This window comes from uncultured Sphingomonas sp. (assembly GCF_964021865.1).
Taxonomy (GTDB): Bacteria; Pseudomonadota; Alphaproteobacteria; order Sphingomonadales; family Sphingomonadaceae; genus Sphingomonas.
Genome location: NZ_CAXIAM010000011.1, coordinates 1 through 55,060, shown reverse-complemented (window position 1 = coordinate 55,060; position 55,060 = coordinate 1). Strand labels below are relative to the sequence as shown.

Here is a 55,060-nt window from a genome sequence, read left to right as displayed (position 1 = left end):
GGGCTCGCGCCAGCGGTCGCGCGCATAGGGATCGTCCTTCGGGCTGTAGACATAGGTGTTGGCCTTGACGGTCGCGAGGAAGTCGAGGTGGCGGGTGCGCTCGGCCATCGTCCAGGGCTTGCCGTAGAAGCCCTCGATCGTCCCGCGCACCGGCATCGCGGGGTGGTCGCGGATCACCAGCGCGGGGAGGGTGGGGCGCCGGACGAGCTGGCGGAGCGTCTGGACCGCGTGGAACAGGCCGTCCGCGTCTTGCCCGGCGAGCGTGATCGTGTTCGTCGCCGGGGCGATCGTCAGCGTATAGCCTTCGCGCGCCGCGTCGGCGGTGGTGCCGGCCAGCGCGGTGCGGACGATGGCGGCATCGGCGAGGCCGAGGACGATCTGCGGCTGCGTCGGCGCGCGATCGAGGCGGTGCGCGGTGGCGATCGTCTCTACACCGGCGGTGCGAAGGATCTGGCTGGCGAGCGCCACGGTGACGGCGTCGGTGCCGGGCGCGGCGACCAACGTGACATGGCGGCCCAGCACCATCGTCTCGGCACCGAGCGTCAGCTCGGTGGGCGCGGGGAAGATTGCGGGGCGGGTCGCGACCTGCGCGGCGAGCGGGGTGGACGACAGGAGCGTGGCGACCAGCAGGGGCAGGCCGATGCGGCGGGTCATGTCGTTCTCCGGTACGCCATTGGTATTAAGCATTGTCGTAGGGTGTTGCCGGTGTCGGGGCAACTGCACTCATCGCCCTCCGGCCGCCATCCGAACTTGCTTCGAAATCCGGGCTTGTCCGCCGAGCGTCACGCACGGTCGGGGTGAAGTCGGGAAGCGCTCGTCAAATGCAGCCAGACGAGCCGCTGATGTGACGTTCGCCGGTGCCAGTGCACGAGGTGGAGCAGGTCGCTTGTTCTTGCCAACGGTCTGCAGGGACGATGGAACTGCGCAAGTCGTTCGTCGGCAATTGATGAAATAACAACGACTTACTTGTGCGGACGCGGAAAGGATTGAGCAATTTGGTATCGTACCATTGCCAAGTCCGCAAAAAGAGTTTGTACTGATAAAAGAGCGGGAAGGCGTAAAGTCGCTGCCCGCCGACACGGGGACGAGCTGCAAAGCTCAAACGGGGGGATAATTACTTGAGAAACGTTGCTTTTCTTGTGGCGGCAAGCTCGCTTGCCATTGCATGCGCGGCACCTGCCGCTGCACAGGCCGGCCAGGCAGTCGATACGGGCGCCGATGCCGCCAAGAGCGAGAGCCGGCAGAATGCCGAGCGCGAGGATGCGCGGCTGGACGCCGACAAACGCAGCCAGTCATCGGACACCGGATCGGGCGACGTCGTCGTCACCGGCTCGCGGATCGTCAATCCGAACCTCGCCTCGGCCGCGCCGATCCAGGCGATTTCCGCGCAGGAGATAAAGCTCAGCGCCGCGGTCAACATCGAAGATGTGCTGAACCGCCTTCCGCAGGTCGTGCCGTACAATCCTCAGGCCGACGACGAGGGCAACGGCACCGCGCGGGTCAGCCTGCGCAACATCGGCGGGTCGGGCGCCGCGGCGCTGGTCCTGCTGGACGGGCAGCGACTGGGCGGCCAGGTGGCCACCGACGTCAATGCCATCCCGCCGGCCTTGGTGCAGCGGGTCGACGTGCTGACCGGCGGCGCCGCCGCAGTCTATGGCCCCGACGCGCTGACCGGCGTGGTCAACTTCGTGCTGAAGAAAGATTTCAAGGGCGTCCAGGTCGACGCCAATTACGGCTTCTTCAACCATATGAACCGGCGCAACATCGTGACCGCCACCGCGCAGTCACGCGGGTTCGACGTGCCGCTGGGGCTGACCAACGACGGCGCGCGCGCGACGATCAACGTCGCCGCCGGTACGCGGCTGTTCGACGATCGCCTGTCGCTGACCGGCTATTTCAGCTACCGCCATACCGACAATCTGCCCTACACGTCGCGTTCGACGCAGGCCTGCCACCTGTTGCAGGCGGGCATCGACGGTGCGCTGAGCTGCGACAGCACGCTCTATTCGCGGTTCGGCTATATCTACAAGCTGGGCGGTACGCCGCAGACCAATGCGCGCGATGGCGATAGCCGCGTGTTCCGCCCCTACAGCAACACCCAGAACGCGACCACCGACCGTCAAAACCGCATGGACAGCAGCTATCAGATGCTGCGCGGCAACGAACGCTACAATGCCGGCGGCTTCCTGTCGTTCAAGGCGACCGACTGGGCCGAACTGTACGGCAGCTTCATGTACACCCGCAACACCAGCCAGGGCACGTACATCCCGGCGACGATCGGCGAGGGGATGAACGGCGACGACGGCTATCAGCTGAACTGCAACAACCCGCTGATGTCGGCGCAGCAAGCGCAGGTGCTGTGCGGCGCGCAGGCGGGCACGTCGGCGACGGTGCCGATCGACTTCGGCTATCGCTTCGCCCGCTTCCCGACCCGCACGATCGACTATCGTCAGGTCTATAATCGCGCAACACTGGGCGTCCGCGGCGACTTCGCCGAGGCGTGGCACTATGACGTCGGCGGCGTGTGGGCGAAGGCGATCGTGGGCAGCGCGATCAACCGCAACTGGGACCCGTCGGCGACCAACATCGCCAGGGCGCTCAACGTCGTCAACGTCAACGGCGTGCCGACGTGCGTGTCCAAGGTCAACGGCACCGACCCCAATTGCGTGCCGCTCGACATCTTCCGCGGCAATTCGGGCGATCCGGCCGCGTACAACTACATCTTCCAGTATGCGCCGAACGGGCCGACCCGGAACGTGAGCTATTTCGCCGACGTGCAGGCGAACCTGAGCGGCGACCTGGGCCATTACGGCGTCCGCTCGCCGCTGGCGACCGACGGCGTGCAGATCAGCCTGAGTGCCGAGTTCCGCCGCGACGTCGCGACGAACTTCACCAGCGCCGACTATAATTCGATCATCCAGGGCACGCCCAACCCGTCATCGTCGTCGCGCGGCACGCAGACCGCCAAGGAGCTGGCCGGCGAAATCCAGATCCCGCTGATCCAGGACCAGTCGTGGACGCACCTGCTGGGCTTCAGCGGCGGCTATCGCGCGTCCAACTACGATACCTCGACGCGGACCTTCTTCAGCACGTGGAAGCTGGAGGGCACCTGGGCGCCGGTGGAGGACATCCGGTTCCGCGTCGCGCGCAATTTCGCCTCGCGCGCGCCGAACGTGTTCGAGGCGACCGAGAGCATCAACTACAACCGCAACATCAACTTCGTCGATCCGTGCGGGGCCAACCCGAACGGCGGTGCGCCGCTGGCCAGCCAATCGGCCTGCGCGCTGCAGCCGGGATTCCAGCCATCGACCTATGGCAGCGCCGCGCTGGTCTGCCCCGACGCGGGCTGTCTCTATCGTACCGGGGCGGTCGATCCGAAGCTGGGGCCGCAAACCGCCAACACCCTGACCTACGGTCTTGTGGTGACGCCGCGCTTCCTGCCGCGCTTCAGCCTGTCGGTCGATCGGTACGAAATCCGCTACACCAACCAGATCGTCGGGCTGGATCAGGACACGATCGTCAACAACTGCATCGCCTATGCGACCGATCCCAGCGACCTGAACCGCATTTCGTGCCAGCAGTTCGTCCGCAACGGCAACGGCACGCTGTTCGGCAGTGTCGACAGCCCGAGCAACGGCTATCTCAGCTCGCTGGTGCTCAACGTGCCCAACAAGATCGGCACGACCGGCTATGACTTCCAGGCGCATTACGACCTTCCGGTCAGGTCGGTCGGCAGCTTGGCGGCCGACTTCAACGGCGGGCTGGTCACCAGTGCAGCCTCCGTGTCAAACCAGAGCGGCAGCGTCGGCTATTTCGGCGATGGCGTGGGCAATCCGATCCCCAAGTGGCGGCACAACCTGCGCGCGACCCTGACCGGGCAGGACGGGCTGTTCCAGATTTCGGGCAACTGGCGCTACATCTCGGCCACGCGCAGCGGAACGCTGCTGAAGGGGCAGGTGCAGAATACGTTCGCGCGGATTCCGGCCTATAGCTACTTCGATCTGGCGGCGAACGTGAATATCGCCAAGCGCATGACCCTGGGCGTCGCGATCAACAACCTGCTCGACAAGGATCCGCCGATCATCCCGGCGCGGGGCGGCAACAACACCTATTCCATCAACGGCTGGCAGAATTCGCCCGTCAATTTCTATGACATCTATGGCCGGTACATCCAGTTCTCGGTCAGCGCCAACTTCTGATCCGCGATCGCGCCCGGCCTGACGGTCGGGCGCGACATCGGCTCACTCGCCCTTCATCTCCAGCGCGCGGGCGTAGAGCGCCTTGCGGTCGACGCCGAACGCCTTGGCGACCTCGCCCGCCGCCTTGGACGCGGGGAGGCGGGTAAGCGCCTCGGCGAGTGCCGCATCCGCATCTTCGATCGCGGCCGGCGCGGGTGGGTCGGGGGGCGCGACGACGACAACGATCTCGCCCTTGGGCGGCGCATCGGCATAGCGCGCGGCAAGCGTCGAGAGCGTGCCGGTAACCGCCTCCTCGAATTTCTTCGTGATCTCGCGCGTCACCGCCGCCTCGCGATCGCCGAGCCCGGCCGCGAGCGCGGACAGGCACGCCGACAGGCGCGGTCCGGATTCGTAGATCACCAGCGTCGCGCGTACTGCCGCCACCTCGGCGATGGCGGTCGCGCGTGCCTGTTCCTTGGCCGGCAGGAAGCCGAGGAAGAAGAAGCGGTCGGTCGGCAACCCGGCGAGCGTCAGCGCGGCGATCGCGGCGCACGGGCCGGGGATGGTGACGACCTGATGCCCCGCCGCCCGCGCGTCACGCACCAGCTTGTACCCGGGATCGGAGATCAGCGGGGTGCCCGCGTCCGAGACCAGCGCCACCACCTCGCTGGCCATCCGCGCGATCAGCTGCGGGCGGACATGCTCGGCATTATGGTCGTGATAAGGCGTCATCGGGCGCTTCGTGCCGATGTGGCGGAGCAATCCGGCGGTGACGCGCGTATCCTCCACCGCGATCACGTCCGCCCCCGCCAGCACCTCGGCGGCGCGGGGGGAGAGATCGCCGAGATTGCCGATCGGGGTGGCGACGATGTACAGGCCGGGGGTCAACGGGTTCACGGGAGTAGTCATGGCAGAGGCGATCGGGCGTTCGCAATGGTCGAGCGCAATGTCGCGCGTCATCACGGTCGCGGGGGCGCTGTTGCTCGCGGCCTGTTCGACGGTGGTGCCGCGCGGGCCGGTGCAGCCCGCACCCAGCGCACAGCCGGCGCCGCCGCCGCGCGAGACCGCGCCGGAGGTGGTGACCGGGTTGCCGCAGGACGCCGCACGCAACCGCGTCGCGCTGCTGGTGCCGCTGACGGGCAGCAACGCCGGGGTCGGGCGCAGCCTGGCCAATGCGACGCAGCTCGCGCTGCTCGACACGCGCAACCAGCAGGTGCGGATCACCAGCTATGACACCGCGACCGGTGCGGCAGCGGCGGCGAGCCGCGCAATCCGCGAGGGCGCGCAGCTGATCCTCGGGCCGCTGCTCGCGGAGGACGTCCGCGCGGTCGCGCCGATCGCGCGCGCGGCGAAGGTGCCGGTGCTGTCGTTCTCGAACGATACCGGCGTGGCGGGCAACGGTGCCTATGTGCTCGGCTATGCGCCGGCGCAGGCGATCGAGCGCGTCGTCGCTTATGCCCGCGGGCGCGGGATCGACAATTTCGGCGGGATTGTCCCCAATGCGCTGTACGGCAGCCGCGCCTCGACCGCGTTCCTGCGCGCGGTCGAGCAGGCCGGCGGGCGCGTGGTGTCGCTCCAGACCTATGACCGCGGCAGCGGCGCGCTGGGCAGCGCGGTGCAGCGGATGGCCAAGGATGCGCCGTTCGGGGCGGTGCTGATCGCCGACAGCGCGGCGACCGCGACCGCGGCGGTGCCGCTGATCCGGCGCAACAGCCCGTCGACGCAGATCCTGGGCACCGAGCTGTGGAATTCGGACGGCGCGGCGCGATCGTCGGCGGTGCTGAACGGCGCGTGGTTCGCGAGCGTGCCGAACACGCTGTATCGCCAATATGCGCGAAATTATCGCGCGCGCTTCAATGCCGCGCCGTACCGGTTGTCGAGCCTCGGCTATGATTCGGTGTTGCTGGTCGTGCGGATCGCGCGCGAGTGGCGACCGGGCTCGCCCTTTCCCGAAGGCCGGCTGCGCGACGCGGACGGGTTCGCGGGGATCGACGGCGCGTTCCGCTTCGGTCGCGACAATGTCGCCGAGCGCGCGCTGGAGGTACAGGAAGTTCGCGGGGGCGAGGCGGTGACGGTGTCGCCGGCGCCGAGCGGCTTCGACGGAAAATAGCCGGCGCGGGCTATGGCATGGCGGCGGCGGTCGTGTAGGGGATCGTGATGCCGATCCTTACCGCCGTCACCCATGCCGAATTGATTGCCGATGTCCGGACGCTCGCCGCGAAGATCGCGCGCGACACCGCCTGGCGCCCCGACCTGCTGGTGGGGATAGGACGCGGCGGACTGGTGCCCGCGGTGTACCTCAGCCATGCGGCCGGGCTGCCGATGCAGTCGGTGGATTATTCGACGCAGGACGCGACGCGTGCCGCACCCGTGATCGAACGGCTGGCGATGCTGACCCGGGAGGGCCAGAAGCTGCTGTTCGTCGACGACATCAATGATTCGGGCCGCACCATCGCGAAGCTGCGCGAGTTGCTGGAGCAGGCGGGCGCGACCGCGGGGGCGATGCGCTTCGCGACGCTGATCGACAATCGCGGCTCGGCGGCGAAGGTCGACCTTGCGGCGCGCACGATCGACCGCGCGGTGACCAAGGACTGGTTCGTGTTCCCGTGGGAAGCGCTGGCGCCGGCGACGTCGATCGCCGCGGATGCCGCGGCGGTACCGGAGCGGACGGCCTAAGCGTCCGACGTCATTGCGTCGCTACGCTCGCAATGACGGACGCTCGCTCACCGCAGCGTCACGATCCCCGTCACATGCACGGTTGCGCCCTCGGCATGGACCGCGCCGTTGACGATGCCGGTGATCGTCACCTCGGCCCCCGGCTCGGCGGTCACGTCGCCGCGCACCATGCCCGAGATCGTGACGCGACAATCGGTCGCCACGACGATGTCGCCGCTGACGATCCCCGACACGTCCGCATCGGTATCGAGGCGGATCGCGCCGCTGATGATCCCGGACAGGTCCCTCATGCCTTGATGAGCCCGATCTCGACCAGCCGCTGGTGCAGGTAACCGTTGGCGGTGATCGGCTCGGGGTAGCGGTTCGGGTTCGCGGCGGTGATCGTCTGCGGCAGCGTTTCGATCAGGAAATCGGGCGCGGGGTGCAGGAAGAACGGCATCGAGTAGCGCGAGTGGCCGCGGCGCTCGGGCGGCGGGTTGACGACGCGGTGCGTGGTCGACGGCAGGACGTGGTTGGTCAGCCGCTGCAGCATGTCGCCGACGTTGACGACCATCGCGCCCTCCGGCGGCTTGACCGCGAGCCACTGACCCGTGGCGCGATCGAGCAGCTCGAGCCCGGCCTCCTCGGCGCCGAGCAGCAGCGTGATGAGGTTAATATCCTCGTGCGCGCCGGCGCGCACCCCCTCCGCATCGGCGGGGATCGGCGGATAGTGGAGCAGGCGCAGCACCGAATTGCCGTCCTTGACCGCCGGGTCGAACCAGTCGGGCGCAAGGCCGAGATGGCGTGCGATCGCGGACAACAGCCGGTCGCCGGCACGGTCGAACGCCGCGAACAGCTCGATGAAGGTATCGCGGAAGCCGGCCGGGCGTTCGGGCCACATATTGGGGGCCATTTCGGCGGCGTAGCGATGACCCTGCGGCAGCTCGCGCCCGACGTGCCAGAATTCCTTGAGGTCAACGTGGCGCGCGTCCTTGGCGATCTCGGTCTTGAACGGGGTGTACCCGCGCGCACCGCCGCCGCCCGGCGTGTGATAGCGGCGCTTTTCTTCCTCGGTCAGCGCGAACAGCTCGGCGGTTTCCGCCCAGGCACGGTCGATCAGCGGCTGGGGCACGCCATGATCAGCGACGATCGCGAACCCGAACCGTTCGAACGACCCGCCCAGCGCGGCGGCGAAGGCGTCGGGATCGTGTGTCTGATCGGCGAGGCTGAGCGTCGGCACGGCTGCGGTATCGGGGGCGGTTGGGGTGTCGAGCATGGTCATTCGTCCGTGATTCTGAACATCCTAGGTAAGCGCTCCGCGCTCGGGACGCCAGCGGCCGGAACCGGCGGGGTGAGTCTGCCGTTCGATCGGCGTAACGATTGGAGGAGCTGCGCGATGGGCGGGCATCAGGTGTACGGTCAGGGCTCGGGCGACGATGGCTATGACGAGGACGGCTACGACGAGAGCCAGCGCGCCGAAATCCTCGAGGCGACGCGCGACGGGCCGGGCGACGGGACGATCATCGTCGATCTCGAACCCGACATCGGCGCCGACGACGATGCCGAGGATGAGGACGAGCTATTGATGACCGACGGCGAGGTCGCGCGGCAGGACGGCGACGTCGATGCCGACGACAGCGACGTCGCGGAAGACGAGGTGCAGGCCGAGTTCGACGACGGCAACGTCGCCACGGACGATCTCGACGACCGCGACGACACCGCGCTGCGTCCCTGACCCGAAACGGCGCGCGGTCGGTTGACCGCGCCCATGCGGCCCAGCAGGATGCGCGGCGATGCTGATCGTTGCGATCCTGTTGCAGGCCGCAGCCCCGGCGGTGCCGACACGGCGATCGATTCTCGCGCCAGTGGGCGACGAGCCGTGCGCCCGCAGTAGCGAACAGGGCGAGGTGGTGGTGTGCGCCGATCCACTGCCGTCGCAGACGCTGCCCTTGCCGAACGAGGCGGTTTCGTCGCGGCCACGCCCGGTCAATCGCGACATGAGGGGAATGGGCGCGCTGGCTGCCGAATCCGGGCCGTGCGCGGCGCGATCCGGCGGGTGTCAGATCGGGTTCAACATTCTCGGACCGGTGGTTGCGCTGGTGCGCGGGGTGCAGACCGCCATCGCGCCGGGCAGCTGTTGTGAGCGACCGGGCGAGGCGACAGACCCGTTCATGCTGATCGGCGATGCGGTGAAGGGCGTCGCCCATGTGGGGAAGCACAAGCGCAATCGGCTGAGGCGCGAGGCGATCGACCTCGACGAACCGGTGCTGGCGGGGCGGGTGCATCCCTGAGAGGGCTGCAACGACGAAATTCAACGCTGAAGCCGGATGTGGCCAGCTTCGTAGGTCACCCCGGGTACGGATAGTCGACTCCTATCGCCCGGGTGTCGACTCGCGTTCGATGATCGCGTGCGGGACGATCATGTCGCTGGCGGCTTCGTCGCCGTCGCCGGTGCCGATCAGTCGTTCGGCGGCGCGGAAGGCCATCTCTTCGGCGGGCTGGCGGACGGTGGTGAGCGGCGGCCAGATCCGCGCCGCCAGCGTGGTATCGTCGAAGCCAGTGACGGCAAGGTCGCGCGGAAGCACCAGCCCGCGCCGGTGCGCCTCGGCGATCACCCCGGCGGCCATGTCGTCGTTGCTGCACATGATCGCATCAGGTCGCGTCGCGCCGGTCAGCAGCGTCCGCGCCGCTTCCTCGCCCGAGCTTCGGTCGAAGCGCCCCTCGATCACCAGCGACGGGTCGGCGGCGATGCCGCGCGCGGCGAGTGCGTCGTGATAGCCCTGTACGCGTGGCGCACTGTCCGAGTGGCGGGGGTTGCCCGCGATCAGCGCGATCCGACGATAGCCGCGCGCGATCAGCAACGCAGTCAGCTCCGCCATTGCGGCGCGATTGTCGATCCGCACCGTCGCGATACCGGGCATGACATGGCCGATCGCGATCGCCGCGACGGGTAGCGCGAGGTCCTGAAGCACCGGCGAGTCGCGCAGTAATTCGGCGAAGGGCGGTACCAGCAACAGCGCGTCGGCACCGCCGCGCGCGAGCGAACGCGCCGCAGCTTCGGCGGCGTCGGGGGTGCCGGGGGCTTCCTCGTGAAGCAGCAATTGCAGCCCACGCGCATTGGTGGCGCGCAGCGCGCCGACGAGGATGGCGTCGAGGAACGGCGCGCGCGCCCCGCTGTAGAGCAGCCCAACCGTCGTTGCGCGCGCCCGCGCGAGCCGACGCGCGACGACGTTGGGGACATAGCCGAGTTCGGCGACCGCGGCATGGACTGCGGCGACCGTCGCTGGGCTGGCGCGTCCGGCGCGGTTGATGACGTTGGAGACGGTCATCGCCGAGACGCCCGCACGCTCGGCAACGGCGCGGATCGTGACGCCTTGGCGGCGACGTTCGCTCATGCAGAAGCCCGGCGCCGTCCGTCATCGCGCCGCGTGGGGCGGGCTTCCGCCACCCGTGTGCGGCGCGATGATGGCGGCGGCAAGGCGCGGCCTTAGATCGTGCCAGCCTTCATCAGCTTGACCGCATTGTCACAGGCACGCGCGGTCAGCGCCATGAAGGTCAGCGACGGATTGACGCACGCCACCGACGCCATCTGCGCGCCGTCGGTAACGAACAGGTTCGGCGCGTCGTGCGCCTGGTTCCACTTGTTGAGCACCGAGGTGCGCGGATCGGCGCCCATGCGCGCACCGCCCATTTCGTGAATCGCATCGCCGGGAACGTGCTCGCCCTCGCGGCTCTGCACGTCAGTCAGCCCGGCGCCGCGCAGCATCGCCTCGCCCTGCTCGCGTGCATCGGCCATCATCTTCAGCTCGTTGTCGCGGAAGGTGACGTTGAACACCATCAGCGGCACGCCGAAGCGATCGACCTTGGTGGGATGCAGCGAGACGCGGTTGTCCTCGTACGGCAGGCACTCGCCGAACGCGGTCATCCCGAACTGCCAGTTGTTGTACTTGCGCATTCCCTCCTTCATCGACTTGCCGAAGCCGACCGGGCCAGCAGGCGAGCGATAGGCCGAACCCTGATAGCCATAGCCGCGCTTGAACCCGACGCCTTCTTCGCCGCCAACGTTGCGGAAGCGCGGGATGTAGACCCCGCCCGGGCGGCGACCATATTCGATGTACTCGGTCATCCCCGGGATATTGCCGCCGATGCTGACGCGGAAGATGTGGTCCATCACATATTTGCCGAGCGTGCCGCTGCTGTCGAACCAGCTGCGCCCGTCGGGACGCTTCGAGTTCATCATGATCTGCACCGAGGCGAGTGCCGAGGCGCACAGGAACACCATGCGCGCCTTCACGACCTGCGCCTGCCCGGTCTTGGCATCGACGTAGCGTACGCCGGTGACGCGCTTCTTCGTCGCGTCATATTCGAGGTTGGTGACGACCGCGTCGGAGCGCAACGTCAGCTTGCCCGTTGCCCGCGCCGCGGGCAGCGTGACCGCCTGCGTCGAAAAATACGCGCCGAACGAACAGCCGTTACCGCACTGGTTGCGATACTGACACTTCGTGCGGTTCTGGTCGGGCTTGTCCTCGGTCATGTTGGTGAGGCGCGTGTTGATGAGCTTGCGGCCCGGAAACTTGGATTCGAGCCGCGGCTTCACCCACTTCTCCGCGATGTTCATCTGCATCGGCGGCTGGAAGTCACTGTCCGGCAGCTGCGGCAGATTCTCGCGCGAGCCCGAGACGCCGATGTAATTCTCGACGTATTTGTACCAGGGCTCGACGTCCTCGTAGCGGATCGGCCAGTCGATGCCGACGTTCTCGCGCTTGTTGGCTTCGAAGTCCTCGGGCGCCCAGCGGAACGTCCAGCGGCCCCAGATCAACGACTTGCCGCCGACCGCGGCCGGGCGGATCCAGTAGAACTTGCTGCCTTCGTCATAGGCATAGGGGTTCAGCCGGTCGTCGTTGTAGAACTTGCGATTGCTGGGCGTGACATAGCCGTGCTTGGTGATGAAATAATCGCTTTCCATCAGCGCGGGCGGCATCGAGTTGCGCGCGGGCACCTCATAGGCGGGCTTCCCGTCATACGGATAGCCCTCGCCATGTTCGACCATGATGCCACGGTCGAGCATCAGGACGCGCAGGCCCTTTTCGGTCAGCTCCTTCGCGGCGAACCCGCCGCTGACGCCGGAGCCGATGACGATCGCGTCGAAAGTATCGGTCGCTGCCATAAGTAAAATCCTCTCCGTCGGCGCGATCAGAACGTCAGCTTGCGCAACGTGTTGAAGCTGGTGGTGATGTCGGGCAGGTACGGCGCCGGGCACTCGTCGTTCTCGACGTAGAAGTGCTTCACGCCCGCGACGCGGTTCAGCTTGAAGATCGCGCCGAAGTCGATCTTGCCTTCACCCACCGCGCACATGCTGCCATCGGCACGCTTGTCCTTGACGTGATAGGCGTAGATCCGCCCGGCGTGCTGACGGATCAGCGCCGCCGGATCCTGGCCGGCGGTGATCGCCCAGAACAGGTCGATCTCCAGCTTCACCAACGCCGGGTCGGTTCCCTTGAGCAGGCGATCGTAGAGCGACACGCCGCCGGGCTTCACGGTGAATTCGAAATCGTGGTTGTGATAGGCGAACGCCAGCCCGACCTTCTTCAGATCGCGCGCGAAGCGGTTGAAGTCCTTCAGCGCGGTGTTCCAAGCAGCCTCGTTGCGATGCTGGTCGGTCATGTACGGCAGGATGATCGTATCCGCACCCAGCGTCTTGGCCATCTTCACCACGCCGTTGAAGTCGGCGAGCAGCCACTCATAAGGAACGTGGACCGACGGCGCCTTCAGCCCGAGCCGATCCTGCGCGCGGCGCAGTGCGGCATGGTCCATCTTGTCATAGCCGCCACCGCCATATTCGATCTCGCGATAGCCGATCTGCGCGACCTTCTCGAGCGTGCCCATCGGGTCCGGCTGGAAGATCTCGCGGATCGTGTAGAGTTGAAGCCCGATCGCGCCGAGCTGCGCGGCCTGTGCCGAGACCCCAAACAGCCCGAGCGCGGCGAGGCCGCCCGCACCGGCGAGGACGTTGCGACGGTTGGCGATCATGAGGAATAGACCTTGTTGACGTTGGAATAGGGGAAGGCGCCGTCATAGCTGCCCGGGACGGGCAGATATTCGCGCTCCTGCGTGATGCCGATCTCCGACGTATAATAGCCGGCGATCACCATCTGGCGGAAGGGGCCGAAGAAGGCCGCGCCGCCCGGCAGCTTGTCGTCCATCGCCAGCGTCAGCAGCGCGTCGTGTTGCGCGGGCGTGAGCTGCGCCGCCGGCTTCTTGTAATCGGCCTGTGCGCGCGTCGCGATCGCGTCGAGCCCGGCGATGATCGGCACGCGATCCTCGGGGGTCGACCAGTCGGCCAGCAGCTTCTCGATATATTCCGGCACGCCCGCGGCGATCGCCCCCGGCGTGTCGGTGGTCGGGATCACCCGGTCGCTGAGCGCGCTCATCAACGCGCGCTGCGCGGGCGTGAACACCTGCGTGCTGGGCGGTCCCTCGCTGATGACGGGAATGCCGCCACCCTTTGCCGCCGCGGCGGTCGCCGCGCGTGCCAGCGGTGCGTACAAGGACGCCCCGAACATGGCGGCGATGCCGCCCAAGGCTTGTCGTCTGTCGATCACTCACCCTCTCCCGTAATGCTGATGCTGCGCCGGCTCATGCCGCGTCGATCGCGCGGTAAGCGGCGATCAGCCGCTCCTCGCCCGCACGCCCTGCTTGCGATGTGCCATGTTCCATGCCGATGACGCCGCGGTAGCGACGCTCGCGCAGGAAGCGCACGATGTTGCTGTAATTGACCTCGCCGGTGCCCGGCTCCTTGCGGCCGGGATTGTCGCCGAACTGGACATAGCCGATCTCGTCCCAGACCATTCCGAGCGACCGGATCAGGTTTCCCGACTGGATCTGCTCGTGATAGCAATCGGCGAGCACCTTGACCGCCGGGCTGTTCACCCCGCGCGCCACCGCATAGCCCGCCGCCCAGGACTGCATGTAGACGTTGGGATGGTCGGTGCGGGTGTTGAGCGGCTCCATCACCGCGACCAGCCCGTGTGGCGCCAGGATGTCGCCGGCGCGGCGCATCAGGTCGATGACGCGCCCGGTCTGGATCTCGATCGGCACCTTGTGGTCGACAAAGCCGGTGACCACCGTCATGTGGCTGGCGTTCAGCCGCTTGGCGACCTCGACCGAGGCGCGGACGTCGGCGAGGAACGCCTCGCGCTCCGCGCCGTCGTCGCTGCCGAAGATCGGACGGAACGCCGACCATTTCGGCATCGACGCGACGAACACGCCCATCGTCATTCCGCGCCGTTGCAGCGCCTTTGCCATCGCGTCCTGCTCGGCGACGCTGCGGCTGCGCGCCTCGTTATCCTCCCAGGCGCGGAAGCCCTGATCGGCGGCGAAGGCGATTTGCTCCAGCCGGTCGCCGCGGCTCGCGAAGCTGCCCTCATGCGGGGCATAGTTGAGCGAGAAGGTCGCGGCGTTGCTCATGCGAGCCTGCCCTTGCGCCGACGACGACAGCGCCGCGGCAGCGGCCCCTGCCAGAATCGTGCGGCGCGACGGCGTCATGCCGCGGCGACCGTCGCGCGACGGCGACGCTCGGACAGCCAGATCGCGCCGAACACGAACAGCAGCACGACCGGCACCAAAGCGAGCTTCGCGAACGACTGCGACGCGGCGGCGTCCTCGACTTGGCGCAATGCCTCGCCGGTCAGCTGCTTGAAGGCGTCCGGTCCGCCCGCGAGCCGCACCTTGGCCTCGTCGAACATGCCGCCGAGTGCGGGGAGGACGAAGAAGCTGGCGAGCGCGCCGGCCGAGCCGACCAGCCCGAGCGCCCATGCTCCGCCGCGCGGGTAGCGTTCCGCGACCGAGGCGAGCATCGTCGGCCACATCGCGCAGACGCCCAACCCCCACACGGTCGAGGCGACCAGCGCCGCGACCGGGGACTGCGCGCGCGACAGCAAGAACAACCCGATCGCGGCGAGCAGGCTGGAGATCCACAGCAGTCCGGGATTGGAGAGCTTGCCGGCAAGACGCCCCGCGAAGTGGCGGAACACGAACATCAAGGCGCTGACATAGACCAGCAGCAGGATGCCGCGCATGCCCACACGGTTGGTGAGCGCGACGTCGAGCCACTGGCCCGGCGCCAATTCCGACGAAGCAGTCAGGAACATCGCGCCGAACCACACGAAGAAGCTCGGGCGGCGGAACACCTCGCCGATCATCGTGCCGAAGCTCTCGCCCTCGACTGCCGCCGGGGCAGGGGGGAAGGTGGTGGTCGCGCCGATGATGACGACGCCGATCGCGGGCAGGAACACCAGCCCCATGATCGCCTGCCACGGCAGGACGTTGGCGAGGAACACGCCCGCGAGCCCGCCGATGATGAGCCCGCCGGGATACCAGGCGTGGAGCACGTTCAGCCGGTGCGTGGTCTCTTCGGGATAGAGGCGCGCGGTCAGCGGGTTGATCGAAGACTCGGCCAGACCCCAGCCGATCCCGCTGAGCATCATGCCCAGCCAGACGAGCGAATAGATCGTCATGCCGGTCGCGATCGCGCCCGCGCCGACGATCAGCGCGGTGCCGAGGATGAAGCAGATGCCCGAGCCGATCACGATCCGCTTCGCGCCGATCTTGTCGAGCAACGCGCTGGCGACGAACAGGGTAATCGCGAAGCCGAGGAACGCCGAGCCGAGCGCCGCGCCGATCAGCTCGCCGGCCTCGACGGGGGCGATCGGGTCGATCCATTGTGCCTTGAGGCTGCTGGCGATCGCCGCACGCAACGACGCGCTGACCGCCGCGGTGGTCAGCGCCAGCACGCTCAGCCAGAACAATCGGGACCGATGCTGCCCCGTGAATGCCGCTGCCTCTGTCTGCACCCTCTACCCCTTTGTTGTCGCGCGATTCTTTTATCGTATTTTTGCAGTCTGACCGATCAGTCGAGCCCGAGCAAGCGCCGGTTCGCGGCCGGATCGGACCCGCCCGCGAAATCGTCGAAGGCGCGTTCGGGGCGACGGATCATGTGCGCGGCGATGAACGGCGCGCCTTCGCGCGCGCCGTCCTCGGGATGCTTCAGGCAGCATTCCCATTCGAGAACCGCCCAGCCGGCATAGCCATATTGCGTCAGCTTCGAGAAGATGCCGCCGAAATCGACCTGTCCGTCGCCGAGCGAGCGGAAGCGGCCGGGCCGGTCGACCCAGTCCGAATAGCTGCCGTACACGCCCGCCTTGCCGGTCGGGTTGAACTCGGCGTCCTTGACGTGGAACATGCGGATGCGGTCGTGATAGAAGTCGATGAACTGGAGATAGTCCATCGCCTGCAGCACGAAATGGCTGGGATCGTAGAGGATATTGGCGCGCTTGTGCCCGCCGACTGCGTCGAGGAACCGCTCGAAGGTGGTGCCGTCGTGCAGATCCTCGCCGGGGTGCAGCTCGAAGCACAGGTCGACGCCCTCGTTCTCGAACGCGTCGAGGATCGGGGTCCAGCGCTTGCCCAATTCGGCAAAGGCGTCCTCGACCATCCCCGCCGGGCGCTGCGGCCACGGATAGACGAACGGCCACGCGAACGCGCCCGAGAAGGTGGCATGCGCGTCCAGCCCCAACCGGCGGCTGGCCTTCGCGGCGAGCTTCAACTGGTCGACCGCCCACGCCTGCCGTTCAGCGGGCTTGCCGCGGAGTTCTTCCGGCGCGAAGACATCGAAGGCGGTGTCATAGGCCGGGTGGACCGCGACGAGCTGACCTTGCAGGTGCGTCGACAATTCGGTGATCGCGACGCCCGCCTCGCGGCAGCGCCCGACCATTTCGTCGGCATAATCCTGGCTCTCGGCGGCGAGCGTCAGGTCCATGCACCGCTCGTCGCGGGTCGGGATCTGCACGCCTTCGTAGCCGGCCTCGGCCATCCAGCGCGCGGCGTTGTCGAGCGTGTCGAACGGCGCGGCGTCACCCATGAACTGCGCGAGGAAGACGCCCGGGCCGCGCATGGTGCCGCCGCCGCTCACTTGGCGGTCTCGGACTTCAGATAGGCGATGATCGCGGCGCGCTTGGCGGGATCGGGGGTGGAGATCGGCATCCGCGTCCCCGGCACCTTCTTCTGCGGCGCGGCGAGATATTCATTGAGCGACGCGTCGTTCCACTTCAGCTGCGCCTTCTTGAACGCGGCCGAATAATTGAAGCCCGGCGCGGAGGCCGGGGCGCGCGTGAACAGCCCGGCGAGGTTCGGCCCGATGCCGTTGCGTTCACCCTTGTGGAGCGTGTGGCACGCCTTGCACGCGGCGAAGGCCTGCTGCCCGTTCTGCTGTGCCGGCGCAGGGGCCGAAACCGCAAGCGCAGTCACGGCGACGATCGGGGCGGCGACTAGCCCGGCGATCAATTTCATCGCATCTCTCCAAACCCAGTTAGGCAAAGCCAATTTGCTTGCCGCCAGTTTACCGCTAAACCGGGCGATAGCAAGGCGGCTGACGTTACGGTCTTCGTAATGACGGTATGCGAATGACGGGAGGATGAATGGCGCGGATTGAACCACTTAAGCTTGGGATGATCGGCGGCGGCGAGGGCGCGTTCATCGGCGCGGTCCACCGGATGGCGGCGGGCATCGACGGCGACTGGCGGCTGGTGGCCGGCGCGTTCAGCAGCGATGCGGGACGCAACGGTCGCACCGGGGAGCTGCTTGGGCTCGATCCGGTGCGCGTCTATGCGTCGATTGATGACATGCTTTCGGCCGAGCGTGCGCTGCCGGAGGGCGAACGGATCGACGCGGTAGCGATCGTGACACCGAATCACCTCCATGCGCCGATGTCGATCGCCGCGCTCGACGCCGGCTTCCACGTCATCTGCGAAAAGCCGATGTCGCTGAACCTGGACGAAGCGCAGGCGATCGCCGCCGCGGCCGAGCGGAGCGGGCGGCATTATGCGCTGGCCTTCACCTACAGCGGCTATCCGATGGTCGAGGAAGCGCGCGCGCGGGTGGCGCGCGGCGACTTCGGCGCGATCCGGCTGGTGCAGGTCGAATATTCGCAAGGCTGGCTGAGCAGCGCGCTGGACCGCGAGGGCAACCGCCAGGCCGAGTGGCGCACCGACCCGGCGCGCGCCGGGCTGGGCGGATGCCTCGGCGATATCGGGACGCACGCGTTCCAGTTGGCCGAGCATGTCAGCGGGTTGCACGTCGAGTCGCTGTGCGCCGACCTGACGACGCACGTGCCGGGGCGGCGGCTCGACGACGACGTCAGCGTGCTGCTGCGCTTCGCGGGCGGTGCGCGCGGCGTGCTGAAGGCGACGCAGGTCGCGGCGGGCGACGAGAACGGCCTGCGGCTGCGCATCCACGGCGAGAAGGGCGGGCTCGACTGGGCACAGATGGAGCCCAATACGCTGACGCTGCGCTGGCTCGACAAGCCGGGCGAGATCGTGCGCACCGGCGGCCCGGGGCTGGCCGAGACGACGCTGGGACGCATCCGTACGCCGGCCGGGCACCCCGAAGGCTATATCGAGGCGTTCGCGAACATCTATCGCGCGGTCGCGGCGACGATCCGCGGCGGCGATACCGTCGCCGAGCGCGGCGCGGCGGCGTGGTTCCCCGGGTCCGGCGACGGCGTGCGGACGATGGCGTTCGTCGAGGCGGTGGTCGCCAACGCCGGGTCCGATCAGAAGTGGAGCGGGCTGGCGGGGTAAACCGCTCGTCTTGCACCACCTCCGTTCGCCCTGAGGAAAGGCTGAGCTTGTCGAAGCCTTGTCTCGAAGGGTGCGCGCAACAAGCGTGCTTCGAGATGGCATTTCGACTTCGCTCAATGCCTCCTCAGCACGAACGGAATGGGTGGTGTCGATCCTTAACGCACCACCTTCGGCAAGATCGCGTCGAGCAGGATCATACCCGATTCGGTGACCCGCAGGCGCGCGCCCTCGCGGACGATCAGATCGGGCAGCGCGGCGATCGCATCGAGGTCGACGATGTCCTCGACGCGCATCCCGCCCGCCGCCGCGATCGCCGCCACATCGACGCCTTCGCGGAGCCGCAGCCCCATCAGCAACGCCTCGCTGACGCGGGTCGGGGCGTCCAGCGGCTCCTCGCTTTCCAGCCCGTGACCGTTGCGCGCCACCGCGGCGAGCCAGTTCTCGGGCTTCTTGCGGCGGAAGGTCGCGAGGTGATCGCGCCGGCCATGCGCGCCGGGGCCGATCCCGGCGTAATCGCGGTAGCGCCAGTAAGCGAGATTGTGGCGGCTCTCCGCGCCCGGCCGGGCGTGATTCGAAATCTCATAGGCGGGCAGGCCCGCGGCCGCGGTGCGTGCGCGGGTCAGTTCGAACAGATCGGCGGCGCTGTCGCCATCGGGGATCGTCAGCCGCCCCGCCGCCGCCTCGGTGGCGAAGCGCGTGCCGGGCTCGATCGTCAGCTGATAGAGCGACAGATGCTCGGTGCCGAACGCCAGCGCGCGCGCCAGCTCGGCGTCCCATGCGTCGGGCGACTGGCCGGGGCGCGCATAGATCAGGTCGAAGCTGACGCGCGCGAAGTGGCGCTGCGCCACGGCGAGCGCGCCGAGACCCTCGTCGATGCCATGCGCGCGGCCAAGAAAATGCAGCGCTTCGTCGTCGAGCGCCTGTAGCCCAAGCGACACGCGATTGACCCCCGCGCGCGCGAGATCGGCGAAACGCGCCGCCTCGACCGACGACGGGTTCGCCTCCAGCGTGATCTCGACATCGCCTAGCGGCGTCCAGGCGCGGGTCGCGGCCTCGATCAGCGCGGCGACGGTGGCGGGCGGCATCAGCGAGGGGGTGCCGCCGCCGAAGAAGATCGAGCCCAGCCGTCGTCCGGGCAGCAACGCCGCCTCGTGCGCGAGATCGGCGAGCAAGGCGTCGTGCCACTCCGCCTCGTCGACGGTGGCGCGAACATGGCTGTTGAAGTCGCAATAGGGGCATTTCGAGACGCAGAACGGCCAGTGGATATACAGCGCCAGCGGCGCGGCGGCACGCGCGGCGCGATCCTGCGCCGCCGCGGCGTCGGGGGAAACGAGGTCGATCATGCCCATGATCGCGCGCATATGGCGGTTCGTCGCAGCAAACGCCACCGTCGGCGCGAAGGAGGAGAATAACGTTGCGGTATCGTAACGATTTGGGCATCCATGGCGGCGATGCTTGTCCGGTCCGCCGCGTTGCTGCTCGCCCTGATTCTCGCCGCGCCCGCCTCGGCCGCCGGGGTTGAATGGCGCATGAACCGCGTGGGGGCGGCGCGCGACGGATTGCTGCTCCAGCGCGCGGTGCTCGAAGCCCACAATCGTGAGCGAAGCGCGGTCGGGCTCGCGCCCTTGCGGTGGAGCGTGACGCTGGCGGCGGCGGCGGCGCGTCATGCCGAAGCGCTGGCCCGCGCCGGGCAGCTTTTCCACGCCGAGCAACCCGGCGGCGATGGATGGCAGGGCGAGAATCTGTTCGCGGGCACGCGCGGCGGCTATGATTATGGCGAGATGGTGCGGTACTGGCTCGACGAGCGCCGCCATTTCCGCAACCGCCCCAGCCCTGGTTTCAGCCGCACCGGGCGCTGGCAGGATGCGGCGCACTACGCGCAGATCGTCTGGCGCACGACCACCGAGGTCGGATGCGCGATGGAGAGCGGGCAGACGCAGGATTTCCTCGTCTGCCGCTACAATCCGGGTGGCGAACTGGCGGGGCGGCGGGCGTATTGAGCCCCGTCATTCCCGCGGAGGCGGGAATCCAGACGCGCAGGTTCTTGCAGGAGCCACCAGCGTCAGCGGTTCTGGATTCCCGCCTGCGCGGGAATGACGGTCTTGGCGACAAGGCCGACGTCAGAAGACCGCCGCGACCATTTGCCGGAACGCATCCCCGCGGTGGCTGATTTCGTTCTTGGCAGGTTCGTCCATCTCGCCGAAGGTCACGTCATGCCCGACCGGCTGGAACACCGGGTCGTAGCCGTGCCCCTTGTCGCCCCGCGGTGGCCAAACGAGCGTGCCGTCGACGCGTCCCTCGAACCATTCGACGTGCCCGTCGGGCCACGCCAGCGCCAGCGCGCAGACGAAATGCGCGTCGCGCGGCGCGTCCGGCGTCTCGGCGAGCTTGTCCTCGACCAACCGCATCGCGTGCCCGAAGTCCTTGTCCGGCCCGCCCCAGCGCGCCGAGAAGATGCCGGGATCGCCGCCGAGCGCGTCGACGCACAGCCCGCTGTCGTCGGCGAGCGCGGGCAGGCCGGAGAGGTCCGCTGCGGCGCGCGCCTTCAGCTCGGCATTCATCACGAAAGTGGTGCCGGTTTCCTCGGGCTCGGGCAGATCGAGCGCGCCCGCCGAGACGACGTCGAGCCCGCGGCCTTCGAGCAGCGCCGCGATCTCGCGCACCTTGCCGGCGTTATGGCTGGCGATCACCAGCTTGCCGGGCTGAAGCTTGCGGATCGCCTGCGGCTCCTTGCCTTCCCCGCTCATGCGACGGCGCGTGCCTGTGCCGCGAAGATCTCGTTGCAGCCGATCCGCGCGAGGCGGAGCAGGCGCAGCAGCGCTTCCTCGTCATAGGTGGCGTGCTCGGCGGTGGCCTGCGCCTCGGCGATGTGGCCGTTCTCGAGCAGCACGAAGTTGGCATCGGCATCGGCGTTCGAATCCTCGTCGTAATCGAGGTCGAGCACCGGATTGCCCTGATAGATGCCGCACGACACCGCAGCGATCTTCTGCTTGATCGGGTCGGCGGTCAGCTTGCCCGAGGCGAGCAGCCCGTCGACCGCCAGCCGCAGCGCGACCCACGCGCCCGAGATCGAGGCGGTGCGCGTGCCGCCATCGGCCTGGATCACGTCGCAGTCGAGCGTGAGCTGCCGCTCGCCGAGTAGCGTCATGTCGGTGACCGCGCGCAAGCTGCGCCCGATCAGCCGCTGGATCTCCTGCGTGCGCCCCGATTGCTTGCCCTTGGCGGCCTCGCGGCTGCCGCGAGTGTGCGTGGCGCGCGGGAGCATCCCGTATTCGGCGGTGACCCAGCCCTGACCCTTGCCGCGCAGGAACGGCGGCACGCGCTCCTCGACCGAGGCGGTGACCAGCACCTTGGTATCGCCGAAGCCGATCAGCACAGAGCCTTCGGCGTGGCGGGTGAAGCGCGGCTCGATCGTGATCGGGCGCATCTGGTCGGGGGTGCGGCCGCTGGGGCGCATTCAACTCTCCTCAAGGTCGGATCGCGCACGCCCTAGCGGGGTTGGTGCGGCGGCGCCAGCGGCTAACGGGAGGATGCGATGCGGGTGATGATGGCGATGGTGGCGGTCCTGGCGGCGGGGTGTACGCCGGTCGAACTGCGATCGCGCCCGGTGGCGATCGAGGGCGATTCGATCAGCTATGCGACGGGACCGTGCTATGGGACCTGCCCGGTGTACAAGGTGACGGTCCGCGCCGACGGCACGGGCACGTTCGAGGGCGAGCGCTTCACTGCGGTGTCGGGCAGCCGCGCGTTCCGGGTGACGCCGGACGATTACCGCCGCTTCGCCGCCGCGCTCGAACCGTATCGACCCGATGGCGAACGGCGGGTGGAGATGGGCTCACCCGATTGCGGCCCCGCGCCGACCGACATGCCGAGCGTCGACGTGAACTGGGCGCTGGCAAGCGGCGGGGCAGGGCATCTGCATTTCTATTACGGGTGCCGGGTCGGCAAGGCGGCGATGGCGGAGGCGTTAAGGCAGGCGCCGTCGTTGCTGCCGATCGCGGGGTTCGTGGGCAAGCGGTGATGCGCTGAGTTGGCATTGCGCGTCTGTCACCCCGCTCGCCGCTGCCGTCATCCCCGCGGAGGCGGGGATCCAGACGCGCAGGCTTCTCGATAGAGGCGCGAGATCCGAGGTTCTGGATTCCCGCCTTCGCGGGAATGACGGGGAGGAGCGTGGGCGCGTCGCCGGTTTTCGCATAAAGCGCTGACGGCGTGCGGCAAGGTCGCTTATTCGACCACCCACGCCCGCGCCGCCGCAGGGTCATCGAACAATTGCAGATACGGCTGCGTCATGACGCGGCGCACCTGCGCGCGCAGCACGGCGCTGACCGCGACGATCGCGATGCGGCTCGCCTTCGGGAACGGGCCCATATGTTGCGCCAATGCCGCCAGCGTCTCCTGCGGTTGCGGGCCGCACGCGCTCATGTCGATCAGCAGGCAATAGCCGGGACGGAAATGCGCGGCGAGGAACTGGCGCATGACGTCGCGCGTGTAGGTGACCACCTCGTCAGGCGTGAAGATTCGGTGCCAGCGGATCGCCAGCAATTGCGTGTCGTGATCGAACGAAACGTCGTACATTGTTGATCTTCCTCGACATCTTCGTAGCGCCCGGCAGGTTGCGGAAAGATGAAGGCACCCGCGGTTGAGCCGCGCGGCGCAGACGCTTACATCTGCGTGCGTGACCCGTTCGCCGCCCATCGCCGAGCTGACCGATCGCGCCCGCGACATTTTCCGGCGCGTCGTCGACGGCTATCTGGAGAGCGGGCAGCCGGTCGGGTCGCGCACGCTGGCGCAGGCGGGGCTCAACCTGTCGCCCGCCTCGATCCGCGGGGTGCTGGCGCAGCTCGAGCTGGCCGGGCTGCTGACCGCGCCGCATACCTCGGCGGGGCGGATGCCTACGGAGCGCGGGCTGCGGCTGTTCGTCGACGGCATGATGCAGGCGCACGCGCCGAGCGACGAGGAACGCCAGCAGATCGAGGCGCGCGCCGGCACCGGCGGGCCGGTCGAGGAAGCGCTGGCGGCGACCACCGCGGCGCTGTCGGGGCTGTCGGCGTGCGCCGGGCTGGTGATGGTGCCCAAGCGCGAGGCGGTGCTGCGGTCGATCGGCTTCGTGCCGCTTGGGGCCACGCAGGCGCTGGCGGTGCTGGTCGGGGAGGATGGCGCGGTCGAGAATCGCGTGATCGACCTGCCCGCGGGGATCGCGCCGGGCGCGTTGGTCGAGGCGGGCAATTTCATGACCGCGACGCTTGCCGGGCTGACGCTGGGCGAGGCGCGCGCGCGGCTGGAGCACGAACTGTCGCAGGGGCGCTCGGCGCTCGACGCGGCGGCGCGGGCGCTGGTCGAACGCGGGCTGGCGGTGTGGAGCGAGGATGGCGCACGCCGCCCGGTGCTGATCGTCCGCGGGCACGGCCGGCTGCTCGACGATGCCGATGCCGCCGATCTGGAGCGGGTGCGCGCCCTGCTCGACGATCTCGACGGCAAGCAGGAGGTCGCGGCGCTGCTCGACTCGGCGCGCGCGGGCGATGCCACCCGCATCTTCATCGGCGCGGAGAACAAATTGTTCACGCTCAGCGGCTCCTCGGTGATCGCAAAGCCGTTCCGCGGTCGTGACGGGCGCGTGGTCGGGGTGGTGGGCGTGATCGGCCCGACGCGGTTGAACTACGCGCGCGTCGTGCCCATGGTGGATTTCACGGCCGCGACGCTTACCCGCTTGCTGGGGTGAGGCGCGGTTTTCGACGTAGAAGAACAGGACGGATATGACCGACAACGCCACCCCTGCCGACGACCTTCGGGAAGTAACCGCCGAGGCCGCCCCCGAGGTCGCGGAACACGACGCCGCCGCGACGCGGATCGCCGAGCTGGAGGAACAGCTCGCCGCCGCACGCCAGGAGACGCTGTATGCGCAGGCCGATATCCAGAACGTCCGCCGCCGCGCCGAGAAGGACGCCGCCGATGCGCGTGCCTATGCCGCAACCGGCTTTGCGCGCGACGTGCTGTCGGTGGCCGACAATCTGGAGCGCGCGCTGGCCGCGATCCCGGCGAGCCTGCGCGAGGACGAGAAGTTCAAGGGGCTGGTCACCGGCCTCGAGGCGACCGGCCGCGAGCTGGCGAACGTCTTCGGCCGGCACGGGCTGACCAAGATCGACGCGATGGGGCAGTCGCTCGACCCCAACAAGCACCAGGCAATGATGGAAGTGCCGAGTGACGCCGCGCCGGGCACGATCGTGCAGGAGATGCAGTCGGGCTGGATGATCAAGGATCGCCTGCTTCGCCCGGCGTTGGTCGGTGTGGCGAGGAAGCCGGATTGAACGGCAGACGAAGGATACGCCATCCCCGCGAAGGCGGAAATCCAGAACCCCTGAGATTGCGACCCCATCGACGGACCCGCGCGTCTGGATCCCCGCCTCCGCGGGGATGACGGGTAAAGGAAGAGGGCGGGCGGCGGCTTCCACCGCGCCCGCCCTTTTTCGTGGCCGACGCCGCCGCGGCTCAGTCGAGTCGGCGTGCCAGTTCCACGTTCAGCCCCAGCGCGATCAGCGTGCCGAGCGCGCCCGACAGAAGATAACCGCCCGCCGCGACCAGCCCGAACGCCTGCGTCAGCGCCAGCGCGGCCAGCGGGGCGAAGCCCGCGCCGAACAGCCATGCCAGATCCGACGTCAGCGCCGCGCCGGTGTAGCGCGCGCGCTTCGGGAAGTTGCTGGTCACCGCGCCCGACGACTGGCCGAACGACAGGCCGAGCAGCAGGAAGCCCATGACCATGAACAGGATCTCGCCCGCACGGCCGCCGTTCAGCAGCGTCGGCGCGAATCCGCTGAAGGCCGCAATGCCCGCGGCGGTATAGCCCAGCACGCTGCGCCGCCCGATCCGGTCGGCAAGCAGCCCCGACAGCACGATCGCGCCCAGCCCGACGACGCCGCCCAGCACCTCGATCATCAGGAAGGTCGAGATATCCTCGCGGGTGTAGAGCGCCACCCACGACAGCGGGAACACCGTGACCATATGGAACAGCGCGAAGCTGGCCAGCGGCGCGAACGCCCCGATGATGATGTTGCGCCACTGCGCCTTAACGGTCGCGGTGACGCGCGACGGGGTCAGCTCGCGGGTGTGGAACAGCTCGCTATATTCCGGCGTCACGACGATGCGTAGCCGCGCGAACAGCGCCACGACGTTGAGCGCGAAGGCGACGAAGAACGGATAGCGCCAGCCCCACGAGATGAAGTCCTCCGGTGCCAGCGTCGACAGGAAGAAGGCGAACAGCGCGCTCGCCACGATCAGGCCCAGCGGCGCGCCGAGCTGCGGCACCATCGCCCACCATCCGCGCTTCTTCTCGGGCGCGTTGAGCGCGAGCAGCGACGGCAGCCCGTCCCAGGCGCCGCCCAGCGCGATCCCCTGGCCGACCCGGAACAGCGCCAGCAGCACCGCCGACGAGGTGCCGATCGTCGCATAGCCGGGCAGGAACGCGACCAGCACCGTCGAGGTGCCGAGCAGGAACAGCGCGATCGTCAGCTTCGTGCCGCGACCGTAGCGACGGTCGAGCTTCATGAAGATCTGCGTGCCGATCGGCCGCGCGATGAATGCCAGCGGGAAGAGCGCGAACGACCACAGAGTCGCGGCGATCGGCTGCATATAGGGGAAGATCACCGCCGGGAACACGAGCACCGAGGCGATCGCATAGACGAAGAAGTCGAAGAACTCGGAGGTACGGCCGATGATCACGCCGATCGCGATTTCACCGGGGCGCACATCGTGATCCCCTTTGCTATGAAGGGCGCGAGCATCCTGCTCTAGCGACGTGGACGAAGCGGTGGCCATATTCATTCCCGATCGGTCGGACGGACGGTTTCCGGCGGAGCCCTACCCTAAACCATTCGCGGCGTGGATGGGACAAAATGTCCTATTCCGCTGCGCCGCAGCAAAGCCTAGCTCGCGCGGCATGACCCGTCGTCCCGCCCCCCGTCGTTCCACCCGACCTGCGCCCGGCCGCACGCGCTTCGTCCGTCACCTCGCTGCCGCGGCCGCGCTGGCCGCGCTCGGCGGATGCAACACCGTCGTGATGCGCCCCGCCGGGGATGTTGCGGTGCAGGAATCCAACCTGATCGTCTGGTCGGTCGTGCTGATGCTGCTGATCATCGTGCCGGTCATGGCATTGGTGGTGCTGTTCGCGTGGCGCTATCGCGAGTCGAACACCGAGGCGAGCTACGAGCCCGACTGGGATCATTCGACGGGGCTGGAGCTGGTGATCTGGGCAGCGCCGCTGCTGATCATCATCGCGCTGGGTGCCCTGACCTGGGTGGGCACGCACACGCTGGACCCATATCGCCCGCTGGCGCGCACCGCGCCGGGCAAGCCGGTGGCGGCGAACGTAACGCCGCTGGAGGTGCAGGTCGTCGCGCTCGATTGGAAATGGCTGTTCATCTACCCCGAACAGGGCGTGGCGACGGTCAACGAGCTGGTCGTGCCGGTCGATCGCCCGGTGAAGTTCACGATGACCTCGTCGAGCGTCATGAACGCGCTGTGGGTGCCGGCGATGGCGGGCATGATCTACACGATGCCGGGCATGGAGACGGTGCTGCACGGCGTGCTGAACCGCACCGGCAAGTTCGAGGGCCGTTCGGGTAATTATTCGGGCGCCGGCTTTTCGCACATGACCTTCTGGACACATTCCGTGACCCCGGCGCGCTTCGACCAATGGGTCGCAGGCGTGAAGCGCAACCGCTGGCAGCTCGACAATGCCACCTATCTGAAGCTCGCCAAGCCGAGCGAGAAGGTGCGTCCGATCGGCTTCGGCGCGGTCGACGCGGGGTTGTTCAAACGCGTCGTCGCGATGTGCACGAAGCCGGGCACCAATTGCATGGAGAACATGTCGCATGCCGGCCCGGCGGTGAACGACCGGCCGCAGCGCCCCGACGAGCCCGAGGGCGCGCTGACCCGCGATCCGTCGCAGAAGGGCGACAGTCCACACTCGACCGCGCCGCAGGGTGCGGCGCCGGGATCGAACGATCCGGGGGCGGGAAACCGTGATATGACCATGCTCGATAAATTCGGGCTCGACCTTCCCGCGCCGCGGCGCGCCAACGCCTCCAAGGAGGCTTGAGGACATCATGTCGGACGACCTCATCAAGACGATCTTCGGGCGGCTGACGCTCGAGAGCTTTCCGATCCACGAGCCGATCCTGGTCGGGACCTTCATCATGGTCGCGATCGGCGGTGCCGCGGTGTTGGGCGCGCTCACCTATTTCAAACTGTGGGGCTATCTCTGGAAGGAGTGGTTCACCAGCGTCGATCACAAGAAGATCGGCATCATGTACATCGTGCTGGCGCTCATCATGTTCCTGCGCGGCTTCGCCGACGCGTTGATGATGCGCGCGCAGCAGGCGGTCGCCTTTAACGGCAGCGAGGGCTTCCTGCCTGCGCACCACTACGACCAGGTGTTCACCGCGCACGGTGTGATCATGATCTTCTTCGTGGCGATGCCGTTCGTCGCGGGGCTGATGAACTATGTCGTCCCGCTGCAGATCGGCGCGCGCGACGTCAGCTTCCCGTTCCTGAACAATTTCAGTTTCTGGATGACGGTCAGCGGTGCGGTCACCGTGATGATGAGCCTGTTCGTCGGTGAGTTCGCGCGGACCGGCTGGCTGGCGATGGCGCCCTTGTCGGGGCTTGATTACTCGCCCGATGTCGGCGTCGACTATTATATCTGGGCGCTTCAGATCGCGGGCGTCGGGACCTTGCTGTCGGGCGTCAACCTGCTGGCGACGATCATCAAGATGCGCGCGCCGGGCATGAGCCTGATGCAGATGCCGATCTTCACCTGGTCAGCGCTGGTCACCAACGTCCTGATCGTCGCGGCCTTCCCGGTGCTGACCGCGGTGCTCGCGATGCTCAGCCTCGATCGCTACATCGGCACCAACTTCTTCACGAACACCGGCGGGGGCAACCCGATGATGTACGTGAACATGATCTGGATCTGGGGCCACCCGGAGGTCTACATCCTGATCCTGCCGGCGTTCGGCGTATTCTCGGAGGTCGTCTCGACCTTCTCGGGCAAGCGGCTGTTCGGCTATACCTCGATGGTCTACGCGCTGATCGTCATCTGCATCCTGTCGTATCTGGTGTGGCTGCACCACTTCTTCACGATGGGTTCGGGCGCCAGCGTCAACAGCTTCTTCGGCATCACGACGATGATCATCTCGATCCCGACGGGGGCGAAGATCTTCAACTGGCTGTTCACGATGTATCGCGGGCGGATCCGTTTCGAGCTGCCGATGATGTGGGCGGTCGCGTTTATGCTGACCTTCGTGGTCGGGGGCATGACCGGGGTGATGCTGGCGGTGCCGCCGGCGGACTTCCAGTTCCACAATTCGCTGTTCCTGATCGCGCACTTCCACAACGTCATCATCGGCGGCGTGCTGTTCGGGATGTTCGCGGGCGTGAATTACTGGTGGCCCAAGGCCTTCGGGTTCAAGCTCGACAAATTCTGGGGCACGATCAGCTTCTGGTGCTGGGTCGTCGGCTTCTGGGTCGCGTTCACTCCGCTGTACGTGCTGGGGCTGATGGGTGTCACCCGCCGTCTGCGCGCCTTCGAGGATCCGTCGCTCCAGATCTGGTTCGTGATCGCCGCGATCGGTGCGCTGATCATCGCCGCCGGGATCGGCGCCATGCTGATGCAATTCTACGTCAGCATCCGCGACCGCGAGAAGCTGCGCGATTTCACGGGCGATCCGTGGAACGGCCGCACGCTGGAATGGGCGACCTCGTCCCCGCCGCCGGCCTATAATTTCGCCTTCTCGCCGGTCGTCCACGATCTGGACGCGTGGCATGACATGAAGTCGAAGAAGGCCGAGCGTCCGACCAGCGGCTTCCGCGCGATCCACATGCCAAAGAACACCGGCGCCGGCGTCATTCTGGCGGGTCTGTCGACCGTGTTCGGCGTGGCGATGATCTGGTACATCTGGTGGCTGGCGGCGGTGGCGTTCGTCGCGCTGATCGCGACCGCGATCGGGCACACCTTCAACTACGACCGCGACTTCCACATTCCCGTCGAGGATGTCGTCAATAGCGAGGATGCGCGCACCCGCGCGCTCCAGCAGGCGGGGGTGTGAGCACGATGAGCACGACGACGCAGACCGCCCCGGGCACCCAGGCCCCGTCCTATTACGATCTGGACGAGCACGAGCATCCGCCCGGCGCCAGCACGATGCTGGGGTTCTGGCTGTACCTGATGAGCGACTGCCTCATCTTCGCGATGCTGTTCGCGGCGTACGGCGTGTACGGCGGCAGCTATGCCGGCGGACCGGGGCCCAAGGAGCTGTTCGAGCTGCCGCTGGTGGCGGTGAACACGACCGCGCTGCTGCTGTCGTCGATCACCTATGGCTTCGCGATGATCAACGCCGACGAGCAGAACAAGGCAGCGACCTTGCGTTGGCTAGCGATCACCGGCGTGTTCGGTGCGGCGTTCCTGTCGATCGAGCTGTATGAATTCAGCACCCTGATCCACGAAGGCGCTGGGCCGTGGCGCTCAGCGTTCCTGTCGTCCTTCTTCACCTTGGTCGGTACGCACGGGCTGCACGTTACCTTCGGCATCATCTGGCTGGTGACGCTGATGGTGCAGGTCGCGCGCCGCGGGTTGGAACCGGCCAACCTGCGCCGCCTGCAGTGCCTGTCGCTGTTCTGGCACTTCCTCGACGTCATCTGGATCGGCGTCTTCACCTTCGTCTATCTGCTGGGAGTGCTCCGCTGATGAGCGCCGATACGCACGGTCACGGCCAGGCCCACGATCACGGCCACCACGACGCGCACGACCATCACGGCGGTGCCGCACACGGTTCGCGCCGCGAATATTGGATCGGCTTCCTCCTGTCGGTGCTGCTGACCGCGCCGGCCTTCGGGCTGGTGATGACGGGCGTCATCTCCGATCCACGCGTCACCGCCGGGATCGTGATGGCGCTGGCGATGGTGCAGATCGTGGTCCACATGATCTACTTCCTGCACATGAACACCAAGTCCGAGAACGGCTGGACGATGCTGGCGTTGATCTTCACCGCGATCATCGTGCTGATCGTGATCGCCGGGTCGCTGTGGGTGATGTACCACATGAACCTCAACATGATGCCGGGCATGGGTGGAGAGATGTCCAGCGGCGGCATGTGATGCGCGCACGCCATGCCCTTGCCGGCGTCGCGCTGCTGCTGGCGGCGGTGCTGGCGGGGCTGGGCGTGTGGCAGGTCGAGCGGCGCGCGTGGAAGCTCGCGCTGATCGACCGGGTCGAGGCGCGGCTCGCCGCCCCGGCCCAGCCCGCCCCGCCCCACGCGCGTTGGGCAACGATCACCGACGACGACGCCTACGCCCGCGTCACCGCCGCCGGGACGTGGCGCGCCGCCCCGCCGATCTTCACGCAGGCGGTCACCGATTTCGGCGCGGGCTATTGGGTGCTGTCGCCGCTCGACACCGCGGGCGGCACAATCCTCGTCAACCGCGGCTTTGTGCCCGCCGGCGATCGCAAGGCCATCGGTTCGCCGAGCGGCGCCGCGCGCATCACCGGCCTGCTGCGCGTCACCGAGCCCGACGGCGGCTTCCTGCGCGACAACGATCCTGCCGACGACCGCTGGTATTCGCGCGACACCGAAGCGATCGGCCGCGCGCGCCGACTCGGTCCGGTCGCGCCCTATTTCATCGACGCCGAGGCGGTGCCGGGGGTGGAGTGGCCGCGTGGCGGGCTGACGGTGGTGCGCTTCCGCAACAATCACCTGGTCTATGCGGTGACATGGTTCGGGTTGGCGGCGATGATGGCGTATTTCGCGTGGCGCATCGTGCGCATCCGGGACGAGGCGGAAGCGGCTTAGCGGGACTAAACACTTCCCGAGGCCCAAGCGTTCCCGGCATTGATAAATTTAAGATCCGGTAAGCATTCGTCGCATGTTGGCCGTGAAGGCGATCACACGGTTGAAGGTAGAAGATACGATCGTTTCGGCAAATAGATGCACGCCTTTGCCGGACACAAAATGTAATTCTTTCAATGCCCGCTTATCACGTCGTCATCGTTGACTCGGCGTTAATCAAGCGCTGTCTGGTCGATGGCAAGCGCGGCCCGATAATCCTTACGGCCGCTGCTTCGTCCGACGACAACAGAGGGAGTTGCGGTCATGATTAAATCATCATTGCTCGCCTGCGCGGCATTGCTACTACCGGCAGCCGCATCGGCGGCGACGATCTTCGGCGTGGACGAAACCAACCAGCTGGTGACCTTCAGCAGCACGACGCCCGGGACGTTCACCTCGTCGGTGAAGATCACCGGCACCAGCAGCAGCATCGAGGCACTCGATTTCCGTCCACTGAACGGCGCGCTTTATGGTCTGGGCACGGACCGCATAGTCTACACGATCGACACCATGACGGGCGTGGCCACCGCCGCCAGTGCGGCGCTGGGCATCGAAGGAAGCGTCTTCGGGTTCGACTTCAATCCCACGATCGATCGCGTGCGGATCGTGAGCAATACCAACAACAATTACGTCTACAATCCGAACGACGGTTCGCTGACGGGCGCGCCGACCACCAGCGCGCTCGGCTATGCCGTCGGTGATGCCAACGCCGGCCGCGATCCGGGCGTCAGCGCGGCGGCCTATACCACGTCGAGCTTCGGCGCGCCGGGCACTTCCACGCAGCTTTACGTGATCGACACCGACCTCGACGTGCTCGCCCGGCAGAACAACAACGGCGGCGTGTTGACGACGGTAGGCGGACTGGGAGTCGATCTCGGCTCGCGTACCAGCTTCGACATCGCCGGCAACGAGGCCTTCGCCTTCAACGGACGCTCGCTCTATAGCGTCGACCTCGCCTCCGGTGCGCTGTCGTCGTTGGGCGATGCGCCGCGCCAGCTGTTCGGGATCGCGGTCGCGCCGGTTCCCGAGCCAGCGACTTGGGCGATGATGATCATGGGGTTCGGTGCGGTCGGCTATTCCATGCGCCGTCGTTCGACGACACGAGTCGCGCGGCAGATCGCCTGATCCGAAGTGGCCGCGGCGCAGTCGGGTGACGGTGCCGCGGTCATATTCTTTGCCCATGCCTGCGCGCCGAGATGCCGTCATCCGCGCCTGCGTGTCCATCGGCGACTTTCTCACCGGCGATCCCGCGCCAGCCTGATCGGGTGATAGCGCACCACCCCCGATCCGCCGTAAGGAGCGGGGATGGCCGCCTCTGACATCATCGCCGGAACCGGGCTGCGCGAGGACGCTGGGCGGCGCAACGTGCGGCTGCTGTCGATCCTGCGCTGGCTGGCGGTCGGCGGCCAGCTCGCGACCATTCTGCTGGTCCACTTCGTCGTCGGGGTGCATCTGCCGCTGGTGCCGATGCTCGTCGCGGTCGCGGTGCTGGTCGCGCTCAATCTCGCGATCGCACAGATCGTCGGACGGCGGCCGATCACCTATGGCGCGCTGTTTGCGACGCTGCTGGTCGATGTCGCTTGCCTAACGACGCAGCTGTATCTCAGCGGTGGGGTCGGCAATCCGTTCGTCACCTTGTTTCTGCTGCAGGTCGTCATAGCCGCGCTGCTACTGCGCGATCATGCGAGCTGGGCGATGGTCGCGCTCAGCAGCGGGGTGTTCGCGTGGCTGGCGCATGCCGCGCCGCCGTTCGCGCTGCCGCGCGGCTGGGCCTCGACGTTGTCGACGCCGTATATTGCGGGAAGCTGGTTCAATTTCACGCTCACCGCGACCTTGCTGGCGCTGTTCGTCACGCGGATCGTCCGCAACGTTTCCGAACATGACGCGCGGCTCGCCGCGCTCCGCCAGCGTGCCGCCGAGGAGGAGCATATCGTCCGCATGGGGTTGCTCGCCAGCGGCGCGGCGCATGAACTCGGCACGCCCTTGTCGTCGATCGCGGTGATGCTGGGCGACTGGCGGCGCGAGCCCGCGATCGCCGCCTCGCCGGCGCTGCTCGCCGATCTCGACGACATGCGTACCGAGGTAACGCGCTGCAAGGACATCCTCAGCCAGGTGCTGCTCGCGTCGGGCGAGGTGCGCGGGATGGGGCCGGTGCGCACCACGCTCAAGACGTTCCTTTCGGGGATTGTCGGCGACTGGCGGGGCAAGACGCAGGTCGCCGCCGCCTACGAACATCTGATGACCGGCGACCCGCGGATCGTCGCCGACAAGGCGCTGGCGCAGACGATCACCAACCTGCTCGACAACGCGCTAGAGGCGGGTGGGCGCACGATCGCGCTGTGTGCGTGGTGGGACGGCGACCGGCTGGTGCTGTCGGTACGCGACGATGGGCGCGGGTTTGCGCCGGCGATCCTGGACGGGCTCGGCAAGCCCTATATGAGCACCAAGGCGCGGCGCGGGGCCGGGCTGGGGCTGTTCCTCGCCGTCAACGTCCTGCGCACGCTGGGCGGCACCGTCTCGGCGCGCAACCGCGAAGGCGGTGGGGGCGAGGTGACGCTGACGCTGCCGATCGCGGCAATCTCGATCCCGGAGGAAGGCGCATGAGCGAGCGACGGCTGCTGATCGTCGAGGATGATGCGGTGTTCGCGCGCACGCTGGCGCGCTCGTTCGAGCGGCGCGGCTATCAGGTGCGCGCGATCGCCGACCCCGACGATCTCGATGCGGCGGTGGACGCGCTGAAGCCGGATCATGCGGTAGTCGACCTAAGACTTGGCAATGCCTCCGGGCTGACGTGCGTCGCGCGGCTCCATGCACTCGACGCGCAGATGCGGATCGTGGTGCTGACCGGCTTCGCGAGCATCGCGACCGCGGTCGAGGCGGTGAAGCTGGGAGCGACCAATTACCTGTCGAAGCCGGCGAATTCCGACGATATCGAGGCGGCATTCCAGGCCAGCGGCGAAGGCGACGCCACCGTCGAGCTGGTCGCGCCGCCGACGTCGCTGCGCACGCTGGAATGGGAGCATATCCACCAGACGCTCGCCGACTGCGGGTTCAACGTATCGGAGGCGGCGCGACGGCTGGGAATGCACCGGCGGACCCTGGCGCGGAAGCTGGGCAAGCGGCATCTGTGAAGACGGGCGTCACCCCTGCGCAGGCAGGGGCCCATGTCTGTCGAATGTCGCGTCAGGTCTGACACATGAATGTCTCCAGTGTGTTAGGCTTAACGCGGCACGACACAGAAATAGGCCCCTGCCTGCGCAGGGGCGACGGTTACGAGACAGCCATCCACAGCGCCATTGCGATCATCATGACATTCTCGGTCAATGACACGAAGCCCAGCGGCACGCGGGTTGCGCCGCCGACGCAGGCGCATTTGAGATCGCGCTTGTCGACATAGACCGCCTTGAACACCGAAGCCGCTCCGACCGTGCCGATGAACAGCGCGATCGGCACCGATAGCCAGTTCGCGACATGCGCGGTCATCAGCACGCCCGCCAACCCCTCGGCAAACGGATAGACATAGCCGTAGCGCACCCAGCGTTTCGCCAGCAGGTCGTAATTGAGGAACATCGTCGAGAAGGTCTCGACGTCCTGCAACTTGAGCAGCGCGAGCACGCACATGCTGAACGCGATGAACCATTCGGCGGCGCGCAGCGTCACCGGGGTGCCGAACGCCGCGGTGCTCGCCGCCAGCGCCATCAGCGCGGTCATCGCGAACACCGCCAGCACGGGGCGGTAGCTCGTCTCACCGGATGCTGGCACGTGGATGCCGAAGAAGCGGCGCAGATCGTCATAGCCGCCGACGCGGTCGCCGGCGATGAAGGTCTGCGGCGTGGTCTTGACGCCATACGCGGCCTTGAAGGCGTCGGTTGCCTCGCGAGTGCGCAACGGCTGATCGTCGACGGTATAGCCGCGTCGCTGCAACAGGTCTTTCGCCTTTACGCCGTACGGGCAGGTGTGGGTCGGCATCACCATCCGGTAGAGCGTGGCGCGCTTTTCGGTCGTCGACGTCATATGACGAAGATAAGCGAATGCCTCGTCATTGCGAGCGACGCGACGCACTTCCGCCGCAACGACGTGGGTGGGTCAGTGACCAAGAATGCGTCGATAGAGCGCGATGTAGTCGTCGGCCATACGCGCGACGGTGAATCGCTCGGCGACGGCGCGACGGCAAGCGGCGCGGTCGATCTCGCCCGCGCGCTCGATCGCGGCCACCGCTTCGTCCACGGTGTCGACCAGGAAGCCGGTGACGCCGTCCTCGATCAGTTCGGGCATCGAGCCGCGGCGGGTGGCGATCACCGGCGTCCCGCACGCCATCGCCTCGATCACCGACAGCCCGAACGGCTCGTCGAAATTGATGAGGTGGAGCAGCGCACGCGCCTTGCCGAGCGCCGCAACGCGTGCCTCGCCCCCGACCGCGCCGTGATAGCGAATGCGATCGTCGAGCGCGGAGGCGACCGACCGGTCATGATAGCCCTGATCCTGCACGATTCCGTAGAGGTTCAGCGCGCGCGCCGATGCGCGCGCCGCCGCGATCGCCTCGGCCGCGCCCTTGTCGGGATGAAGCCGGCCGAAGAACAACAGGTCGTCGCTGCCTTCGGCATCGAAGCGAAAGTCGTCGAGCGGGATGCCGTGGTGGATCGTCGCGGCGTAACGCAGGTCAGGGTGCCGGTCGGCGTCACTGATCGCGACATAGTGCACGCGGTCCTGAAACGGCGCGTACATCGGCAGGATGCGGTCCGAGGAAAAGCCGTGGATCGTCGTCACCATCGGCGTCTCGACCAGCGGCGCGAAGGCGTGCGCGGGGAAATCGGCCTGATTGTGGATCAGGTCAAAGCGATCGGCCTGCGCGAACAGGTGGCTGAGGTGGCGATATTCCCAGACCTTCGCGTCGATGCGCGAGTCTTCGGAATAGGGTGCGGGGACGACGCCGTCGAGGGTGGCGGCGGTGAGGCTGTCGAGCGTCGCGAACAAGGTGACGTCGACGCCGCGTTCGACGAGCGCCTCGGTGAGCAGATGCGTGACCAATTCCCACGGGCCGTAATGACGCGGCGGGGTGCGCCACGCGATCGGGGCGAGCATGGCGATCTTCATCGGCGGTGGTCCTGTCGTTCGTAAGTTCGCCGCGGAAACGGCCGGGGCTGAACGACTCGGTCACGGTCGACGAGCCATCGGGAGCAGGCGAACCGAGGATAAGAAGCCTGGCCCCGGATCAACGCCCTCCTGAGCGTGTCGCAGGGCCGGGCGACGGGCGGGGTTAGGCGCCAACCGCCTCCAGCAGCCCGGTGAACATCCGCTTCCCGTCGTCGCCGCCGTGCGCGGGTTCGATGCGGCGCTCGGGGTGGGGCATCATGCCGAGCACGTTGCCGTCGGCACTGACGATGCCCGCGATGTCGCGCGCGCTGCCGTTGACCGGCTCGGCATAGCGGAACGCGATCTGGCCTTCGCCTTCCAGCCGGTCGAGCGTCTCGGGGTCGGCGACGTAATTGCCGTCATGGTGCGCGACCGGAAAGCGGACCTGCTCGCCGGCCGTATAGCCGCGCGTGAAGACGGTGCCGGCATTCTCGACGGTCAGCGCGACATCGCGGCAGACGAAGTTGAGCCCGGCGTTGCGCATCAGCGCGCCCGGAAGCAGCCCGGCCTCGGTCAGCACCTGAAAGCCGTTGCAGACGCCGAGTACCTTCAGCCCGCGCGCCGCCTGTTCGCGCACCGCGGTCATGATCGGCGAACGTGCCGCCAGCGCACCGGAGCGCAGATAATCGCCGTAGGAGAAGCCGCCGGGCACCGCCACCACGCCGATCCCGGCGGGCAGTTCGGTGTCGCGGTGCCACACCATATGCGGCGCGGTGCCGGTCGCCTGCTCCAGCGCCACCGCGATGTCGCGGTCGCAGTTGGAGCCGGGGAAGACGATGACCGCGGTCTTCACGCGCGCTCGATCCGATAATTTTCGATGACGGTGTTGGCGAGCAACTGCCGGCACATCGCGTCGACGTCCGCATCGGCGGTGTCGTCGGCGACCTCCAGCTCGATCAGCTTGCCAACCCGCGCGCTGTCGACGCCCGAGAAGCCGAGCCCCGAAAGGGCGTGTTCGATCGCCTTGCCCTGCGGATCGAGCACGCCGGGCTTGAGCGTCACGTAGATGCGAAGTTTCATGGCCGCGCGCTATGCCCCGGCGCGCGCGCCGGGGCAAGCGTGGCGGTTACTTGCCGCGGTTCTTGCGATGCTCGTCGAGGTCGAGGACCGCGGTGTCGCCACCCTCGGGCAGCAGGCCGAGCCGGCGCGCGACTTCCTGATAGGCTTCGACCTCGCCGCCCATGTCGCGGCGGAAGCGGTCCTTGTCGAGCTTCTCGTTGGAGGCCATGTCCCACAGCCGGCAGCCGTCCGGGCTGATCTCGTCCGCCAGAATGATGCGGCCGTAGTCGTTATCCCAGATTCGGCCGAACTCCAGCTTGAAGTCGACCAGCCGGATGCCGACGCCCGCGAACAGGCCCGAGAGGAAGTCGTTCACGCGAATCGCCAGATCGGCAATGTCGTGCATCTCTTCCTGGCTGGCCCAGCCGAACGCCGCGATATGCTCGTCGGAGATCATCGGATCGCCGAGCGCGTCGTCCTTGTAATAATATTCGAGGATCGTGCGCGGCAGCTTTACGCCCTCCTCGATCCCAAGCCGCTTGCTGATCGAGCCGGCGGCGACGTTGCGGACCACGACCTCGATGGGCACGATCTCGACCTGCCGGATCAACTGCTCGCGCATGTTGAGGCGGCGGATGAAGTGGGTGGGCACGCCGATGTGATCGAGCAGCGTGAAGATGTGCTCGGAGATACGGTTGTTGAGCACGCCCTTGCCGTTGATCGTGCCCTTTTTCTGGGCGTTGAAGGCGGTGGCGTCGTCCTTGAAATACTGGATCAGCGTGCCGGGCTCCGGACCCTCGTACAGGATCTTCGCCTTGCCTTCGTAGATCTGCCGCCTGCGTGCCATGCTTGCCCTCGAAAAGAAGCGCCCCGGCGGCGCAGATGTGCGGACGGCCGGGGCGGGGAATCAAGCTCGGCTATAGGGGAAGGGGGCGATGGCTGCAAATCGGCAGCGTCACCGCGCGAAGGCTGCTGCGATCAGCCGCTTCGTCTCCGCCCAGGCGGCGGTGCCGGGGGTGACCAGCTCGACATGGCCGGTGTCCGCGACCTCGTGGAGCGTCGCTGAGTCGCCGGCGGCGCGGGCGCGGGCGACGTAATCGGTGGCCATCCGGAACGGGATGATGCGGTCGGTGCGGCCGTTGACGAGGTCCTGCGGGACGCCCAGCGGGAAGAGCCGTGGCACCGACGTGTCGGCATAGGGATCGGCGCGCGCGGTGCCGATCAGCTTCGCTACGACCTCCGTGCCGCAGCCATTGTCGGGGCTGGCGGCGGTGGCCTCGAGATCGGGGAGACCGCCGAGGCTGATGACATGCGCGATCTTCAGCGGGTCTGGGGTGGCGAGCGAGCTGGTCGCAGGGAGGCGGGGGCGGGCGGCGAGCCACAGCGCGAGGTGCCCGCCCGCGGAATGGCCGAGCGCGACGACGCGTGACGTGTCGAGTCCGAATCGTGCGGCATGGGTGCGCAGCGCGTCGGCCGCCGCCGCCGCATCGGCGAAGGTGCCCGGATAGCCGCCGCCGTCCCGGTCGACGCCGCGATAGTCGATGTTCCACACCGCATAGCCGCTGCGGCGCAGGTCGTCGGCGACCCAGTCCATCAGCCGGCGGTCGGCGATCGCGGTCTGCCAGCAGCCGCCGTGCACCATGAGGACGGTGCGATGCGGCCCCGGTTCGGCAGGAAGCCAGACGTCAACCTTTTGCAGCGCATCGTCGCCGTAGGCGATCGTCGCATCGGGTGTGGCGCGCGGTCGAGCGGTCAGGTCGGCCCAGGTAAGCGGCGTCGGCGGCATCGCGGTCGTACATGCCGTGGCGAGCAACGCCGCGGCAAGCGCGATCAGTTGCGGCGCTCGCGCCACAGTGCGGGCAGCGCCAGCAGGACGATCCCCGTCAGCGCGATTGCGGTTTTCAGCCATGTCGCGAACGGTCCCTGGGTCTGGTCGACATAATAGACCGCATAGACGATCGCGACGTGCCAGACATAGACGTGGAGCGAATGCCGACCGAGCAGGCGCAGGAACGACAGCGAAAACAGCCCGCGCGCAAGCATCGCGGTTCGCCGGACGCCGGGGTAGGCATGGTCCTTTCCGGCGATCAGCAGCCACGTCAGCCCGGTGGTCGCAGCGACGAAGTTGATGAGGTAGATCGGCCCGAAGTCGCCACGGATGCCGAGCGTGTCGATCTTGTCGATCAGCCATTGCGGCAGCATCCCAAAGGCGCTGAACAGCCGCAGCGGGGCGAAGAACAGGCAGATCGCCAATGCGACCTTCGCCGGGGCGGTATGATCGGCGCGGAACACGCGCTGCCAGTCGACGCGTCCGGCGGCGGTGAGCGCGCCCGCGATCATGCCCGAGAAGAAGACGAGCTGCCAGCCGAGCAGGTTGAAACTGGCGCGGAGGCCCTGTCCGTCGCTGGTCGTGACCCAATGCCCAAGCGGATCGGTGACGAAGCGCTGCATCGCAAGCTGCCCGGCGATCCACAGGATCGCGGAAGCGGTCGCGACCGGCATGACGCGCCCATCGAGGCACCGGCGCAACAGGGGCGGCGCGATCAGCATGTACAGGACATATTGCGGCAGGATGTCCATGACGGTCGGCTGGAACAAGAAGGTCGCAATCGCCGCGAGCCGAAGCGGGTCGCCGGTGAGGCTGGTATGGCCAAGCCAGTTGCCCCACGCCTGTGGTGCGCCGGGCAGCAGCGCGCGCGCGATCAGCACCGCGACGACGATCCCCATCGCATAGCGATAGAGCTGGAACGCACGCCGCCAGACCTGTGCTCGCCCCTCGTCATACCCGAGCTTGAGCATCTTGCGGCCATAGACCAGCCCGATCATCAGCCCGGACAGGAAGACGAAGCCCTGCGCGTCCTCGACAAACGCCAGCTTGTTGTGGTTGATGTTCTGCATCCAGTAACCCCCGGTGAAGACCAGGTGGTTGACCAGCATGAAGACGAGGAAGAAGCCGCGGAGCCCGTCGATCAATCCGTAACGTGGCAAACGGCAGGCTCCAAGGCTGTTTCAGGTAACGGGCGAGCGCGGCTGCGGTGCGGTGCAGCATGAGGGTGATAGCGGGCAGCGGCGTCGACGCGAAGGCGTCGCGCACGGCTTGCCGCTTTTTCGGGCCGCTATGCCCCGCTTCTTGCCTCGTGCGGACGCTGTTCGCTCACGGCCAGATGCCGTCAGCTTGGACGTGATCGGGAACCGGCTTCTTGCCGTGGGCGACAAGAAGGAGCGGGGCCCGGATCAAGTCCGGGGCGACGAGGGGCAGTTGTCGTAATGCAGACGCGGCGCAGGCTGCCACGGCGCGGCGAACTGGCGTCGTTGCAGGCGCGCCATGCCCGCCAAGGTACGTTGAACGAACCGGTGGACCGTACGGGTGAGATGCCGGCGGTGGGTGACGTAAGCGCTGCTGTCGAAGTCGGCGTTCATGTCCATGCTCCTTCGCTAGACCGGTGGAAGATGCGCCGCAGCGCCGTTCCGCGCCAACAAAGCGATGGACGAAGATGATAAGCATGCCTTATCATCTGGCGATGCGCCACCTGCCGCCGCTCGCCGCCGTTCGCGTCTTCGAGGCCGCGGCGCGGCACGAAAATTTCACCGCCGCCGCGGTCGAACTGGGGATGACGCAGGCGGCGGTCAGCTATCAGATCCGGTTGCTCGAAGAGCGGCTTGGCCTGCCGCTGTTCCGCCGCGAGCGCCGGCGCGTGCTGCTGACCGACGCGGGACGAAGGACGGCATCGCAGCTTACCGCGGCGTTCGACTCGATCGATGCGGCCTTTGCCGGGCTGCGTGCGGAGGACGAGGCGGTGCTGACCGTGTCGACCACCAACACCTTCGCCAATCTGTGGCTGGCATGGCGGCTCGGCGGGTTCCAGCTCATCCACCCCGACACCGCGGTGCGAATGCTGACCGACAATCGAATCGCCGATTTTGTAACCGAGGAGGTGGATGTCGCGATTCGTTCGGGCGCGGGCCCGTGGGTGGGGCTGGTCGCGCATCGGCTGATGACGCTCGATTTCACGCCCATGTGCTCGCCGGCGTTTTTGGCCGAACGCGGCGGGACGATCGCGCCCGCCGACCTGCTGCAGCTGCCGCTGATCAGCGCGCATGATCCGTGGTGGGCGACATGGCTGCGCGATGCCGGCCTCGACGTGGTGGCGGCGCGGCATACCGGCATCCGGCTCGACTCGCAGGCGCATGAGGGACGCGCAGCGATCGCCGGGCAGGGGGTGGCGATGCTGACGCCGCTGTTCTGGCAGAACGATCTCGCCGCCGGGCGGCTGGTGCAGCCGTTCGCGCACGTCGGGAACGATGGCGAAAGCTATTGGCTGGTCTATCCCGAAGCGCGAGCGCGGGTGGTGAAGATCAAGCGCTTTCGCGAATGGCTGCTCGCTGCCCTCGGCGATTCGGCGGCGTGACGTCCGGAACGGTTGTGGAACGTCGCCTCGCGCTGCTACCACCCCCGGCGACATGGCCACCGACCTTTCCGACAATCCCCCGATCGGCATCCTCGACGCGCCGTTCGACAGCGCGCTGAGCGAGCGGTATCTCGTCTATGCGCTGTCGACGATCACCGCGCGGTCGCTGCCCGATGTGCGGGATGGCCTGAAGCCGGTGCACCGGCGGCTGCTGTGGGCGATGCGGTTGCTGAAGCTCGATCCTGCGTCGGGTTACAAGAAGTGCGCGCGCGTCGTCGGCGACGTGATCGGCAAATATCATCCGCATGGCGACCAGTCGGTCTATGACGCGATGGTGCGGCTCGCGCAGGACTTCGCGCTCCGCTATCCGCTGGTCGACGGGCAGGGCAATTTCGGGAACATCGACGGCGATAACGCCGCCGCCTACCGCTATACCGAAGCGCGGCTGACGCAGGTCGCGATCGACCTGATGGACGGGCTGGACGAGGATGCGACCGAGTTCCGCCCGACCTATAACGGCGAGGAGCAGGAGCCCGAGTTGTTCCCGGGCGCCTTCCCCAACCTGCTGGCAAATGGGGCGAGCGGGATTGCGGTCGGGATGGCGACCAGCGTGCCGCCGCACAATGCCGCCGAGCTGATGGACGCCGCGATCCTGCTGGTCGACCGGCCGGATGCCGACGATGCGGCGATCCTGGAGCATGTAAAGGGGCCGGACTTTCCGACCGGCGGGTTGCTGGTGGATGCGCCGGCGATCATTGCCGAAGCCTATGCGACCGGGCGCGGCGCGTTCCGGGTGCGCGCGCGGATCGAGAAGATCGCCGAGAAGGGCGGCGGCTGGCATCTGGTGGTGTCTGAGATCCCCTACGGCGTCGCCAAAGGCAAGCTGATCGAGCAGCTCGCGGCGCTGATCGAGGACAAGAAGCTGCCGATCCTCGCCGACGTCCGCGACGAATCGGATGAGCAGGTGCGGATCGTGCTGGAGCCGCGCAGCCGCACCGTTGACGCGCAGGTGCTGATGGACGGGCTGTTCCGGCTGTCCGACCTCGAAACGCGCGTGCCCCTCAATCTCAACGTGCTCGACAAGGGGCGGACCCCGCGGGTGATGTCGCTGCGCGCGGCGCTGACGGCGTGGGTCGAGCATCAGTTCGTCGTGCTGCGCCGCCGGACCGAGCACCGGCTGGGCAAGATCGCCGACCGGCTGGAGCTGGTCGGCGGCTATATCGTGGCCTTCCTCAACCTCGACCGCGTCATCGAGATCATCCGCACCGAGGACGAGCCCAAGGCGGTGATGATCGCCGAGTTCCAGTTGACCGACCGCCAGGCCGAGGCGATCCTGAACATGCGGCTGCGCAGCTTGCGCCGGCTGGAGGAAATGGAGCTGAAGCGCGAGCAGGCGGCGCTGGAGAAGGAACAGGCGACGCTGACCGCGCTGCTCGGCTCCGAGGCGAAGCAGCGCACGCGGCTGAAGGCCGATTTCCGCAAAGTGCGCGACCGCTACGGTCCGGAAACCGCGCTCGGCAAGCGCCGCACCGAACTGCGCGAACAGGCGGCGGCGCGCGACATTCCGCCGGAAGCGATGATCGAGCGCGAGCCGATCAGCGTGATCCTGTCGGCGCGCGGCTGGATCCGCGCGATGAAGGGGCATGTCGACCTGTCCGCGCCCGAGACGCTGAAGTTCAAGGAAGGCGACGGCCCAGCTTTCGCCTTCCATGCGCAGACGACCGACAAATTGCTGCTCGCGGCGGGCAACGGGCGGTTCTTCACGCTGGCGGCGGACAAATTGCCGGGCGGGCGCGGCTTCGGCGAGCCGGTGCGCGCGTCGATCGATCTCGACGGCAGCGTGCCGATCGTCGCGTTGCTGAGCGCGGCGCGCGCGGCGCGGCTGCTGGTGGTGGCGAGCGATGGGCGCGGGTTCATCGTGCCGGTGGCTGAGGTGATCGCGGAGACGCGCAAGGGCAAGACGGTGGTGACGCCGCGCGCCGGCGCGACGCTGGCGGTGGTCCGCCCGGTCGCGCCCGCCGACGATTATGTCGCGGTGATCGGGGACAATCGCAAGCTGGCGCTGTTCCCGATCGCCGACCTGCCCGAGATGACGCGTGGACAGGGCGTGCAACTGCAGCGCTATCGCGACGGCGGGCTGGCGGATGCGCGGACGCTGGTGTTCGCCGAAGGACTGAGCTGGGCGATGGGAGGCGACAGCGGGCGGACGCGGACCGAGACGGACCTGTCGCAATGGCGCACCGCGCGCGGGGCTGCGGGCCGGATGCCGCCCAACGGCTTCCCACGTGACAATCGGTTTTGACCCTGCGATCACGTTAACCATCCGATCACCATCGCCGATTAAGATCGTGTCGGTAGCGTACCGATCACCGAGGCGGCGAGCGGCGGTCTTAAAGCCGACCTTAACTCTTCGCCCTTAGTCAGGTCGGCGATGGCAACGCGTGCGACATGGCTGACTCGGCACCTGGTGACTCTGCCCGAGTCGACCGACGTGATCGCGCATCGGGGATCGTTGGAGCTGGTTCCGATTCCGCTCGCGCTGATGTCGCTGACTAAGGGGCACGCTCGGTTCGAGGCGTTCAATCGCGCCTTCACGCGGGCACGGTTGATCGACGAGCCGAACCTGAAGCCGATTGTCGAGGCGTTCCTTGCGTCTTCGGCGGAGCACGAGGAGCGCGACTGGCAGACGGGCGCGCTGGTCGAACGGCGGCATTATCGCCTGACGCTGTCACGACTGCCTCATCGTGCCGATCAGGCGTGCATCGCCTCGTTCGTCGACCAGACTGCCGAGGTGCGCACTGAAGAGACGCTACGCCGTGAGATGTCGACCGACAGCCTGACCGGGCTGCCCAATCGCGGCGGCTTCACCGACGCGCTGGAGGCGAGCATCGCGCAGGGCAACGCCTGCTGGGCGGTGCTGATGATCGATCTCGATCGCTTCAGCCGCTTCAACGCATGCCTGGGATCGCTGACCGGGGACGAATTGCTGATCACCGTCGCGCGGCGGATCAAGGGCGCGCTGCGCAGCGGTGACACGCTGGCGCGCACCGGCGGCGATGAGTTCGGCGTCTTGCTGACGATCGATTCGGATCGCTCGGAGGCCGATCAGGTCGCCCGGCGCATCCGCGATGCGCTGGCCACACCGTTCAGGCTGAGCGAATACGAATTGCGCGTGTCGTGCGCGATCGGGATCGCGTTCGGCGATGGCGAAGTGACCGATGCGGAGGATGTGATCCGCCACGCGCAGGTGGCGATGAAGAAGTCGAAGGCAACCAAGAACGCCGAATCATACCAGACGCGGGCGCTCGACTCGGCGCGCGCCGAATTTGCGATGGAAACCGCGCTGCGCCGCGCGATCGAGAGCGAGCAGCTCAACCTCGTCTATCAGCCGATCTGCGACCTGCAGACCGGGCGGGTCAGCGGCTTCGAGGCGCTGGCCCGCTGGACAGACGAACAGGGTGTCCGTCACGAACCGAGTCGCTTCATCCCGGTTGCGGAGGAATCGGGTCTGATCGTGCCGCTGGGCCGCTGGGCGCTGGATAGCGCGCTGCACACGCTGGCCGATTGGGACCGGGATGCCGGGGGCTATTGCGGCGTGACGGTGGCGGTGAACCTGTCACCGATTCAATTGCAGCGCGACGCGATCGCGGAGGTTGTGCGGTGCGCGCTCCATGATTCGGGGCTGGCCGGCGCGCGGCTGAAGCTGGAGATCACCGAAAGCGCGCTGATCAACGATCCGGATCAGATCGCACGCGTGCTGACCGGGTTGAAGGAAACCGGCGTGACGATCGCGATGGACGATTTCGGGACCGGTTTCTCGAATCTCGCCTCGCTTCAGAAGCTGCCGATTGACGTCCTGAAGATCGATCGCAGCTTCGTGACCGGGCTGCTGACCGACCGGGACAAGGTGGCGATCGTCCGTGCGATCCTTGGTCTGTCGCAAGCGCTGGGCATGGAGACCGTGGCCGAGGGGATCGAGGGCGTCGACGTCGGCCAGACGCTCGCCGCGCTCGGCTGCACCTTCGGGCAGGGTTATGCCTACGCGCGCCCGCTGGAGCCCGCCGCCGCCTATGCGTTCCTGCGCGAGCGCAACGCCTGATCGACGGCTTCGTCGGCGATCGCGTCGGCGCGGTCCGCCGCAGGAAAGCCTTCCGCAATCCAGCGATCCTCAACCGCGCGCAGTGTCCGCGCGACGTCTGGCCCCTTCGCCAGCCCGCGTGCCACCAGCGCACCGCCGCCGATCGGCAGCGTCGGGCGCTCCCAGCCGATGAGCTCGCGGGGGTCGGCCCCGGCGAGCAGCAGCCGGTCGATCGCGCTTTCGGTCCCGGCGCGGTAGCCGAGCGCGCGCGCACCCTCGCCACCCGGTCCGGCAGTGGCCTGGATCAGACGCTTGCGATCGTTGTTCGACAGTTTCAGCCGCGCGCCGACCGCCTCGGCCGCCGATGGCGCGACCAGCGCGGCAAGCCGCCGAATCGCATCGGGTGCGACGCCCGCCGCCGCCTCGCGTGCGGCCAGTTCGGTCAGCCGTTCGACACCCTCGGCATCGATCTCCGGCAGGACGGGCCGGAAAATTCCGCGTGCCTCCATCAGGGTGACGACCTGAACCGCGGCGGGCGCGACCAACAGCTTGAGCAACTCGGCGGCGATCCGTTCACGACTAAGCGCCATCAGGTCGTTGGCACGCGCGACGCACGCCGCCAGCCCATCGGCGTCGATCGCATCGCCGAAGCGGGCGTGAAAGCGGAAGAAGCGCAAGATCCGCAGGTGATCCTCGGCGATGCGGCGATAAGGATCGCCGATGAAGCGCACGCGCCGCTCGGCGAGATCGGCGAGTCCGCCGAACCAGTCGAACAGCTCGCCGGTCAGCGGATCGGCGTAGAGCGCGTTCATCGTGAAATCGCGCCGTGCCGCATCCTCGCGCCAGTCGTCGGAGAAAGCGACCACGGCGTGCCGCCCGTCGGTGGCCACGTCGCGGCGCAGCGTCGTGACTTCGACGACAGTTCCGTCGCTGACCGCCGTGATGGTGCCGTGCGCGATCCCGGTCGGCACTGCCTTGATCCCGGCCGCTTCTAGCCGCCGCACGACCTCGTCGGGTGGAAAGCGCGTGGCCAGATCGATGTCGGCGACCGGCAACCCAAGCAGCGAATCGCGCACCGCACCGCCGACCCAGCGTGCCATGCCTCTCGACCCGTCGAGCGCCGCGATCAACCCGTCGAGCCCCGGGCGCGCGCGCCACGGTGCGTCGGGCAGCGTCATGCCGGCCATTGCAGCCGCCGCGACAGGTTCACGATCATCCCCGCCGTCGCGCCCCAGATCCGTCGGTCGTTCCACATCATCTCCACGTAGCGGCGCTCGCGCCCCTGATAGACCGCGCGCGCTGCGCGCTGATTCGCCGGATCCAGCAGGAAGGCCAACGGGACCTCGAACACCGCGGCGACCTCGGCTTCGCTCGCCACCAGCGGCAGGTCGGGGGGCACGATCCCGACGACGGGCGTAATCGCATAGCCGGTCCCGGTGCGATACGGATCGGCGATGCCGATCACGTTCACTGCCGCGCGCGGCAGAGCGATCTCCTCCTCGGCCTCCCGCAGTGCCGCGATGATCGCATCCTCGCCCGGGTCGAGCCGCCCGCCGGGGAAGGCGACCTGGCCGGCGTGGCGGCGCAACGTCTCGGTGCGCTGAGTCAGCAGCACGCCGGGGGCGGCGCGGTCGGTGATCGCGACCAGTACCGCGGCGGGAGTGAGCACCGCATCGGCGGGATGGTCGTGGTCGTCGCCCGTCACCATCGGTGCCGAGTCGCCGGTCAGCGCGGCGGCGAGCCGCTCGGCCAACGTCACGGTTGCAGCGCGAAGAACGTGCCGGCACTCCACACGCCGGGCGTGGCGCCGTCGCCGGTCAGCGCGCGCTCGGCGAGTTCGTAGAAGACCGGTCGCGCGATCAGCGCCTCCAGCCCGCCGCGCACGTGCACGTAGGGACGGGGCCCGTCATCCCGCTCCTCCAGACGCAACGGATGCGTCGCGGAGGCGGTGACGACCTCGCCGGTGTTGAGCCTGAAGGCGAGCGTCGCGTCGCGGCCTTCCCCCGCCGCCTTCATCTCGAGCGCGACAAACGGCGCGTCTTCGACGGCAATGTCGAGCTTTTCGACCGGTGTAACCAGCACATAACCGCCATCGGGCTCGCGGCGCAGGATGCGGCTGAACGCGCGAACCATCGCCGGGCGCGTGATCGGTGCGCCTTGATGATACCATGTCCCGTCACGCGCGATCCGCATCTCGCTGTCGCCGCAATGCGCGGGGTTCCAGTGCTCCACCGGCGGCAGCCGGTCGCCGTCGGCAAGCCGCGCGATGTCGGCGATGGTCAGCGTGTCGAAGTCGGGAGGCGGCGCCATCGGCATCGCGCTCACCTAGGGTGCGGGTGGCGTGGGGTAAAGGTCAGGCGAGCGCGTGGCGGCGCGGGCCGAGCAGGCCGGCGCTGGCGGGCACGTTCGTGCCGCGCGCGAGCAGGCGATGGCGTTCGACCGGGCCGGGCAGCCGCCACTCGGCGGTCGCGGCCGCGTCGAAGCCGAAGAAGCGGCCATAATATTCGGGATCCCCGATCAGCATTAGCGGCGGGCCGCCCTCGGCGGCGGCGAGGGCGGCCTCCATCAGCCGTCGGCCCAGCCCCTCCTGCTGCCGCTCGGGGATGATCGCGACGGGGCCGACCAGGACCAGCGGCCACACGCCCCCGTTGTCACTCTCCAACTGGACCGGCCAGCATTGGATCGAGCCGAGCAGGACGTCGCCTTCGATCAGCGCGAAGCTCAGCGCCGGGATCGCCTGCGTCCCGGCGCGGAGCCGATAGGCGGTGCGCGCGTGGCGGTCGTGGCCGAACGCGCGGTCGAGCAACTGCTCCACGGCCGCATCGGCAACCGCGGCGATCGGCACCATCTGGATCACGCCTGTGCTTCCTCCCGCCCGCGATCGAGGTGGACGCCCGGGCGCGGGCGCTTTAGCGGGGTGGCGATCGAACGCAACCGGGTTGACCGAATGAAGCTTTATGACACCGAGCGCGCGCCCAGCCCGCGCAGGGTGCGCATCTATCTGGCCGAGAAGGCGATCTCCGTCGAGCGTGTCGCCATCGACCTTCAGACCGGCGAGCATCTGGCACCGGCGTTCCTGGCCATCAATCCGCGCGGCACGGTGCCCGCGCTGCAGCTGGACGATGGCGAGGTGATCGGCGATTCGACCGCGATCTGCCGGTTCTTCGAGGCGCTGCATCCCGAGCCGCCCCTGTTCGGCACCCGCCCGGTGGAGATCGCGCGGGTGGCGGCGTGGACGCGCCGTGTCGAGGCGGAGGGGTATACCGGCGTCGTCTACGCGCTGCGCAATACGGCCGCGCGCTTTCATGGCCACGCCGAGGCGGGGCATTGGCCGCGACTCGAACAGATCCCGGCGCTTGCCGAACGCGGGCGGCTTATGTGGCGAACCTTCGTCGACACACTGGATGCACGGCTGGCGGCGAGCGAGTGGCTGGCGGGGGATCGCTACAGCTTCGCCGATATCACCGCAATGGTGACGGTCGATTTCGCGCGCGCCGCGAAGCTGGCGTTACCGGACGAGGCGGCGCATGCGCGGCGCTGGTACGATGCTGCCACGGCGCGGCCGAGTGCCGCCGCATGAGCTTCGCCCCCGACACGCTCGAACTCGAGGTTCACGACCTTGAGGTGCAGGTGCTGACCGGCATTTATTCCGAAGAGACGCACCTGCCGCAGCCGCTGCGGATCTCGCTGACGGTGTTGCTCGACGCGCCGGCGCATTATGCGCCGGACACGCCGCTGTCGGCATCGAAGAATTATCTCGATCTGAAACATGCCGCGACCGACGCGCTGTCGACGGCCGGGCATTTCACGCTGATCGAAGCAGTGGCGGATCATATCGCCGAGACGCTGTTCCTGCAGGATCAGCGCGTCCGGCGCGTCAAGGTGAAGATCGTCAAACTCGCCATCGCCGAGGCGGGGGAGGCGATCGGCATCACCTTGGTCCGGCATCGGCGCTGACCGGCGCGGCGGCGGCCGGCGGTGCAGCGCGGCAGGGGCCGAGCTGCTCGATCACATAGGCGTAATCGGCCTGCGCCTGCGTCGCGTCGTCCGGCCCGAGCGAGGCGGTGCTGCGCTCCGGCAGCGTCGCGGGCAGCGCGCAGGCGAGGCGATACCAGAGCAAGGTATCGCGCTTCGGCGTCGGGGCCGAATCGTCGATGATCTCGCTCAGCGCGACCGACCAGCGCGGCTGCTCGCCGGGGCGGCGCAGGATCGACAGGGCTGCCGGGCGATTGTCGCGCGTGCGCAGGAAGATTTGCGTCTCGCCCTCGCCGGGCAGCGCGCCGGGAACGTGGAAGGCGTTGCCGATGTCGGTGACGACCGGCGGCGCGTCCGGCGCGGCGATCTCGGATGCGACGGCACGCACGCGCTGTTCCAGCGCGGCGCTCCAGTCATGCTGCGCGCCGGGCTCGACCAACTGGATTTGACCCGCCTGTCCCGCAACGGGACGTGCAAAGGCAAGCACGCGGCGCTTCTTGAGCGACGGCACACGGCCCCGCCAGTCCGGCGCGACATCGACCACCCAGCCGACCCTCGCCGGGATCGCGGTGGCGCCGCGCACTAGGGTCGTCACATCCGCTTCGACGTAGAAACGTGCTTTGCCGGGCGCCAGGCCGGCGGCCTCTGCGCCCTTGATTCGCGAGGCGGACCGAATCGTGGCGTCCACGACCAACGGGCTGGCGATCACCAGATCGGCGAGGTCGGCATAGCCGAGTTCCGGCGCGGTCGACGTGGCAGCCGGCCCTTGCTGCGCCAGGCTGGGGCGAGAGGCGGCCACCGGGCTCAGCAACGCGGCGGCGGAAAACAGGAAAAAAATGCGCTTCGTCATACCGCATGGGATAGACGCGGCCGCACAAACGATACAGAAATAAAAACGTCGCAGTCCGGCTGTACGTTTGTTGCGTCCGACAAAGCGTTTGCGCTCCCAAAAGGCGCGCGATAGGACTTGTGTGTCTGTGGTAGCCTATTGGGCGCTACGGAAAGGTAAACAACCCGGCCGGATTCCGATCCGGTCACGCCACGGGCCGCAGGATGAGGGAGTTTCGTTGCTGAATGGCCTATTCTGACCAGAAGATGAGCGGGGGCAAGGTTGGCGCGCTGGTAATCGTCGCGCTGATCCACGTTGCCCTTGGCTATGCCTTCATAACCGGCCTCGCGACGAATTTCGTCAAGAAGCAGGTCGAGAAGCTGAACACGTTCGACGTCGAGGAGCCACCGCCCCCGCCGCCGGAGGAGCCGCCGCCCCCGCCGCCCGACACGCCGATGACGCCGCCGCCCGTGGTGTCGCCGCCGCCGATCGTGCAGAATCCGAACCCGCCGCCCGTGACGGTCGCGACGGTGCCGACCCCGCCGCCGGTCTATGTGGCCACGCCGACGGTCGCGCCGCCTGCGCCGCCTGCGCCGCCTGCCCCGCCGGCGCCGCCTGCGGTCAGCAAGGCTGCCGGTCTGAAGGGTAACCCCGGCCAGTTCTTCGGTGCCGACAACTATCCGCCTTCGGCCATCCGCGCCGAGGAGCAGGGGCGTGTCGTCGCGAAGCTGACGGTGGGCACCGACGGGCGCGTCACCGATTGCGTGGTCACCACGTCGAGCAACTCCTCGGCGCTCGACCAGGCGACCTGTCGCATCGCCAAGAGCCGCGTGCGTTTCTCGCCCGCGCAAGATGCGGGCGGCAATCCGATCGTCTCCAGCTACACGCTGCCGGTGCGATGGGTGCTGCCACAGAATTGATCCGCGTGACCCTGGCCGCGCGGACCACCATCGCCGGCCGACAACTTATCTGGCTTAAGGAAGACACCGAATGATCATCAACATCCTCGCCGCGGGTGGGACCGCGGCAGCCGAGAACCAGTTCGGCCTGCAGCAGGCGCTGAAGGAAGGCGGCATCATCTCGCAATCGGTGTTCACCATTCTGGTGATCATGTCGGTTGTGTCGTTCTACATCCTCTTCTCGAAGCTGTTCGAGCAGCAGAAGATCATCAACCAGGCGAAGCGCGTCCGGTCGAACTTCTGGAACAGCACCTCGCTGCGCGAAGGCTCGGCGAAGCTGGAGAAGAACTCGGCCTACAAGCAGCTGGTCGATGACGGCCTGGCCGCGCAGGAGCAGCACTCGAAGCTGACCGATCCGGTCGAGGCGCACGACTGGCTGCACGGTTCGCTGGCGCGTTCGGAAGCCGCGATCAACTCGAAGCTCGGCGGCGGTCTGGCGTTCCTCGCGACCGTCGGCGCGACTTCGCCGTTCATCGGTCTGTTCGGCACCGTGGTCGGCATCTACCGCGCGCTGATCAAGATCGGCGCGTCGGGCGATCCGTCGATCGACAAGGTCGCGGGTCCGGTCGGTGAGGCGCTCATCATGACCGCGCTCGGCCTCGTTGTCGCCGTCCCGGCGGTGCTGGCCTACAACTGGCTGCAGCGCCGCAACAAGTCGATCGCGGAAGACCTGTCGGCCTTCTCGAACGACGTGCTGGGCTTCCTCGCCTCGAACGGTGCGGTCCGGCCGGCGATCGGCACGACCACCACTGCGAAGGCGCCGGCCAAGCCGGTCGGGGCGACCACGACCGCCGGCCAGGCCGGTGGCGTGCAGACCCGCCCGTAAGGCGAAGGGATAAGCGGGGCCGTCATCGCGGCGGCCCCGTCGATCACCTGCCGTCGCATCGGTGCCGCCCGGCGGCCTGGAGCGGCGGAACGACAGAATAGGATAGCCTGATGGCGATGAGCGTTGGCGGGGATTCCGCTGAAAAACCGATGTCGGACATCAACACGACGCCCCTCGTGGACGTCATGCTGGTGCTCCTCATCATCTTCCTGATCGCGGTGCCGGTCGCCATCCAGACGGTGAAGGGCATCAAGCTGCCCAGCGTCGTCTTCGACCCGACCACGACCAAGCCCGAGAACGTCTCGCTTTCGGTGCTGGGCAACAACGGCACCTGCCAGGTCTATTGGGGCATCACCCCGGTGACCCATCAGGAGCTGCTGGATCGCGCGGTCGCCAAGCTGAAGACCGAGATCGATCGTCAGGGCGGTCCGGGCAACCCGGACCTCGAACTACCCGAAGCGCACGTCCGCGCCGACATCGGCACGCCGTGGCGCTGCGTTGCGGGAACGATCTACAACATGCAGATGGCCGGCTTCGCCAAGGTCGGGTTCATTTCGCAGCCCAAGGGCGGCGGCGCCTGAGCGAGGAGTAGCTGACATGGCAATGAGTGCAGGCCGCGATGACGGCGAGCCGATGATGGACATGAACACGACGCCGTTGATCGACGTCATGCTCGTGCTCCTCATCATGTTCATCATCACCCTTCCGGTCCCGACGCATGCGGTGAAGGTCGACCTGCCGGTCAACGATCCGAAGGCGCAGAAGCCGCCGGTCGATCCAATCAAGAACAAGATTGCGATCGACGCGGCGGGCGGGATCACCTGGAACGGCACGCCGGTCAATTCGACCGTGCTGCGCCAGTATCTCGATCAGTCGGCGGCGATGAGCCCCGAGCCGGAACTCCAGTTCCAGCCGGATCCCGCGACCCGCTACGACGTGGTCGACCAGACGCTGGCTGACATCAAGCGCTCGAACGTCACGAAGCTCGGCTTCGTCGGAAACGAGCAATATTATAAGGATTTCTGATCGCTGCGGCGATTGGTCGTTCTGAACGATGATGGGCGGTCCTGCGGGGCCGCCCTTTTTCGTTGCGCTTCATCTGGCAGAGTGGGTGTGTTCGATCCGCTCCTTACGGACTCCGGCTAGCCTACGTCGTCGGGATCTCGCCCTGGTGGTGGTAGGCGGTCTGGACCCGAGCCTCACCGCATTAAGCACTCGCCCGCGCAATCAATTCGCCGTCCTAAACTGACGCATCAATCCCACTTGCGGATATGTCAAATAAATGACACCTTAATGTCACAAAACCGTAACGCGCTAATTGGCTCGGCGGCTTCACAGGAGGGTGGAATGCACAACAAGTTGATGCTTTCAGCACTGGTGCTGGGAACCGTTATGGCGACACCGGCCTCGGGTAAGGACCGTGTCGGCTATCAGGCGATCGCGGCGGGCAGCCTCGCAAAGGCCGAGCAGACGATCACTGCCGAACGTGCCATTTTTCCCGAACGTCCTGAGTTAATGCTGAATCTTGCGGCAATTTACGCGCGCACGGGTCGCGAGGCGCAGGCGCGTACGCTCTATGCCGAGGTCCTCGACCGCGACGCGGTGGCGATGGATATGGCGGACGGTAGTGTGCGGACGTCGCACCAATTGGCTCGGACTGGCATGGCACGTTTGACCACGGCGATGGCAACGCGCTGAGATATCAGCTGTGCTCTTCTGGCAACGAATGTTGCTCGAAGAGCACGGTAACATTGATCTCGAAATCTCGCTCGGCGATTTTCTAAGATGTGCAGTCGGCCGAAGCACCAGGCCGGCTCGGCATTCCCGACTGGATCGTCGTTCTGGTCCGCGTCCCTTGTCGTCGCCGAGTGGCGGGAGAAGGGCTATTCGGCGATCGTCGATCGGCTTCAAGGCCGATCGGCATTCTACATCGCCTGCTGGGCGTCAGAAGAAGGGTTGGATCACGCGGAGGCGCAGAGAGCGCGGAGGTGTTGCGTAGTCCAGGCGTAGCTCCGTCATTCCGGTTGCGGCGAGCGCACCCTCTCTGTGTCCTCCACGCTTCCCCGAGAAAACCTTGCGCCCCTTACGCCTTCTTATGGGCCTGAAGGTCGATCGCTCCTGGAACTGCACGGCGAAGTGGCGCCTATCGATCCTGCGGCCGATGACGCGAGTTCACCGGCGACTTGTTCTCAGGTCCATGCTGGGCCGGCGTACCCGCGGCGCCGCGAACCGGCGTCAGAGCCGCGGCAGGGTCACACCGCGCTGGCCCATGTATTTGCCGGCGCGATCGGCGTAGCTCGTCTCGCACGGTTCGTTCCCCGACAGGAACAGGAACTGGCAAGCGCCCTCGTTGGCGTAGATCTTGGCAGGTAGCGGGGTGGTGTTCGAAAATTCGAGCGTGACATGCCCCTCCCAGCCGGGTTCCAGCGGGGTGACGTTGACGATGATCCCGCAGCGCGCATAGGTCGATTTGCCGAGGCAGATCACCAGCACGTCGCGCGGCACGCG

At 67.5% G+C, this 55,060-nt stretch carries 60 protein-coding genes (1 of these 60 cut by a window edge); 28 read left to right on the top strand and 32 right to left on the bottom strand.

Annotated features, from left to right (window positions below; all coding sequences use genetic code 11):
* Positions 1-654 carry the 5' portion of a beta-N-acetylglucosaminidase domain-containing protein gene (locus AADI75_RS04890; RefSeq protein WP_341207926.1) on the bottom strand. The gene continues 1,272 nt to the left of window position 1, outside the view, so the window shows 654 of its 1,926 coding nt (coding positions 1-654); the start codon lies at positions 652-654; its stop codon lies beyond the left edge, outside the window.
* A 464-nt stretch (positions 655-1,118) separates the two neighbouring features.
* Between AADI75_RS04890 and AADI75_RS04885 the strand changes: the two genes are divergently transcribed.
* Positions 1,119-4,199 carry a TonB-dependent receptor plug domain-containing protein gene (locus tag AADI75_RS04885; RefSeq protein ID WP_341207925.1) on the top strand — a complete coding sequence of 1,027 codons (3,081 nt, stop codon included), beginning with the start codon at positions 1,119-1,121 and terminating at the stop codon, positions 4,197-4,199.
* 42 nt (positions 4,200-4,241) lie between these two features.
* On the opposite strand, the gene rsmI is transcribed toward AADI75_RS04885, so the two are convergent.
* Positions 4,242-5,087 (bottom strand): 16S rRNA (cytidine(1402)-2'-O)-methyltransferase, encoded by an 846-nt coding sequence (gene rsmI / locus AADI75_RS04880; protein WP_341207924.1) that lies wholly within the window; start codon positions 5,085-5,087, stop codon positions 4,242-4,244.
* Between rsmI and AADI75_RS04875 the strand changes: the two genes are divergently transcribed.
* A complete protein-coding gene (locus AADI75_RS04875; RefSeq protein WP_341207923.1) occupies positions 5,086-6,288 on the top strand; it encodes a penicillin-binding protein activator in 1,203 nt (400 codons plus the stop codon). The two genes, rsmI and AADI75_RS04875, sit on opposite strands and share 2 nt — an antisense overlap.
* A 47-nt stretch (positions 6,289-6,335) precedes the next feature.
* Complete coding sequence (locus AADI75_RS04870; RefSeq protein WP_341207922.1) at positions 6,336-6,854, top strand: phosphoribosyltransferase domain-containing protein; 519 nt, start codon at positions 6,336-6,338, stop codon at positions 6,852-6,854.
* A 47-nt stretch (positions 6,855-6,901) separates the two neighbouring features.
* Here the strand turns inward: AADI75_RS04870 and AADI75_RS04865 are convergent, their stop codons facing one another.
* Together AADI75_RS04865 and AADI75_RS04860 are read right to left on the bottom strand one after the other, a co-directional pair.
* On the bottom strand, positions 6,902-7,144 hold the full coding sequence (locus tag AADI75_RS04865) for a polymer-forming cytoskeletal protein (protein WP_341207921.1): 243 nt from the start codon (positions 7,142-7,144) through the stop codon (positions 6,902-6,904).
* On the bottom strand, positions 7,141-8,109 hold the full coding sequence (locus AADI75_RS04860) for a 2-oxoglutarate and iron-dependent oxygenase domain-containing protein (protein WP_341207920.1): 969 nt from the start codon (positions 8,107-8,109) through the stop codon (positions 7,141-7,143). Before AADI75_RS04860 ends, AADI75_RS04865 begins: the two co-directional genes overlap by 4 nt.
* A 120-nt stretch (positions 8,110-8,229) precedes the next feature.
* On the opposite strand from AADI75_RS04860, the gene AADI75_RS04855 reads away from it, so the two are divergent.
* Both AADI75_RS04855 and AADI75_RS04850 read left to right on the top strand, forming a co-directional pair.
* The gene (locus AADI75_RS04855; protein WP_341207919.1) at positions 8,230-8,568 is read left to right on the top strand and encodes a DNA primase; all 339 of its coding nucleotides are present in this window, start codon (positions 8,230-8,232) and stop codon (positions 8,566-8,568) included.
* Positions 8,569-8,626: 58 nt separating this feature from the next.
* Positions 8,627-9,124, top strand: coding sequence for a hypothetical protein (locus AADI75_RS04850; RefSeq protein WP_341207918.1), 498 nt, complete (start codon positions 8,627-8,629; stop codon positions 9,122-9,124).
* Between the two features lie 81 nt (positions 9,125-9,205).
* On the opposite strand, the gene AADI75_RS04845 is transcribed toward AADI75_RS04850, so the two are convergent.
* The 8 genes from AADI75_RS04845 to AADI75_RS04810 all read right to left on the bottom strand — a co-directional run bounded on the left by AADI75_RS04845 (position 9,206) and on the right by AADI75_RS04810 (position 17,180).
* Complete coding sequence (locus AADI75_RS04845) at positions 9,206-10,228, bottom strand: LacI family DNA-binding transcriptional regulator (protein WP_341207917.1); 1,023 nt, start codon at positions 10,226-10,228, stop codon at positions 9,206-9,208.
* A 92-nt stretch (positions 10,229-10,320) separates the two neighbouring features.
* Positions 10,321-12,000, bottom strand: coding sequence for a GMC family oxidoreductase (locus AADI75_RS04840; protein ID WP_341207916.1), 1,680 nt, complete (start codon positions 11,998-12,000; stop codon positions 10,321-10,323).
* Between the two features lie 26 nt (positions 12,001-12,026).
* On the bottom strand, positions 12,027-12,863 hold the full coding sequence (locus AADI75_RS04835) for a sugar phosphate isomerase/epimerase (protein ID WP_341207915.1): 837 nt from the start codon (positions 12,861-12,863) through the stop codon (positions 12,027-12,029).
* On the bottom strand, positions 12,860-13,435 hold the full coding sequence (locus AADI75_RS04830) for a gluconate 2-dehydrogenase subunit 3 family protein (RefSeq protein WP_341207914.1): 576 nt from the start codon (positions 13,433-13,435) through the stop codon (positions 12,860-12,862). Before AADI75_RS04830 ends, AADI75_RS04835 begins: the two co-directional genes overlap by 4 nt.
* Positions 13,436-13,469: 34 nt before the next feature.
* Entirely contained in the window at positions 13,470-14,300 is an 831-nt protein-coding gene (locus AADI75_RS04825; RefSeq protein ID WP_341207913.1) for a TIM barrel protein, read from the bottom strand.
* Positions 14,301-14,374: 74 nt separating this feature from the next.
* The gene (locus AADI75_RS04820; RefSeq protein WP_341207912.1) at positions 14,375-15,685 is read right to left on the bottom strand and encodes an MFS transporter; all 1,311 of its coding nucleotides are present in this window, start codon (positions 15,683-15,685) and stop codon (positions 14,375-14,377) included.
* A 56-nt stretch (positions 15,686-15,741) separates the two neighbouring features.
* Entirely contained in the window at positions 15,742-16,785 is a 1,044-nt protein-coding gene (locus AADI75_RS04815) for a sugar phosphate isomerase/epimerase (RefSeq protein WP_341207911.1), read from the bottom strand.
* A 14-nt stretch (positions 16,786-16,799) separates the two neighbouring features.
* Positions 16,800-17,180, bottom strand: a complete 381-nt coding sequence (locus tag AADI75_RS04810) for a c-type cytochrome (protein ID WP_341207910.1) — start codon at positions 17,178-17,180, stop codon at positions 16,800-16,802.
* A 128-nt stretch (positions 17,181-17,308) separates the two neighbouring features.
* On the opposite strand from AADI75_RS04810, the gene AADI75_RS04805 reads away from it, so the two are divergent.
* Positions 17,309-18,469 (top strand): Gfo/Idh/MocA family oxidoreductase, encoded by a 1,161-nt coding sequence (locus tag AADI75_RS04805; protein WP_341207909.1) that lies wholly within the window; start codon positions 17,309-17,311, stop codon positions 18,467-18,469.
* A 155-nt stretch (positions 18,470-18,624) separates the two neighbouring features.
* Here the strand turns inward: AADI75_RS04805 and hemW are convergent, their stop codons facing one another.
* Positions 18,625-19,812: a radical SAM family heme chaperone HemW gene (hemW, locus tag AADI75_RS04800; protein WP_341207936.1), complete on the bottom strand. Its 1,188-nt coding sequence runs from the start codon at positions 19,810-19,812 to the stop codon at positions 18,625-18,627.
* Positions 19,813-19,911: 99 nt separating this feature from the next.
* Between hemW and AADI75_RS04795 the strand changes: the two genes are divergently transcribed.
* Complete coding sequence (locus AADI75_RS04795) at positions 19,912-20,469, top strand: CAP domain-containing protein (RefSeq protein ID WP_341207908.1); 558 nt, start codon at positions 19,912-19,914, stop codon at positions 20,467-20,469.
* A gap of 120 nt (positions 20,470-20,589) precedes the next feature.
* Here the strand turns inward: AADI75_RS04795 and rdgB are convergent, their stop codons facing one another.
* Both rdgB and rph read right to left on the bottom strand, forming a co-directional pair.
* Positions 20,590-21,216, bottom strand: coding sequence for an RdgB/HAM1 family non-canonical purine NTP pyrophosphatase (gene rdgB, locus AADI75_RS04790; protein ID WP_341207907.1), 627 nt, complete (start codon positions 21,214-21,216; stop codon positions 20,590-20,592).
* Positions 21,213-21,926 (bottom strand): ribonuclease PH, encoded by a 714-nt coding sequence (rph, locus tag AADI75_RS04785; RefSeq protein ID WP_341207906.1) that lies wholly within the window; start codon positions 21,924-21,926, stop codon positions 21,213-21,215. Before rph ends, rdgB begins: the two co-directional genes overlap by 4 nt.
* 78 nt (positions 21,927-22,004) lie before the next feature.
* On the opposite strand from rph, the gene AADI75_RS04780 reads away from it, so the two are divergent.
* Positions 22,005-22,490, top strand: a complete 486-nt coding sequence (locus AADI75_RS04780; RefSeq protein ID WP_341207905.1) for a DUF6438 domain-containing protein — start codon at positions 22,005-22,007, stop codon at positions 22,488-22,490.
* Between the two features lie 203 nt (positions 22,491-22,693).
* Here AADI75_RS04780 and AADI75_RS04775 read toward each other — a convergent pair whose 3' ends face one another.
* On the bottom strand, positions 22,694-23,044 hold the full coding sequence (locus AADI75_RS04775) for an STAS/SEC14 domain-containing protein (RefSeq protein ID WP_341207904.1): 351 nt from the start codon (positions 23,042-23,044) through the stop codon (positions 22,694-22,696).
* Between the two features lie 100 nt (positions 23,045-23,144).
* Between AADI75_RS04775 and hrcA the strand changes: the two genes are divergently transcribed.
* Both hrcA and grpE read left to right on the top strand, forming a co-directional pair.
* The gene (hrcA, locus tag AADI75_RS04770) at positions 23,145-24,188 is read left to right on the top strand and encodes a heat-inducible transcriptional repressor HrcA (protein WP_341207903.1); all 1,044 of its coding nucleotides are present in this window, start codon (positions 23,145-23,147) and stop codon (positions 24,186-24,188) included.
* Positions 24,189-24,222: 34 nt separating this feature from the next.
* Positions 24,223-24,774 carry a nucleotide exchange factor GrpE gene (gene grpE, locus AADI75_RS04765; RefSeq protein WP_341207902.1) on the top strand — a complete coding sequence of 184 codons (552 nt, stop codon included), beginning with the start codon at positions 24,223-24,225 and terminating at the stop codon, positions 24,772-24,774.
* A 181-nt stretch (positions 24,775-24,955) separates the two neighbouring features.
* Here the strand turns inward: grpE and AADI75_RS04760 are convergent, their stop codons facing one another.
* Entirely contained in the window at positions 24,956-26,284 is a 1,329-nt protein-coding gene (locus AADI75_RS04760; RefSeq protein WP_341207901.1) for an MFS transporter, read from the bottom strand.
* Positions 26,285-26,399: 115 nt separating this feature from the next.
* Here AADI75_RS04760 and cyoA point away from each other — a divergent pair, with 115 nt between their 5' ends.
* Genes cyoA through AADI75_RS04735 form a run of 5 tightly spaced genes read left to right on the top strand, consistent with a single transcriptional unit; the run spans position 26,400 to position 31,308 of the window.
* The gene (gene cyoA / locus AADI75_RS04755) at positions 26,400-27,560 is read left to right on the top strand and encodes a ubiquinol oxidase subunit II (protein ID WP_341207900.1); all 1,161 of its coding nucleotides are present in this window, start codon (positions 26,400-26,402) and stop codon (positions 27,558-27,560) included.
* A 7-nt stretch (positions 27,561-27,567) separates the two neighbouring features.
* Positions 27,568-29,568, top strand: coding sequence for a cytochrome o ubiquinol oxidase subunit I (cyoB, locus tag AADI75_RS04750; RefSeq protein ID WP_341207899.1), 2,001 nt, complete (start codon positions 27,568-27,570; stop codon positions 29,566-29,568).
* A gap of 5 nt (positions 29,569-29,573) precedes the next feature.
* Entirely contained in the window at positions 29,574-30,206 is a 633-nt protein-coding gene (cyoC, locus tag AADI75_RS04745) for a cytochrome o ubiquinol oxidase subunit III (RefSeq protein WP_341207898.1), read from the top strand.
* Entirely contained in the window at positions 30,206-30,616 is a 411-nt protein-coding gene (gene cyoD / locus AADI75_RS04740) for a cytochrome o ubiquinol oxidase subunit IV (protein ID WP_341207897.1), read from the top strand. Before cyoC ends, cyoD begins: the two co-directional genes overlap by 1 nt.
* Positions 30,616-31,308, top strand: coding sequence for an SURF1 family cytochrome oxidase biogenesis protein (locus tag AADI75_RS04735; protein ID WP_341207896.1), 693 nt, complete (start codon positions 30,616-30,618; stop codon positions 31,306-31,308). Before cyoD ends, AADI75_RS04735 begins: the two co-directional genes overlap by 1 nt.
* 209 nt (positions 31,309-31,517) lie before the next feature.
* On the opposite strand, the gene AADI75_RS04730 is transcribed toward AADI75_RS04735, so the two are convergent.
* Entirely contained in the window at positions 31,518-31,775 is a 258-nt protein-coding gene (locus AADI75_RS04730) for a hypothetical protein (protein ID WP_341207895.1), read from the bottom strand.
* Here AADI75_RS04730 and AADI75_RS04725 point away from each other — a divergent pair.
* From AADI75_RS04725 to AADI75_RS04715, 3 genes are all read left to right on the top strand, one after another.
* Entirely contained in the window at positions 31,747-32,469 is a 723-nt protein-coding gene (locus tag AADI75_RS04725; RefSeq protein WP_341207894.1) for a DUF4394 domain-containing protein, read from the top strand. The genes AADI75_RS04730 and AADI75_RS04725 overlap by 29 nt on opposite strands.
* Before the next feature lie 180 nt (positions 32,470-32,649).
* The gene (locus tag AADI75_RS04720) at positions 32,650-33,948 is read left to right on the top strand and encodes an ATP-binding protein (RefSeq protein WP_341207893.1); all 1,299 of its coding nucleotides are present in this window, start codon (positions 32,650-32,652) and stop codon (positions 33,946-33,948) included.
* On the top strand, positions 33,945-34,475 hold the full coding sequence (locus AADI75_RS04715; RefSeq protein ID WP_341207892.1) for a response regulator transcription factor: 531 nt from the start codon (positions 33,945-33,947) through the stop codon (positions 34,473-34,475). Before AADI75_RS04720 ends, AADI75_RS04715 begins: the two co-directional genes overlap by 4 nt.
* 139 nt (positions 34,476-34,614) lie before the next feature.
* Here AADI75_RS04715 and AADI75_RS04710 read toward each other — a convergent pair whose 3' ends face one another.
* The 8 genes from AADI75_RS04710 to AADI75_RS04675 form a co-directional block, all read right to left on the bottom strand.
* Entirely contained in the window at positions 34,615-35,358 is a 744-nt protein-coding gene (locus tag AADI75_RS04710) for a glutaredoxin (RefSeq protein ID WP_341207891.1), read from the bottom strand.
* A gap of 72 nt (positions 35,359-35,430) precedes the next feature.
* Complete coding sequence (locus AADI75_RS04705; RefSeq protein ID WP_341207890.1) at positions 35,431-36,438, bottom strand: glycosyltransferase family 4 protein; 1,008 nt, start codon at positions 36,436-36,438, stop codon at positions 35,431-35,433.
* A 163-nt stretch (positions 36,439-36,601) separates the two neighbouring features.
* Positions 36,602-37,270 (bottom strand): phosphoribosylformylglycinamidine synthase subunit PurQ, encoded by a 669-nt coding sequence (purQ, locus tag AADI75_RS04700; RefSeq protein ID WP_341207889.1) that lies wholly within the window; start codon positions 37,268-37,270, stop codon positions 36,602-36,604.
* The gene (gene purS, locus AADI75_RS04695; protein ID WP_028967004.1) at positions 37,267-37,497 is read right to left on the bottom strand and encodes a phosphoribosylformylglycinamidine synthase subunit PurS; all 231 of its coding nucleotides are present in this window, start codon (positions 37,495-37,497) and stop codon (positions 37,267-37,269) included. Before purS ends, purQ begins: the two co-directional genes overlap by 4 nt.
* A 46-nt stretch (positions 37,498-37,543) precedes the next feature.
* Positions 37,544-38,323, bottom strand: a complete 780-nt coding sequence (gene purC, locus AADI75_RS04690; protein WP_341207888.1) for a phosphoribosylaminoimidazolesuccinocarboxamide synthase — start codon at positions 38,321-38,323, stop codon at positions 37,544-37,546.
* A gap of 108 nt (positions 38,324-38,431) precedes the next feature.
* Positions 38,432-39,328, bottom strand: coding sequence for an alpha/beta hydrolase (locus AADI75_RS04685; RefSeq protein ID WP_341207887.1), 897 nt, complete (start codon positions 39,326-39,328; stop codon positions 38,432-38,434).
* Positions 39,307-40,464, bottom strand: coding sequence for an OpgC domain-containing protein (gene opgC, locus AADI75_RS04680; RefSeq protein WP_341207886.1), 1,158 nt, complete (start codon positions 40,462-40,464; stop codon positions 39,307-39,309). Before opgC ends, AADI75_RS04685 begins: the two co-directional genes overlap by 22 nt.
* 246 nt (positions 40,465-40,710) lie before the next feature.
* Positions 40,711-40,896 (bottom strand): hypothetical protein, encoded by a 186-nt coding sequence (locus AADI75_RS04675; RefSeq protein WP_341207885.1) that lies wholly within the window; start codon positions 40,894-40,896, stop codon positions 40,711-40,713.
* Between the two features lie 83 nt (positions 40,897-40,979).
* Between AADI75_RS04675 and gcvA the strand changes: the two genes are divergently transcribed.
* From gcvA to AADI75_RS04660, 3 genes are all read left to right on the top strand, one after another.
* Positions 40,980-41,885, top strand: a complete 906-nt coding sequence (gcvA, locus tag AADI75_RS04670; protein ID WP_341207884.1) for a transcriptional regulator GcvA — start codon at positions 40,980-40,982, stop codon at positions 41,883-41,885.
* 52 nt (positions 41,886-41,937) lie between these two features.
* Positions 41,938-44,187: a DNA topoisomerase IV subunit A gene (gene parC, locus AADI75_RS04665; RefSeq protein ID WP_341207883.1), complete on the top strand. Its 2,250-nt coding sequence runs from the start codon at positions 41,938-41,940 to the stop codon at positions 44,185-44,187.
* A 129-nt stretch (positions 44,188-44,316) separates the two neighbouring features.
* Positions 44,317-45,984 carry an EAL domain-containing protein gene (locus tag AADI75_RS04660; RefSeq protein WP_341207882.1) on the top strand — a complete coding sequence of 556 codons (1,668 nt, stop codon included), beginning with the start codon at positions 44,317-44,319 and terminating at the stop codon, positions 45,982-45,984.
* Here AADI75_RS04660 and AADI75_RS04655 read toward each other — a convergent pair.
* From AADI75_RS04655 to AADI75_RS04640, 4 genes are read right to left on the bottom strand one after another with little or no spacing between them, the layout of a single operon-like run.
* Complete coding sequence (locus tag AADI75_RS04655; protein WP_341207881.1) at positions 45,954-47,150, bottom strand: CCA tRNA nucleotidyltransferase; 1,197 nt, start codon at positions 47,148-47,150, stop codon at positions 45,954-45,956. The genes AADI75_RS04660 and AADI75_RS04655 overlap by 31 nt on opposite strands.
* Positions 47,138-47,722 (bottom strand): CoA pyrophosphatase, encoded by a 585-nt coding sequence (locus AADI75_RS04650; protein ID WP_341207880.1) that lies wholly within the window; start codon positions 47,720-47,722, stop codon positions 47,138-47,140. Before AADI75_RS04650 ends, AADI75_RS04655 begins: the two co-directional genes overlap by 13 nt.
* The gene (locus AADI75_RS04645) at positions 47,719-48,279 is read right to left on the bottom strand and encodes a DUF1285 domain-containing protein (protein WP_341207879.1); all 561 of its coding nucleotides are present in this window, start codon (positions 48,277-48,279) and stop codon (positions 47,719-47,721) included. Before AADI75_RS04645 ends, AADI75_RS04650 begins: the two co-directional genes overlap by 4 nt.
* 37 nt (positions 48,280-48,316) lie before the next feature.
* On the bottom strand, positions 48,317-48,820 hold the full coding sequence (locus AADI75_RS04640) for an N-acetyltransferase (RefSeq protein ID WP_341207878.1): 504 nt from the start codon (positions 48,818-48,820) through the stop codon (positions 48,317-48,319).
* A gap of 90 nt (positions 48,821-48,910) precedes the next feature.
* On the opposite strand from AADI75_RS04640, the gene AADI75_RS04635 reads away from it, so the two are divergent.
* The gene (locus tag AADI75_RS04635; RefSeq protein ID WP_341207877.1) at positions 48,911-49,543 is read left to right on the top strand and encodes a glutathione S-transferase N-terminal domain-containing protein; all 633 of its coding nucleotides are present in this window, start codon (positions 48,911-48,913) and stop codon (positions 49,541-49,543) included.
* Positions 49,540-49,920: a dihydroneopterin aldolase gene (locus AADI75_RS04630; protein ID WP_341207876.1), complete on the top strand. Its 381-nt coding sequence runs from the start codon at positions 49,540-49,542 to the stop codon at positions 49,918-49,920. Before AADI75_RS04635 ends, AADI75_RS04630 begins: the two co-directional genes overlap by 4 nt.
* On the opposite strand, the gene AADI75_RS04625 is transcribed toward AADI75_RS04630, so the two are convergent.
* A complete protein-coding gene (locus AADI75_RS04625) occupies positions 49,895-50,788 on the bottom strand; it encodes a hypothetical protein (RefSeq protein ID WP_341207875.1) in 894 nt (297 codons plus the stop codon). The genes AADI75_RS04630 and AADI75_RS04625 overlap by 26 nt on opposite strands.
* Positions 50,789-51,012: 224 nt before the next feature.
* Between AADI75_RS04625 and AADI75_RS04620 the strand changes: the two genes are divergently transcribed.
* The 5 genes from AADI75_RS04620 to AADI75_RS04600 all read left to right on the top strand — a co-directional run bounded on the left by AADI75_RS04620 (position 51,013) and on the right by AADI75_RS04600 (position 54,250).
* Positions 51,013-51,687, top strand: a complete 675-nt coding sequence (locus tag AADI75_RS04620) for an energy transducer TonB (RefSeq protein WP_028966991.1) — start codon at positions 51,013-51,015, stop codon at positions 51,685-51,687.
* A 70-nt stretch (positions 51,688-51,757) separates the two neighbouring features.
* A complete protein-coding gene (locus tag AADI75_RS04615; protein ID WP_341207874.1) occupies positions 51,758-52,552 on the top strand; it encodes a MotA/TolQ/ExbB proton channel family protein in 795 nt (264 codons plus the stop codon).
* 110 nt (positions 52,553-52,662) lie between these two features.
* On the top strand, positions 52,663-53,133 hold the full coding sequence (locus AADI75_RS04610) for a biopolymer transporter ExbD (protein ID WP_341207873.1): 471 nt from the start codon (positions 52,663-52,665) through the stop codon (positions 53,131-53,133).
* A gap of 16 nt (positions 53,134-53,149) precedes the next feature.
* Positions 53,150-53,578, top strand: a complete 429-nt coding sequence (locus tag AADI75_RS04605; RefSeq protein WP_037488544.1) for a biopolymer transporter ExbD — start codon at positions 53,150-53,152, stop codon at positions 53,576-53,578.
* A 321-nt stretch (positions 53,579-53,899) separates the two neighbouring features.
* Positions 53,900-54,250, top strand: coding sequence for a tetratricopeptide repeat protein (locus tag AADI75_RS04600; RefSeq protein WP_341207872.1), 351 nt, complete (start codon positions 53,900-53,902; stop codon positions 54,248-54,250).
* 537 nt (positions 54,251-54,787) lie between these two features.
* On the opposite strand, the gene dcd is transcribed toward AADI75_RS04600, so the two are convergent.
* Positions 54,788-55,060 (bottom strand): dCTP deaminase (dcd, locus tag AADI75_RS04595; protein ID WP_341207871.1); only part of this gene is annotated, 273 nt, incomplete at its 5' end.

Coding starts and splice junctions, on each gene's coding strand:
- AADI75_RS04860 (WP_341207920.1), bottom strand. CDS start 8,109: ATGCTCGACACCCCAACCGCCCCCGATACCGCAGCCGTGCCGACGCTC.
- AADI75_RS04780 (WP_341207905.1), top strand. CDS start 22,005: ATGCGGGTGATGATGGCGATGGTGGCGGTCCTGGCGGCGGGGTGTACG.
- AADI75_RS04875 (WP_341207923.1), top strand. CDS start 5,086: ATGGCAGAGGCGATCGGGCGTTCGCAATGGTCGAGCGCAATGTCGCGC.
- AADI75_RS04635 (WP_341207877.1), top strand. CDS start 48,911: ATGAAGCTTTATGACACCGAGCGCGCGCCCAGCCCGCGCAGGGTGCGC.
- AADI75_RS04720 (WP_341207893.1), top strand. CDS start 32,650: ATGGCCGCCTCTGACATCATCGCCGGAACCGGGCTGCGCGAGGACGCT.
- gcvA (WP_341207884.1), top strand. CDS start 40,980: ATGCCTTATCATCTGGCGATGCGCCACCTGCCGCCGCTCGCCGCCGTT.
- AADI75_RS04850 (WP_341207918.1), top strand. CDS start 8,627: ATGCTGATCGTTGCGATCCTGTTGCAGGCCGCAGCCCCGGCGGTGCCG.
- cyoB (WP_341207899.1), top strand. CDS start 27,568: ATGTCGGACGACCTCATCAAGACGATCTTCGGGCGGCTGACGCTCGAG.
- AADI75_RS04760 (WP_341207901.1), bottom strand. CDS start 26,284: ATGAATATGGCCACCGCTTCGTCCACGTCGCTAGAGCAGGATGCTCGC.
- AADI75_RS04625 (WP_341207875.1), bottom strand. CDS start 50,788: ATGACGAAGCGCATTTTTTTCCTGTTTTCCGCCGCCGCGTTGCTGAGC.
- rsmI (WP_341207924.1), bottom strand. CDS start 5,087: ATGACTACTCCCGTGAACCCGTTGACCCCCGGCCTGTACATCGTCGCC.
- AADI75_RS04705 (WP_341207890.1), bottom strand. CDS start 36,438: ATGAAGATCGCCATGCTCGCCCCGATCGCGTGGCGCACCCCGCCGCGT.
- parC (WP_341207883.1), top strand. CDS start 41,938: ATGGCCACCGACCTTTCCGACAATCCCCCGATCGGCATCCTCGACGCG.
- AADI75_RS04675 (WP_341207885.1), bottom strand. CDS start 40,896: ATGAACGCCGACTTCGACAGCAGCGCTTACGTCACCCACCGCCGGCAT.
- AADI75_RS04600 (WP_341207872.1), top strand. CDS start 53,900: ATGCACAACAAGTTGATGCTTTCAGCACTGGTGCTGGGAACCGTTATG.
- AADI75_RS04615 (WP_341207874.1), top strand. CDS start 51,758: ATGATCATCAACATCCTCGCCGCGGGTGGGACCGCGGCAGCCGAGAAC.
- AADI75_RS04815 (WP_341207911.1), bottom strand. CDS start 16,785: ATGCGCGGCCCGGGCGTCTTCCTCGCGCAGTTCATGGGTGACGCCGCG.
- AADI75_RS04835 (WP_341207915.1), bottom strand. CDS start 12,863: ATGATCGCCAACCGTCGCAACGTCCTCGCCGGTGCGGGCGGCCTCGCC.
- cyoD (WP_341207897.1), top strand. CDS start 30,206: ATGAGCGCCGATACGCACGGTCACGGCCAGGCCCACGATCACGGCCAC.
- AADI75_RS04710 (WP_341207891.1), bottom strand. CDS start 35,358: ATGACGTCGACGACCGAAAAGCGCGCCACGCTCTACCGGATGGTGATG.
- AADI75_RS04660 (WP_341207882.1), top strand. CDS start 44,317: ATGGCAACGCGTGCGACATGGCTGACTCGGCACCTGGTGACTCTGCCC.
- AADI75_RS04865 (WP_341207921.1), bottom strand. CDS start 7,144: ATGAGGGACCTGTCCGGGATCATCAGCGGCGCGATCCGCCTCGATACC.
- AADI75_RS04845 (WP_341207917.1), bottom strand. CDS start 10,228: ATGAGCGAACGTCGCCGCCAAGGCGTCACGATCCGCGCCGTTGCCGAG.
- AADI75_RS04795 (WP_341207908.1), top strand. CDS start 19,912: ATGGCGGCGATGCTTGTCCGGTCCGCCGCGTTGCTGCTCGCCCTGATT.
- AADI75_RS04620 (WP_028966991.1), top strand. CDS start 51,013: ATGGCCTATTCTGACCAGAAGATGAGCGGGGGCAAGGTTGGCGCGCTG.
- cyoA (WP_341207900.1), top strand. CDS start 26,400: ATGACCCGTCGTCCCGCCCCCCGTCGTTCCACCCGACCTGCGCCCGGC.
- AADI75_RS04870 (WP_341207922.1), top strand. CDS start 6,336: ATGCCGATCCTTACCGCCGTCACCCATGCCGAATTGATTGCCGATGTC.
- rdgB (WP_341207907.1), bottom strand. CDS start 21,216: ATGAGCGGGGAAGGCAAGGAGCCGCAGGCGATCCGCAAGCTTCAGCCC.
- AADI75_RS04840 (WP_341207916.1), bottom strand. CDS start 12,000: ATGGCAGCGACCGATACTTTCGACGCGATCGTCATCGGCTCCGGCGTC.
- AADI75_RS04730 (WP_341207895.1), bottom strand. CDS start 31,775: ATGCTGCTGCTGGTGCCGGTGATCTTCACCGACGAGGTGAACGTCCCG.
- purC (WP_341207888.1), bottom strand. CDS start 38,323: ATGGCACGCAGGCGGCAGATCTACGAAGGCAAGGCGAAGATCCTGTAC.
- AADI75_RS04655 (WP_341207881.1), bottom strand. CDS start 47,150: ATGGCCGGCATGACGCTGCCCGACGCACCGTGGCGCGCGCGCCCGGGG.
- AADI75_RS04810 (WP_341207910.1), bottom strand. CDS start 17,180: ATGAAATTGATCGCCGGGCTAGTCGCCGCCCCGATCGTCGCCGTGACT.
- purS (WP_028967004.1), bottom strand. CDS start 37,497: ATGAAACTTCGCATCTACGTGACGCTCAAGCCCGGCGTGCTCGATCCG.
- AADI75_RS04855 (WP_341207919.1), top strand. CDS start 8,230: ATGGGCGGGCATCAGGTGTACGGTCAGGGCTCGGGCGACGATGGCTAT.
- hemW (WP_341207936.1), bottom strand. CDS start 19,812: ATGATCGACCTCGTTTCCCCCGACGCCGCGGCGGCGCAGGATCGCGCC.
- cyoC (WP_341207898.1), top strand. CDS start 29,574: ATGAGCACGACGACGCAGACCGCCCCGGGCACCCAGGCCCCGTCCTAT.
- AADI75_RS04715 (WP_341207892.1), top strand. CDS start 33,945: ATGAGCGAGCGACGGCTGCTGATCGTCGAGGATGATGCGGTGTTCGCG.
- AADI75_RS04805 (WP_341207909.1), top strand. CDS start 17,309: ATGGCGCGGATTGAACCACTTAAGCTTGGGATGATCGGCGGCGGCGAG.
- rph (WP_341207906.1), bottom strand. CDS start 21,926: ATGCGCCCCAGCGGCCGCACCCCCGACCAGATGCGCCCGATCACGATC.
- AADI75_RS04645 (WP_341207879.1), bottom strand. CDS start 48,279: ATGCCGATGGCGCCGCCTCCCGACTTCGACACGCTGACCATCGCCGAC.
- AADI75_RS04605 (WP_037488544.1), top strand. CDS start 53,150: ATGGCAATGAGTGCAGGCCGCGATGACGGCGAGCCGATGATGGACATG.
- AADI75_RS04775 (WP_341207904.1), bottom strand. CDS start 23,044: ATGTACGACGTTTCGTTCGATCACGACACGCAATTGCTGGCGATCCGC.
- AADI75_RS04610 (WP_341207873.1), top strand. CDS start 52,663: ATGGCGATGAGCGTTGGCGGGGATTCCGCTGAAAAACCGATGTCGGAC.
- AADI75_RS04825 (WP_341207913.1), bottom strand. CDS start 14,300: ATGAGCAACGCCGCGACCTTCTCGCTCAACTATGCCCCGCATGAGGGC.
- grpE (WP_341207902.1), top strand. CDS start 24,223: ATGACCGACAACGCCACCCCTGCCGACGACCTTCGGGAAGTAACCGCC.
- AADI75_RS04735 (WP_341207896.1), top strand. CDS start 30,616: ATGCGCGCACGCCATGCCCTTGCCGGCGTCGCGCTGCTGCTGGCGGCG.
- AADI75_RS04630 (WP_341207876.1), top strand. CDS start 49,540: ATGAGCTTCGCCCCCGACACGCTCGAACTCGAGGTTCACGACCTTGAG.